The following is a 57,671-nucleotide window of genomic DNA, read 5'->3' as shown; positions in this document are numbered from 1 at the left end:
TTTTTACCTTCTTTATATGCATGGCTTAATATTTACGCAACATGGGACCCTTATGCCCATACTGACCAATTACCTGTGGCGATTGTCAATGAAGACGATGGTGCGATGGTACGTGACAAACACATTAATGTCGGTGAAGAACTGATAAAAACATTAGAAGATAATAAAGATATGGATTGGTCATTTACCACAAGTCAGGATGCGATGGATGGAGTAGAATATGGTGACTATTTTGCGGCGATTTTTATTCCGAAAGATTTCTCCAGAAAACTTGCGACGGTTACTTCGGGAGAGCCTGAAAAAGCGGAAATCCATTATTTCGTCAATGAAAAGCTGAATTCCATTGCACCTAAAATTACAGAAAAAGGCGCTTCTGTCATTGTCGACAAAGTAAGTCGACGTTTTATTTCTACCGTTAATGGTGTGGTACTCGATTTGTTTAATGAACTTGGAATAGAAATCGAGAAGGATTTACCTGACATCAAGAAATTCGAGCAATATATTTTCGACATTCAGAAGCAATTACCCACGATTCACAGGACGTTGGAAGGAATCGTGACGGATGCGAACTCTGCGAAGCACATCATCAATAAAGCGCAACAGCTACTGCCTGAAGCGAAACGAACTACGAATTCGGGACTAAAAACGATAAATGATACGATCGATCAGCTGACAACAGCACAGAATCGACTAGAAGCGGCTGCACCGCGTATCAAAGCGGATTTGGAGAAAATAGCTACTATTACGAATGAAACGAATGATTTCCTTAAACAAGTTCAGCAACTATCACCTGACTTCACTGAATGGAATCGTTCGAAACAAGCAGTTGACGACCGTGTAACGGACAGTATGAAAAAAATTGACGGAATTGAGCAAGACCTTCTGATTATAAAGAATGTAGCTGAACAATTAAACGGTGAACAAGCGAACGCAACAGATTCCACCCTGTCACAGCCAATAGATGCCGCAATACTAAAAGTCGACAATCTAAAAAATCTACTAAATGAAATTCAACAAAATGGACGTACGATGGACTCGCTTGTGCGAGGTGAAGAAGAGCGGCTGCGCAATAGTCTAAATGATTTGCAAAAGATTGCCGAGAGCACATCCATCCAAGCCAATTCATTCCTAAAAGAATATACCGACACGATAGAACCTTACATCCACAAAGAAATTGCCCAAGCATTGAAGATACTAACTAGTGCCAAAGCACTGCTGACAGAAGTACAGAACACTATTCCCGAAGTACAACAAACATTAATTAGTGCTGACAAACACTTGACGCAAGGCAAACAGCAAGTCGAGCACGCATTAAACCAATACCCATATGTCTACGAGAAAGTGAACCAGCTCGCAAATCGTATCAAGGATAATCAAGGCACGACAGATATTAATGAGATCATCGATTTACTGCAAAATGATCCGCAAGCGGAGCGCAGCTTCTTTGAGGAACCGATTGTACTGAATGAAACGAAGCTATTCCCGATCAAAAACTACGGTACCGGCATGACACCTTTTTATACGGTTCTTTCGATTTGGGTCGGTTGTTTATTGCTAATTTCCTTACTATCCACAGACATTAGACGGGAAGATACATTCACGGCGAGAGAAATATATGTAGGTCGGCTATTTACATTCGGATTAATCGGTTGCATACAGACGCTAATTGTGACGACTGGCAATGTCGTTCTGCTTGGCGTAACCGTCAAAGAGCCGATCGCATTTTTCTTATTTGGTTTATTAATCAGCGTAGTGTTCATGTCGATCATCTATACGCTCGTTTCAGTCTTTGGAGATGTCGGTAAAGCAATGGCTATCATCTTACTCGTTCTGCAGATTGCAGGTTCAGGCGGCACGTATCCGATTATGCTGCTACCATCATTTTTCCAGTGGATCAATCCTTACCTACCTTTCACGTACGCAATCGACTTAATGAGAGAGGCGGTTGGCGGAATCATCTGGGTCCGAGTTGTAAAGGATATGTTGTTTTTGGCAGTCGTTGGAATGGTCGTCATTAGTTTTGGTGTACTATTCAAAGAAAAAATGAATAAAGCAACCAATCATCTTTTGGCAAAATCACGTGAAACAGATCTATTTCATTAAACTTCTGCATATAATTCGTCTAGCTTCGTCTACAGAATGTAAAGTGTTTCATCTACCTGATATTGACGTCAATCATATTAAACATTATAACGCCGGTATATTCTGAATACTCTGGAGGTGAGGAAAATCAACATTACAAGACTAGGTCATGCGATGTACTTACTATCCAGCCAGACGAATAAGAACTATCTGATTGATCCTTTCTTTGATTTAAATCCTGGTTGCCCAAAAGAATTCAATACCAAAGAGTTTTTCCACACTATTGATGCGGTCTTCTTAACTCACGGACATTTTGATCATACAAGCGGACTTCAGAAAATGATGGATACAAATCCACAACTTCTAGTCATTGCCCCCTATGAACTAGCAATGATTCTTCTGCAAAAAGGATTTCAAAATATTTTCCCACTTAATTTAGGTGGTTCAATTCCATTAAAAGATGTGCATGTCACGGTGGGACCTGCAAAACATAGTTCTTCATTCGACGAAACCGAAGGCCCTCCTATTTACGCAGGTGAAGCCTCTGGTTATGTATTTGAGTTCACAAATGGACCTACACTGTATCATTCAGGCGACACCGCACTCAGCTATGATTTAAAACTGATCGATGAGCTATACAAGCCGAACGTCGCTATTCTTTCCTCCTCAGGTCAATTTACAATAGGACCAAGAGAAGCAGCCTATGCGATTCGTAATTTCTTAAAAGTGGATGTGGTCATCCCGAGTCATACCTTCCCTACAGCAGATACTACGACATCAAAAGAGACTTACGAACAATTACTACAAGCATTCCCCGTTGTCCAAAATATGGTGGATAGAGATCAAGAACTTAAAGAATTACTAAGAGATTATGACCGTACTGAAGTAGTCGTATTAGGTTATGGTGAAACATATAATTCTCAACTAAAATAACATGCAGCACAACAAAACCTCCCTACGCTAGTAAGGAGGTTTTACGTCGTTTTACTTGTATAAAATTAGGCATTTCAGTGCGTCTGTAGAATTCTTCGCAGATAAAAAGTATCTTGTTGAACATTTTGAATTTCGAAATAAAACGCTCCATTTTGATGCTCTGCGCTAAGCTTGGAACCTGTCAAATCTCCCACTTTTATCGCATTCTTACCGTCTATGTCCATGCGATAGAAATACTGTTTATAGGTACCGGTATTATCGACAAAATAGATATACTTCGTGCCAATGAATAATGCAGTCGAATCGACGTTAGAGACGCGTTTTATCCCGTTACCGCTATAATCCATTCGATATACATATCGGCCATCTGTAGCAGGGTTTTGATGGATCACAGAATAAATATAGCCGTCTCTAACAATAATCGAATCAATATTATGGATTTTACTTATGATGGGAACTACCTGTTGTGGACTGGATATTTTGAATCGCGCGAAGCTCATTGAATAGTCATACGGCTGCGGAACAGCAGGAATTAAATAGGCATAATATAACCAGCCATTATGAACGGTGAATTCTTGAATTGTACCTTCTGACGTATACAGATGCTTATGTCCTTGACCGTTTATATTGATTTCATAAACATTTCTACCGGTATGATAATAAATTCGATCTCCGTCAATCAAGAAATTACTGCTAGTCACTTGAGGGTACTCTCTGACGAGTGAGCCGTCAAAAGTGAATCGTTGTAGTTTATTTAGATCATCATTGAATAGGACCATCGTGTCTTTATATACTTGAATATTTGTATAGTGCCCTTGTTTGATCAATCGAAACTTTTTCATATCATTACTTACTTTATATATACCAAGCTCCAGTTCCTCTAGATGCCCTCTATTTACATAGTAATTGCTACCGTCTTTAGCAATAAAACTATTTACAAAATGATGAACTCCTTTCACATCATCTAACGCTCTTGCTTTTGAGACTAGTACATTGGGGAATAGCAGACCAATAAACAGGACAACGACTACAAACCGTATCCAATGTTTCATTTGAACATCCCTCCACTAGTTTTATATGTAGTATATCATTAACAGAATAATGAATCTATTTACAATGGATTCAGTAAAGATATTTTTATTCATAATCTTCTTCACGTGCATGAATGTTAGAGTATGTAAAGTTTCAAGATCTACTTTAAAAAGTTCAAGCTTTTCTCTTCCCCCACTTTTTCTGAAATTCCCTTTCAACTCAAAAAAGACGACAATCCATTCGCATTCGAATGAATCGTCGTCTTTTCGATTTTGAGAAATCAAAGCGTATAGTGACATTGATTTTTCACATGCTAATCTGGGTGATAGAACCGATTACTTCGTATAACCGTTCATTTGAGATTGAGCCTGACGCACTAATCGCTTTGTAATTTCTCCGCCGACGGATCCGTTGGCACGCGATGTGGAGTCTGGTCCAAGGTTTACACCGAATTCGTTTGCGATCTCTTCCTTCATCTGGTTGATCGCCTGTTGTACGCCTGGCACTAATAGTTGGTTTGAATTATTGTTGTTTGGCATGTTGTCCACCTCCTTCTGACAATAGAATGAGCAGATTTCAAAAAAACATACTGTAAATTTTTTAAAATGATGATTTTTTATTTCCTTCATATAATAGGCAATCGAACAAAAAAATAAACAACCTCTACCGTTCGAATTTGGCAGAGGTTGCAGACTTATGATGGTCTTTTTTCTTCGATTAGTGTTCCCTTGCACAATTGTTTACTGCGCTCTAACTCGTCGGTCATTTTCTTCTTCACGGCACTTGACCAGCCAAGTTGAACAGCTAGGAAATCAATGATGGGCTCTTGCCATTGATCGACCCAGTCGATATCAAAGAGCAATGCGCCTGTTCGTCTCCAGAAAAAATCTACAGGGGTACAAACGAATTCTTTTGAAATGGAATACCACGCTTGTGCGTAAATTTCAATCGGTAAATTGGCTCTCTGTGCATCAGCCTTTCCGTTTTGGATGACGCCGAATAACTCATCGATGTTCGATCCATAATGGGTGACGAGTGCATAAGCTGTTTGCTCGGATAATCCTAAGCCCATTCCTTCTTTAACCTTTCTCTGAACAAAGGCTTCAAACCCTTTGGAACCACCTACATGCCCACCTGAAATAGGTAGCTTTTTTGTACGGCAAGACGGAACTTTTTTGCCATATGAAGTCTTAAGATCTGCAGCGATACGATCGACAATCGTTTCCGCCATTTTGCGATACCCTGTCAACTTTCCGCCAGCAATCGTTACTAAACCGGAATCTGAGACCCAAATTTCATCTTTTCGGGATATCTCCGAAACGCTCTTTCCTTCTTCTTGTATAAGTGGTCTTAGACCTGCCCATCCCGATTCAATTTGTTCTTCGCTAATCTCCAGTTTTGGAAAAACAAAATGAATGGCGTTTAGCAAATAGTCTTTATCTGCCTGTGTAATCTGCGGCTCCGTCAAACTTCCTTGATAATCTGTATCGGTTGTTCCTATGTATGTTTTACCGTTGCGTGGAATCGCCAACACCATGCGCCCGTCCGGTGTGTCAAAATAAATCGTTTGTTCTAAAGGAAAGACCCGTTGATCAAAGACCAAATGAACGCCTTTAGTTAAATGAAGTTGTTTTTGATCAGGCTTTGCATCTTTGTGACGCACTTCATTCACCCATGGACCAGCTGCATTGATCACTTTTTTAGCGAAAATCATTCGGGATTTTCCTGTTAGCTGATCAACCGTTTCAACACCCGCCACTTTGCCGTCATGATAAACGAATTTCGTCACTTTTGTATAATTTAAAACCGATGCTCCGTACTGAACAGCTTCTTTTATCACTTCAATCGTTAAACGCGCATCGTCTGATCGATACTCAACGAATTTCCCTGCACCGAGGAGACCTGTTGGATTCAACTTGGGTTCATCACGAAGTGTCTGCTTTTTTGATAACATGCTTTTACGTTCTGATTTCTTTACTTTGGCTAATGAATCATAGACACGCAAACCAATTGAACTGCTGAATTTACCAAACGTCCCTCCTTTATAAATCGGCAACAACAACCATGTAGGAGTCGTCACATGGGGTCCGTTTTCATAAACTACTGCACGTTCTTGTCCAGTTTGTGAAACGATTTTGAACTCCAAGTTCTTTAAATACCGTAATCCCCCATGAATCATTTTCGTCGAACGACTAGATGTTCCTGCCGCAAAGTCCTGCATTTCCACCAACACGGTTTGTAATCCCCGGCTCGCTGCATCAAGCGCTATACCCGCTCCCGTCACGCCACCTCCTATTATGAGTACATCGAATTCTTCTGTTCGTATATTTTCCAATATATCCTCTCGTCGAAAGCGAGGCTGTCGTTTTGTCATATGTAAACTAGCTCCTATCTTCACATCTTCAATAGCATAATACTACAACTAATTCGAATACTTTTAAAGTTAATTGACAAACTATTTGATTCGTGTGATAATTTCTACATGTTTCATAGGATTTTATAGTCAAATAACACAACTAGAGAAATCGGCACACAGTCTAAATTTACCAAATAATGAGAGAGATATTTGTTTGTAACAGACCTGTCCGTTAAAGGATCGGTCTTTTTTTATATTACAGGAGGTCGTATGGATGGACGTTTTTGTCAAAGAACAGAAAAATACTACATATCGTTTCTTAGAAATCGAGGATATTAAACAGTATGTGAGAAATCTAGGTCTTTTTCCTGAACCTGGAGACATAAAAGTGATCGAAGTAAGTGATGGCAAGATCAATCACGTGTATAGACTACAAAATGACTATAGATCCATCATTTTTAAGCAAGCAGTTCCATACGCACGCGTGGTTGGCGAATCGATGCCTTTACCACTTGATCGTGTACGTATTGAAGCGGAAGTGATGAGGGTATACGAAGAAATCCTTCCGAAAAGTGTGCCTTCCGTCTTACATTTGGATGAAGTGATGGCGATCGTTGTGATGGAAGACATGCTTCCACTTGAAGTGGGGCGAACAGCATTAATCAATGGCAGTGAGTCCGCTCGCTTTGCGGCAGATATTGGGAAGATGACTGCTGAAGTGCTATTTAAAACATCAGATTTCTATATGCCCTCGCCCGCTAAAAAGGAGCTACAAGCACGATTAGCCAACCCTGGAATGCGAGAGTTGACGGAGCAATTGATGTTTGATTGGCCTTATAGTGACCACGAGACCAATGAGTGTGAGACTGGTATGCGCAATGAAGTGAAATTCCTCAGTCAGGATCAGCGCTTATTACTTGAAGTAGCTCAACTAAAACATAAGTTCATGACAAAAGCGGATGGTCTTATTCATGGTGATTTGCATAGCGGCGCAATTTTCACGGGAGATAACCGGACAGTGATTTTCGATACGGAGTTTGCACTTTTCGGTCCTTTTGGTTTTGATCTTGGACAATTCATCGCGAATCTATTTTTAAACGGGATAGCCTTCCCCAACTATAAAGAAAAGCGTTTTGAGCAAGCAAAAGAAACGTGGTATGCATTTGCCGAAACATTTTCTAACCTATGGCAGACCAGTACACATGAACGCTATACGAAAGTCGATGGATTTTACACGATTATTATGGATGAACTCTTTACTGATATGATCGGCTATGCAGGATGTGAACTAGTACGACGAGCGATCAGTATTGCGCAAATTCCAGACATGAATATAGAACAAGATGAAGACTTGCGCATGGCGGCTAGAAGAGAAGTCTTAGCACTAGGTAAATATATGATTATGGAACGTAAACATATTCATTCTCTAGAACAATTGAGTCATTGGTTTCAAGCAACTAGATAAATAGTAGAGGAGGCAGTTCATTGGGCGTTACAGCAACCTATTTATTCCCCACTCATCCGAATCAGGAAAAAATTGCAGAACAACATGCTCTTGGGTTAACGATTGGTTCATGGACCGATATCCCCCATATTGAGCAGCAGCAATTGAAACATCATAAAGGCGAATTGGTATCTGTTGTCAAAGGCGAGCAGAAAGACACCGTGACGATTTTTTATCCGTCTGCTAACTTTTCAGCGGACCTTCCGGCAATCTTTACTACGGTTTACGGAAAATTATCCTTTTTCGAAGGGTATGAACTGATTGATTTGCAGTTTGATAAATCATTACTCGCACAATTCCCTGGCCCACGCTTTGGTGTCAATGGTATTCGAGAAAAGCTCGGTGTCTACGATCGCCCGCTATTGAAAGCGATCTTCAAAGGAGTGATGGGACGGGATTTATCCTTTTTCTCCACTCAACTCCAAGAGTTATTAGCTGGTGGTATCGATTTGATCAAGGACGATGAAATTCTGTTCGAAAATGAATTAACTCCTTTTTATCAACGGATAACTACTGCTAAAGACATTCTTACGCATCATTACGAGAAAACAGGCGCACACGCTTTATATGCCGTCAATTTATCAGGGAGATCTCATGAATTGCATGAAAAAGCAGAACGCGCAACTGAACTAGGCGCAAGCGCTTTATTATTCAATGTACATGCCTATGGTTTAGATACGCTACAATCGCTACGGGAAAATGATAATATCGGATTACCGATCCTCGCCCACTCCGCATTATCCGGTGTGCTCGCAGGTCAAGAAGGCAGTGGATTTTCCTATCCTTTGCTTGTCGGAAAGTTGACCCGTCTCGTTGGCGGTGACCTCTCGCTCTTCCCGAGTCCATATGGCAATGTGGCGATTTCCCGCGAAGATGCACTGGGGATTAATGAGGAATTAATAAAAGATAATGGATTTGAGCGAACATTTGCAGTGCCTTCTGCTGGAATTCATCCAGGAATGGTCCCGCAGTTGCTTGAAGACTTCGGTGACAACTTGGTCATCAATGCAGGAGGCGGGATTTTCGGACATCCAGATGGTCCAACACCTGGTGCACAAGCTTTCCGCGCAGCAATCGATGCAAGTGTTCATCAAATTCCGTTACAAGAAGCTGCAAAAACATCCAGCCCTTTGCGGCTCGCATTGGATCAATGGGGCACGATTGACGTTAAGTAAAGTGGAGGGTGAACGATGAGTAACGTAGTAATTTTCTGTGATTTTGATGGGACGATTACGAAGAAAGATAATATTATGAGCATTATGAAAGAATTTGCAGTGCCTGGCTGGAAAGAGATAACCGATGATATATTACAACAAAATATCTCAATCCAAGATGGAGTCAGGCAACTGTTTTCGTTCATTCCGAGTTCGCTCCAACAAGATATCATCTCTTTCGTCTTGCGGGATGCGGAAATCCGAGAAGGTTTCAGCGAGTTTGTACAGTTTACGAGGGAACAGAACATTCCGCTCTATATTGTCAGTGGCGGAATCGATTTCTTCGTTCATCCTGTGCTCGAGCCTTTTGGACCTTTCGATCACATTTATTGTAATGAAGCGACATTTGACGAAGAACGAATTATGATTCATTATCCGCATGCTTGTGACGCGCATTGCACGAAGCAAGATTGTGGTTGCTGTAAACCGTCCATCATGCGCAAGCTATCAGATCAGCAACAGACACGCATTGTCATCGGTGATTCGGTAACAGACTTTGAAGCCGCAAAATCGGCTGATGTAGTCATTGCAAGGGACTTCCTAGCAGAAACTTGCGACAAACTGGACATTCCGTATTCGCGTTTTGAAGTATTTACCGACTGTATCGACATCGTGAAAGCACATGTATAATTTAAAATAGATAGGAGCGATTACTACTATGGCAACGATTACGATTCAAGGGTCGAACGAAGTGATTGAAGGACAACAAGATGTTGCCCAATTCCTCACCCAACAAGAAGTGATTTATGAACACTGGTCGATTGACCAATTACCTGCACATCTCCGGGAAAAGTTCAATCTGACGGATTCAGAAAAAGAAGAAATTCTTCACGCGTTCAAATCAAATATTGATGCAATTTCTGAACGACGTGGCTACAAAGCGGCAGATGTCATCTCGTTATCTAAAGACACACCGAATATCGAGGAAATGTTGAAGAATTTCGAACGGGAGCATCATCATACCGATGACGAAGTTCGTTTTATCGTCAGTGGACATGGTGTATTCGTTATTCAAGGAAAAGATCAGCGCTTTTTTGAAGTGCATCTAGATCCAGGTGATTTAATTTCTGTACCAGAAAACATTCGTCATTATTTCACATTGGCAGCGGATCGCCAAGTAGTGGCTCTTCGGATTTTCGTTACACCTGAGGGTTGGGTTGCGGTATATTGATTGTTGAATAAGCGTTCTAAAATGAAAGCACCTTCCTCCTATTACGAGGTTAAGGTGCTTTTCGTTGTAGTCAAATCTCTAGAACGATCGGTTCCGTCTGGCTTCCCTACTTAGCTAGTTTAGATATAGCGTAATGAACGTAAATATTCATCAGGCTAGGCGATTTTCAATAGCATTTTTCACCTATACTTCTCTACACAAAAGTTTTTATTTGATTCCTGCGTGTACTGCCTTCTTTAAGGGTATGTATTGAATAAGGATAAAATATTGAGTGAGGTGAGTTTAATTGGCAAATTACCATGATTCATTTAATAAATCCAAAGCGGAGTTGCGACCTGAACAATTAAAAAAGATAGTAGACTCCTCTACATTTCCATTTAATTCAACTGAACAAGTAGAAAAGCTCACAAATATCGTTGGACAACAACGTGCACGTTCCGTGATGAACTTTGGCCTACACGTAAATAAACCCGGATATAATCTATATGTCGCGGGAATAGAGGGAGTCGGGAAAACATCTTTTGTTAATACGGTCGTTCATAACTTTTCGGAGAAAGAAGCTACCCTATTTGACTGGTGTTATGTAAATAACTTTGAAGACGCGTATAAACCAAAAGTACTGAAACTGCCCGTGGGATTAGGTAAAAAACTTCAAAAGTCCATGGAAGACTTGTTGAAAGATTTACAAGTTGATATTCCCACAGCTTTTAACGAAGAAAAACGACTGAAGAACCGTTCATCAATCATTCGGAAATATAAAGATCAAGTTGAGCAAGTATATAAACGTACGAATGAAATAGCTGCTGAGAACGGATTTCTACTGAAACAGTCTGATTCCACGATCGCGACAATTCCCATGGGTGAAGACGGTAATCCTTTAAGCGAGGAAGCATATAAGGGATTAAATGAAGAACAACGAGCAACTATTGAAAGTAACTCTGTCAAGTTACAGGAAATTATATTGGAAGCGACAGAATCTATTCTCCGTTTTGAACAGGATTTGAAGAAATCATTGGCAGGCTTTGATCATCAAACAGCCATTACGACAATCGATTTTCATATGGATGAATTAAAAAAAATCTACAAAGACTGTCCTGAAGTGATGCATTATATAAAAGCGGTTCGAAAAGACCTCAAAAATAATTTTCATATATTTTTATCCACTCCTGCTAAAAAAGAAGACAAGCAACTAGATAATCTGTTCATTGACGAAAATCAAGCATTAAAAAAGTATACGATAAATGTACTCGTCGATCATAGTGAAACTACAGGCATGCCCGTTATTTCTGCAGATAACCCGACTTTTTATAACCTAATGGGCAAGGTGGAATATGAAAATCGAATGGGTGTCGCGAGCACGGATTTTACTAAAATAAAACCTGGCTATTTGCATAATGCAAACGGAGGGTATCTTCTGATCCAAGCGAAAGATATTTTTTCAAAAAGCCAAGCGTGGGAAGGTTTAAAAAGAGCATTATTAATTCATAAATTACAAATTGAGAATATAGGTGAACATGCCAGCGTCATTGCTACCGCTTCAGTAAATCCAGATCCGATTCAACTTGACGTAAAAGTGATTATTATTGGGAACATGGACATTTATCAAGCACTTTATCATCACGATGAAGATTTCCGTAAACTGTTTAAAATTCGCGTAGACTTTGACGTGGAAATGAAATACAACCAAGAGAATATTGCAGGGTTGGTTAGTTTCATTCATACACACGGCAAAAAATATGGACTTCGACATTTTGATTCTTCAGCTGTCGCAAAAATTATTGAATACAGTTCGCGTGTCGCTGGCGATCAACACAAATTATCCACTCGTTTTAATTTACAAGTAGAATTACTTTATGAAGCGGATGCATGGGCAGGCATCATGGGAGACGACTTGGTTACGGCCAAACATATCGAAAAAGCCATTCAGGAAAAGAGATATCGATCGAATTTATACGAAGAGAAAATTCAAGCGAGTATTGATGAAGGAAGTATACTGATTGATACGACGGGAGAGAAAATCGGACAAGTTAATGGCTTAGCCGTTTATGATTTAGGGCAATATCAGTTTGGCAAACCTTCACGCATTACGGCTACCACGTTTATGGGTAAAAAAGGTTTTGTCAATATTGAAAGAGAAAGCCAGATGAGCGGAAATACGCATAACAAAGGTGTGTATATTTTGGGAGGATATTTAGGGCAAAAGTTCGCCCAAAAGTATCCGTTAGTATTGACTGCGCATATCGCTTTTGAACAATCCTACGGTGGTGTGGATGGTGATAGCGCGTCCAGCACAGAGTTGTATGCCATTCTCTCAAGCCTGGCGGAAATTCCCATCCATCAAGGATTAGCTGTTACTGGCTCGGTCAATCAAAACGGCGAAATCCAGCCGATTGGCGGAGTAAATGAGAAAATTGAAGGCTTTTATAATGTATGCAAAAACAAAGGACTAACAGGCAAACAAGGCGTACTGATCCCCCATCAAAATGTGAAAAACTTGATGCTGAACGATGAAGTCATTGAATCCGTTCGTAATGGACAGTTCCATATTTATAAAGTACGAACGATTGAAGAAGGAATAGAAATTTTAACGGGTATACCTGCAGGACATCCGAATGAACAAGGAGATTACGATAAAGAAACCGTCTATGGAAAAGCAGCAACGAAATTACGAATGTTTATGGAATTTGCACGAGAACAAGAGAGATGAACAAGGATCTGCGTTTGAAATGCATGTCAGAAGTATACTTCACGTCGTTTCTAGCGCAGGCCCTTTCTTCAGCAGTACGTCAGTATATACATACTATTCAGTCAACCGTAATAAATCATTAAAATACACCTATGTATTTCCATTTAGCTTACATTCTCAAGTCATTTTTGTTACATTCTCTTCTACGGTGTCGTAGGGCTGTACAATGGAAATACGATAGTTTTCTGAAGGAGCCGAATTATGAATAAAAAACGTTTATCTTGGGTAGATGTCACCAAAGGTTTTTTGATGATTCTCGTCGTGATTGGACATTATCCTGGGCAGTTGGATTTCCCACTCGTTAAGTATATCTATTGGTTTCACATGCCAGCCTTCTTCCTTTTAAGCGGTTTGTTTTTTAAGCCTGTCATCGAAAAAGGCTTCATGAAACAATCGATTCAAAAACGATTTATGCAGTTGATTGTCCCCTATTTGTTTTTCCTAGTCAGTATTACACTAATTCGTTATGGGATAGAAATTGGCTCAGGGAATTTCGATTGGTCATGGTACGTCAATGATATATGGACCATTATTGTCGGTGGACGTTTTGTACGTGGTGCCTATGGTGTTTTCTGGTTTGTTACGACTCTATTCTTTACGTACTTGTTTTTCTTATGGATGACAAAATACTTTAGCCGTACGAAACAATTCATTATTTTAGCTGCTTTTTATAGTATCGCCCACCTGGAAAGCTTGTTCGCGATGCATGTCATTGGTGGTGCTCCATCTACTGCAGCGCAAACGATCCCTATGATCTGGAACATCGATGTCGCACTTATGGCCGTCGTCTATTTTTCACTCGGCTATTATTTGAAGGCTTTTTGGATGAACATTCCGAAAAAATGGTTAGGTACGGGGCTGCTCATTAGTCTTACCGCCATATCTCTAGACCACTATCACGTCATTGACTATCACTTGAGTATGAAATTTTTACGCTATGATCATTTCTTTTTAGACTTGATCATCCCGCTTTCTTTCACACTGGTGTTAGTCGGCGTGTTCCAACTCATAGTAGCCAAGTTATCGTTAAATTGGCTACAGAAAATCGAAAAGCATTCCTTAACGATCATGTATCTACACATCTTCACGGATATTTTGTTAAATGATTACTTTACGTATGGGATTGTTGGCTTCACGGCTTTCGGTTTGTTTATTCCGATCTTCGTTTCAATCATCATACAAAAATGTGTGCCCTATGGTAAGTTACTCCTTGGCGGGTTTTCACAGAAAAAGAACACGCAAATCGCTCAATAACAAAAATACCTGCGCACAAAACCAACATGAATTGTTTCCTATTCATGTTGGTTTTGTAGCGTAGGTGTTTTTTGAATCTTTAATCACTGTTTACGAAACTCCGATAGAACCTGAAAAATTTGATACCATAATAAAAAACCAAGAAACTTTTCGGAAAATGTCTTGGTTTTTTATTTACATCGCTATTAAGAAGGTGAGTGAACTGGCTCATAAAATACAGGAGGAACTGAGCCGAAGCATCTGCGGTGATACAGCATCGGTTCTTTCGTTGTGTCAGCCTGTAAATCCAATACTTCACCAATTAAAATGGTATGATCGCCCGCTTCAATAGTTTGGAATGTCTTACATTCAAATACTCCAAAAGCTCCTTCAATAATTGGTAGGCCATTTTCAGAAAGCTCCCACTGGCAATCAGCGAAACGGTCTTCCACTTTGCTTGCAAATGTCTTGCATAGCTCTTGTTGCTCGCCAGCCAATACGTGAACTGCAAATTTACCACCTTTTGTGAACGCTTCCAATGAAGATACTTTATGATCGATTGACCATAGCACCATGAGTGGATCTAATGAAACAGAAGCGAATGAGTTAACTGTTAACCCTACAGGCGTTCCATCTTCTTTTGTTGTAGTCAGGATGGTAACCCCCGTCGGATAATTCCCCATGATTTGCTTAAAAAGATCTTGTTTTTCAATATTCCCCATAATATATCTCTCCTTTTCCAATCTAAATTATTTATCAATTTTTCTTATGTTAAACGTGGTTTCTTACCTGTCAAAGATATGAGACTATAAAGCACTGCCGTAACAAGAATGGTTGGATACACAGCGCCTACTGAATTATTGAGAAATTCTGAGTTACTGACTACTAAGAAGAAAACTACACCGAAAGCCCAAACAGCCACGGCTTTTAGATTCACACCTTTGTAATACCAGTATTCTCCTCCTGTTTTCTCGAATTCCCTGACATCATATGAGCGCTTCCTCACAATGAAATAGTCAGCTACCAATATTCCAAGCAATGCACTTAAAACCATACCGATATATTCTAAGAAGCCCATAAATGTATCCAAGAAACTAGCTAGGAATAATGGTATCAGCATTAGAAAACCTGCTAAGATCGTTACCATCCAAATGGAGTGCAAAGGCTTGATCTTTTTCGTCACATTTGTGATGGAAATCCCTGCCGCCATCAAGTTTACAACATTGGTTGTCACACACGCTACTACGATGAGAATTAATGCAAATGATCCGAGACCTAGATTAGTTACAATAGAACTAGGGTCCGAATTTTCCGGATCATAAATTCCCGTGCTTAGCGCTGCGCCGATTGTGGCAATGATTCCGATAAACGCAAACCATAATAAGGAAAGATACGCGCCTACGAGCGGAGCGACAGTCGCTGTTTTTGCTGATCGTGTATATCTTGTAAATTCAGCAATTCCTAACACCCATGCTAAACTGAACGCAGCCATAATATCTACAGCCTTTCCAACTGGTATAACCGAATCTGCTGGCGCACTCCAATTCATGATGGCGGACAGTGGATGCGTTTTCAATACGACAACAGTAATCCAAATACCTAACACGAGAACCAATACCATACCGATTCTTTCAACAATTTTAATGGAATTTCTCCCTAGCGATACCGCCACAAAGTTCAATAAACTCATGAAAACGATACCTGCTATCATCGGTCCTACACTTCCCGGCTCACCGTACGCTGACCAACCAAATAAGTCTTTTAAAATAAAGCTCATGGAGATCACAGCGATAAATGTGTTAACTACTGCCCACCCTAGAAATACAATGGTGTTTAGTACCGTCGGGAGAAGACTTCCTTTCACACCGAAAGCGGGTCTGGTCAAAGCCATGGTAGAAGTCCCTACCTTAAAACCCATATATCCAACAAGTGCTAATATAAGATAGGCGATAGGGTTGGAAATCAATGTGACACCAATCGCCCCTGCAAACGCCATTCCAGCAACTGTTCCTCCTACATACCAAGAGGCATTATTGGAGTTGGCCCCAACCCAAATCGCCACCATGTCAAAAAAACCAATATTTCTTTGACTCATAGGGACTTCTTCAGTCGCGTAATGTTCTTCCGTAATAGCATCTAGTTGGTTGTTTTGCTGTGTTAGAGCGTCTGCCTCTAGCGTTACGCCTACCTCGGCCTTTACTGTGTCGATAGACTTCATAATCTTCCCCCTTTTTTAACGATTTACCTGAATGTTAAAAGTTCTACACTTCAGGCTGAGCTTAAACGGCTCTATGAAATTCGGGCACCATAACGTGAGGCATAAATTGTTCATACCGTACAGTTAGCTGATAACTTGTTATACACTTCTCTTAAATTGTCCGGGGTAAATTGTAATTCATCTGGCATATTAGATTCCCAAGCGTGATAAGGTTCCCCCAATAATTTATTGCAAAGTTGATCAGCATCAAAAATACTAATATCGTAAACCCAATTACCCATCATACAGACTGCTGCCATATGTGCTCCAACTGTTGTCGTACCGCAAATATCCTTCACTAGATTGACCTGATAATCACGATAGTAAGCATCCATTACAGTCGATAGGACACAGACATCTGTTAGAACTCCACCTACAATTAAGTTCTTTATATTTAAGCTTTTCAACATCAAGTCTAAACTGGATTCATGAAAACCACTGTATCGGTACTTATCCACGATGATATCGCCAGGTTGATTTTTTAACCCTTCGATGATATCAATCGAATCGGTATTCGTATTGTAGTAAAGCGGCTTCCCATTCTGATCAACAGGTTCTAAGTTTGCAAGTCCAATTCCATCGCCTCTATTGATATGGCGCGTATAAATGATGGGTATGTTTTTTTGCCTGCATACCTTGATTACATTGGCTGTTTTTTTAATAATTTCATCCATTCCTGCAACAGCGGACGTACCACCTTCATTTTGTAGGTCTATTAAGAGTAATGCCTGATTCTGACTATTCAATTAATTCACTCCTTTCGTTCATCATTTACCATGTACCATACAAGCGAATAGAAAAAATCTGACTTCTTTTATTTATAACGCAGAGCTAGCCCACTTTTACAATTCACTAAAAATGGGATTCCACTTTTTAAGTTCGAGTCGACGGACTTTTTCTTTTACATGGGGATCAGCCTCTGCCAATTGTTGAGCTTCTTCAAATGAGTCCGCTCTATAAATAATTAATCCCCCCGATTGATCGGCAAAAGGACCTCGGGCGAAGATTTTCCCCTGTTCATCGAGCCTATCCAAGTACTCGATATGTCGCGGTAGAACTTCTGCATTTTTTTCAGGCTGAATCATGTGTAAAAATGCCGTGTAGTAAGCCATAACCTTGCCTCCTAGTTACGATTCCAAACGACTAGTTTCATTTCTGTCATTTCCTCGATCGCATATTTCAATCCTTCTCTTCCATTTCCGCTTTCCTTAACGCCTCCATACGGCATGTTATCCACTCGGAAAGTTGGAATGTCGTTGATCATGACGCCTCCTACATACAATTCATCCGCTGCATATAGTGCCGTGTGGATGTCATTTGTAAAGATTCCTGCTTGAAGACCAAAACGCGAATCGTTCACTTGCTCGATCGCTTCCTCTACTGACTTCACTTGATCTATGACTAGGATGGGTGCGAATACTTCATTGCAGGAAACTTTCAGATGAGATCCAGCTTCCGTCAAAATAGTAGGATAAAGTATATTCCCTTGTACTTTTCCACCTGTAACTACGTTTGCCCCCTGGCTTTTGGCTTCGTCGATCCAACTCAATGTACGCTCTACGTCTTTTGAAGAAATCAATGCCGATACTTCCGTGTCTTCGCACAACGGATCACCCATTACGAGCTTTTCCGTTTCTTCTACGATTTTCGAAACGAATTCATCGTATAGCTCTTCGTGGATATAAACGCGTTGGAGTGAAATACAGACCTGCCCCTGGAAGGAGAATGCACCTGACACGCAGCGAGAAACGACTTGATCAAGATCCACGCCCTGGTCGATAATCACAGCTGCATTCGAACCTAGCTCAAGAGTTACCCTCTTTAATCCAGCTTTATTTTTGATTCCAATACCGACTGCTGGACTGCCTGTAAATGTAATCATTTTCACTCGATCATCCGTAACAATTTGATCGCCAATTTCTTGGCCATCGCCTGTGATAACGTTAAGCGCCCCTGCCGGTAATCCAGCTTCCATTAATAATTCCGCAATAAAATAAGAGGATAATGGCGTTTGTGCAGCTGGTTTTAACACAATCGTATTTCCGGTGGCAATTGCAGGACCGATTTTATGCGCTACTAAGTTCATCGGAAAATTGAAAGGGGTGATAGCGCCAATTACGCCAAGTGGTTCCCGTACAGTGTAGGCCAGACGATTCACTCCGCCCCGCGCCGCATCGAGCGGGAGAGTCTCTCCGTAAATGCGCTTGGCTTCTTCCGCTGCAAATTTATACGTCTCGATTGTACGAAGTACTTCACCTCTTGCTGTTGCAATGGGTTTTGCAGCTTCCATGGCAATGATTTCAGCTGCTTCTTCAGAACGCTCATGTAATAAGGAAACTAAATTTTCCAAAATCTCTGCTCGTTGATAAGCAGGCATTTTCGACATCACTCTACGCGTCTGTAGAGCGGTTTCGATTGCTTGATCTGTTTCATTTTTTGTGGCTTTAGCAATATGGGCAATCACTTCACCTGAATACGGGGAATGCAAATCCGTGTATTCTTTCGTTTCCACCCATTCACCATTAATTAGTAAGTGTTGCGTTTTTAAGCATGCAAGCGATTTATTCATCATCTAGTTTACCTGCTTTCTGCTAGTGGTGGCTATATTGGATTGATACTTCATGATTTGAATGATTTTGTGTTCTTCTTGTAAATATTCTTCGATTTTAAGGCTTAACCCGCCACTTCCGAATTTAACACGCTGCTCTTCGCCATTGCCAGTTCGCTTAATATATTCAAGAAAGACCAACACATTTTTACGTCTTTCCACTATATCTTCAAATCCTCGATCATAGAAAAACGTATCAATTGTGTTGTAGACACCTTTATTCACCCCAAATCGATCACTGCAGAGACGCACGAATGCTATATCCGTCAAATGAATCGCTGTTTCAACATGCATAATGGTTGCTCCTCTCTCTATATATTAGGCCCGCTTCGACTTATCGCATGATGAATGGATCGGGCATAGGCTCGCTGGATGTGTTGATCCAAACCGCTTTGCTTTGCGTATATTCATAAATCGCGTCGAAACCACTTTCTCTTCCGTGACCGCTTAGTCCGGAACCTCCGATTGGCATAAGTGGAGAAATACTTCTGTATGTATTCACCCATATGATACCAGCGTGAACGGCTTTTGCTACACGGTGGGCTCTTGCGACATCTCGAGTCCAAATTCCTGTGGCCAGGGCATATTCCGTATCATTGGCCAAAGCAATCGCTTCTTCCTCATCTTTAAATGGGATGATGCTCAACACGGGACCGAAAATCTCTTCTTGAACAATCCGGGCATTATGATCAGTCAGTTCTATAATTGTCGGTTCAAAATACCAACCTGTTTCCGTATTTTCTGGAGTCTTCCCACCGATGACAACCTTGCCGCCTTCCGCTTTACCAATACCCACATATTCCTTCACTCGTTCAAGTTGTGCCTCCGTAGCAAGCGGACCCATTTCAGTCTCGTCAAGGAGCGGATCTCCTATTTTAATTCGTTTGACGCGCTCCACCAGTTTGTCAAGCACTTGATCGTAAATGTCTACGTGGAGCAATGCGCGGGAACCTGCTACACAACTTTGACCGGATGCTCCGAAAATTCCAGCAATGATACCCATTGCAGCGCTTTCAGGATCGGCATCTTCAAATACGATGTTCGGCGATTTTCCACCAAGTTCAAGGGATACTTGCGCAAAGTTTTCTGCTGTATTCCTGACGACATGACGTGCTGATTCGCTGCCCCCTGTAAAGGCTACTCTTCTTACGAGCGGATGAGCTGTCAACGTATTGCCGACTGGCATTCCAAAACCGGTGACAACATTGACTACGCCTTTTGGAAATCCTGCTTCTTCCACATATTTCATCAACTCCAGAAGAGACGCGGATGTCATTTCAGACGGCTTGATAACAATGGTATTCCCTGCCACCAAAGCTGGAGCCAATTTGATCGTCGTTAAGTATAATGGTGAATTCCACGGTGTGATCGCGGCCACTACGCCTAAAGGCTCTCTCGTCGTGAAGGCAAATATATCCTTTTTGTCTATCGGCATGGTTTGGCCGTGGATCTTATCTGCCAACCCCGCATAGTAATAGAAAAACTCGGGTAAATAAGTGAGTTGTCCACGCATTTCCCGAAGTAACTTCCCATTATCCTTCGTTTCGAATTCTGCCAGTTCCTCAATATTTTGCGAAATCAACTCACCCAGTTTATGAACGAGTTTACCACGTTCTGTGTAGGTCATCTCAGCCCATTCTGAATGTTGAAAAGCTTCGTGTGCTGCTTGCACTGCCCGATTCACATCTTCTTCGGTGCCTTCCGCTACTTCACACCAAGCCTCACCCGTTGCGGGATTATAGCTAGGGAAATATTTACCACTTTCCGATTCGATCCACTCACCGTTGACATACATTTTATATCTTTTTAATGACATCTTGGCACACTCCTTTCATTCAATAGACATGCTCTTTGATAAATGAATGAATCGCCTGATTTACGATCTCCGGTTTTTCGACGGGTAACATATGTCTCGTATCCGGAACAATCAACAACTCAGAATTCAATAGTTTTTCATGTATTTGGCGCGACATTTTCGGTGTTGAACCCACATCATATTCGCCTGTAATGACGAGCGAGGGAACTGTAATATCCTTCAGCTGTTGCCAAACTTCTTCATCCGCCGTGGCAAATAACGTATAGGCCGCCATGTACCCGTCAGCATTATTTGTTTCGAGGCGGTGTCTCACTTCATTGATAATCTTTGGATTCTTTTCCTGAAAATCTTGATTGAACCAACGCTGAATTGCAGGCTCGATAGTAGTTTGTGGTCCTAATTCTTTCACTTTTTCAACTCTCGCAGCAATCGCTTTTCTCTGCTCGGGTGTTCTGTTGGCGACCGAATTCATAATGGTCAAGGTTCTAATTTTATCCGGAAACTTAGCGGCAAATGACTGCGCAACCATTGCTCCCATGGAGAAACCAACTAAATGTACGTTTGTCAGTTTTAACTCGTTCACAAGTGTGGCTAATTGCACGACAAACTGTGATAGTGAATAGGGACCGGGTGGATGCGAAGATCCCCCGTGTCCTAGCATGTCATATGTAATTACGCGATAATTAGCAGACAAACGATTCACTTGTTGTTGCCACATTGCATGATCCAGTCCGACACCGTGAATGAAAATTAGCGGTTCTCCCACTCCTGTTTCTTCATATAAAGTGGTTTCTTGATCATACGTAATGTTTGACATTAGGCAAGACCCATCTCAACCATATCTTGATGACGGTCACCTGTTCTTGGGAATGGACGGCCAGCTGTTGACACACTGATTGCAACTACGATTTCATTTGCACGCGGAGCATCTGGAATCATCGCTTCGAATGTCAAGAAATGAGAACGCTTGGAGTCTTCATTTTTGTGTACCATTGGAATCAGTACGGGAGTTCCTGCACCTCCGCGTTTGTTCGTAAATGGCAAGATACTTTTGCCTCCTACTGCATCGCGGAATTTATTACCGAATTTCAATGTATGGATGAATGCTGATGCATGTTCCATTTCACCGTCAACACCCACTACCGCAGCCTTACCGAATGCTTCCACATCGTCTGCGGAATCAATATGCTTAAATAATTCATCTACTAAAATTTCTCCAATTTCAGGAGCATACTCATTAATTTCCGGCATGAGATCTTCTACAAATCCTCTTTCAACCCATGGGTTTTTCATAACCAACATCGTGGTGATCATTTTGATCGGTGCATCTAATTGTTTGCCACCTTCCATGCGTGTTTCCTCTATTGCGGTATATACTTTGCGAACTTCTAACATATTAAACTACCTCCAATTTTGTTTTTGCGAATTTTGGCATAACTTCTTCCGTAAATAACTTCAAACTTTTCATCACTTTTTCATGTGGCAATGTGCTGTGATTTGTCCATAATAGCAAGTTTTGTAGATTCAGTTCTTCCTGGAGTTCCTGAATCTTTTCTGCAACATATTCTGGCGTTCCAACCAACATGTTTCTAGAAAACAGGAAATCAAAGTCCAGTTCTTGCCCTTCTTTCAGCTCTTCACCTGGATCAAGTAAATTACTGAGACCTCTCCAGTGACAGATCCAGCGGTACGTGTTCAGTACTGCCTCTTCAAAATCCGCGCGAGCTTCTTCCATCGTCTCCGCCACATAGACATCACGGACAAGTGCGATTCCTTCACCAAGTGGCACATCGATGCCTCTCGCTTCAGAAGCTTTCCCACGGTATAACTCGAACCGTTGCTTTAACTCTTTTACAGTTGGCATCCAGAAAATTCCGTTAATTCCCGTTTCAGCTGCAATTTCAATTGAACGAGGTGAATCAATTGTTTGCCAAATATTCGGCATACGGTTTTCATACGTATTCGGCATTAGCGATATTTTGCTTATTTCGCCTTTTTCCATATCCATGAATTCTGGAGTAGCTGGGCTCATGGGATGCTTCCACTTCAAGCCATCTGCAGGGAATTTAAAGAATTCACCTTTGTGAGAGAAGAAACGATTAGACCATGCTTTTTTCATAACTTCCAGTGTCTCTTCAAATAATGCTCGGTTTTGATCGTTATTTTTCGGATCTGCTAGAGGGTTTAAGTTAGCTGCTTCTCGACCGTACAAGCCACGAGCCAACCCTACTTCTACTCGACCTTTACTCAACTGATCAAGCATCGCAATATCTTCTGCTAAACGTAGTGGATGCCAGAATGTTGCAACGTTTGCGGCTTGGCCGATTCGAATGTTTTTTGTGCGAGCTGCAATATCTGCACCCATCATAAGCGGGTTAGAGATTAACTCATTTCCCTCATGGCCAAAATGGTGTTCCGTGTACCAAATAGAATCGTAACCGTTTTCATCACAATAAATCGCTTGCTCACGCGCTTCGTCCAATACTTTGTAATACTCATCGTGACGTCCTGGGCCTGATAGGTTTGCAAATATTCCAAATTTCATAATGTTTCTCCTCCTAGTTAATTGAGCTCGCACTCATTTTTTTGGCAATTCCCGTTTTCAATCCTTTAGCACTTGCTTCGACGTGACGTCTCATTGTGTTTTCAGCTTTTTCACGTCTTCCTGTCAAAATTGCATCTAATATACCTTGGTGTTCCTTCAGCGATTTTTTTAAACGTTCAGGATTATTGATACTTATTTGGACATAGCGTTGGTAGGGTATTTGATTCAGCATCAAGTTCAATAAATAGCTTAATTTAGAATTGTCCGCACCTGCCAATATCGCTGCATGGAACTGTTCATTTGCTTCCGCGTATAATTTTGTATCGTTATTCTGAGCGGCTACTTCCATTAATGCAACGGCTACTTCAAGTTGTTTGATCGCTACCGGGTTCTGAGTCTCTGCTAAGAGTCCCGCTGCAAAACCTTCTAACGCTTCTTTTACAGTGAAAAGCTCATCAAGTTCTTGTTCCGTTGGTTTTCTTACACAAGTACCTACACGTGGAATGATCTCCACAAGCCCTTCTCTTTCCAGTTGTTTCAGTGCTTCTCTTATAGGCGTTCTACTAACCTCGTAGTCTTGTGATAAAGCAGCCTCCGACAATTGTTTTCCCGGTTCATATTCCCCAGAAATGACTGCCTCCCGTATGGCATTCGTTACTTGTGCGGTAATACTGACAGTTTGTATTTTCTGTATTATCGTAATCACCTCTCTATGATTCATGTACGTTGGTAGGTCATTCTCATTTCAAAATATCAATCTACCATGTACCATACAAGCTATGAGATGAGTATATTATCTAATTATTCAAATGTCAACGAGTATTTGGATAATTTAATTTACTAATCTATTTTTCATTACATTTCTCTATCTGCCGCGACTTCTTTCACCGGGATCATATCTTGCTCCTCTTCGATAATTCCTTGTTCAATCGCAAGTTCTCTGGCTACTTTCGGTGCATACCACACGACAGGAAGTAAAAGAATGGATACTGGAACTGCTGCTATTACAACAAATGACTGCAATGCGCCAATTCCTCCACCACCGATTTTAATGAGAATCGTTGCAATAGTAGACATAATCACAGCCCAAAATACACGAACGACTTTTGGTGGATTCCCGTCTCCCGTCACGGCCATTGAGATGGAATAAGACATTGAATCTACGGTCGTCACTACGAATAACGTAGTTAAAATTAAGAAAACAGAAGGCATGATACTTCCTAACGGCATTTGTCCTGCGATTGCGATGATCGCGCTAGGCAATCCACCTTCCGTCAACGGTCCACTAACAGATCCTATATTTTTCAGCTCATAGAAAATGCCTGTTCCACCTAGAACCGTAAACCAAAAATTCGTAGTGATAGGTGCTATTACAGCAACCACAACAAATATCTCACGGATTTTTCTGCCGTTGGATATCCTCGCCACGAATAATGCTACCAGTGGGCCAAAACCTATAAACCAGCCAAAGAAAAAGAGTAACCAACCACCAAGCCATGCTTCATCACTGCGGAACGTACTAATATTTATAAATTCACTAATATACGTCCCGTAGGAGGACATAAATGAATTGATTATAAATAAACCAGGACCTAGCAATAACAAAAAGGCAGCAATCACTACGACCAAATTCACGTTCAACTTACTCAAAAATTGAATTCCTTTTTCGATACCTGTTAGCGTCGATACGAGCACCACACCAGTCAATAGTACAATAATGGAGAGTTGCGTTAAAAACGTATCCGGTATCCCGAAGATTGCACTGACGCCATAGCTGACTTGTAAACCAAGAAAACCAATCGGACCAATCGTCCCCGCGGCAGCGCCTATAATACAAAATACATCAGCAGCTGTTCCCCACTTGCTCGTTAACACTCTTTCCTTCAATATCGGATATAGAAGAGTTCTAGGTTTCAACGGCATGCCTTTATGTTTATGTGCGTAAATTAAAATAATCGCACTAATTGCGCCATATACGGACCATGCAGTAAAACCCCATGACATATAACTTTGAGCTAAGGCTGGACCTATCGCATCCTCCGTGCTAGCTGCAATCCCTTTATGCATTGGAGGCACGTCTAGAAAATAGTACATAGGCTCTGCTGCTGCCCAAAAGACTCCGCCGGCTCCAAGACCTGTCGTCAGGATCACGGCTACCCATTTGAAATACGTCATTTCAGGTTTCTTTGCATCACCAAGACGAACTTTTCCGTACTTTGATACTGCTAACACTGCCCCAACAACAAAGGTAGCCATCATAAGAAATTGCCAATACGCACCGAAGTAACGAATGGAAAGATCAAAACCTTTATTCACAAAGCTACTGACCGTGTCCACTTTAAAGAGTGAAAATAACACGAATACTACTAAAACGCCTCCGCTAAATAAGAAAACAGGCCAATCAACCTTTTCGCGAATAAATTTCCAATAACTTTTCGTCATAATCCTCCTCCTAGTTCACAATATTTCTACTAACACTTCGTCACTGAGTCACAACTAAACTTCCTTTCATTAAATTTTGGTAGCGCTTTCTTTATGGAAAATATGAATGTACTTCTTGTTGCATGTACCATACAAGTGCTTGTAATATAGATTATATTTTAAATTCGGAATTGTCAATATATATTTTCACACTTTTCAATTAGTATAAATCTTATTTTGTTCAACATAAAAATATAGATATTTATCTCATTTTTATTAGTTGTATGCGATAGTATCATCTATTTATTGTGAGGCTTTTAGCAGACGCTTCATTATCTGACGTATTATAGATACAAAAACAACGCGAATCCCCTAATGGTTCGCGTTGTTTCCCTCTCCGTTCCATATCTCTGAATTTTATGGAAACCTATTCACCATTCATGAAGTACCAGATCACGACAGCATTACACAACTTCGACATTGGTTGCAGATCGCTGCCCAAAAATCATTCTAGCAAGGTGTTTCATCATACTTTATTCATTTCACGTTAAACTCCGAAACTAATTTTTGTAGTTCTTCTGCTACGTGGGACAAAGAAAAGGCTGAAGAAGCGATCTCCTCCATAGAAGCAAGTTGTTCTTCACTAGACGCTGCCACGCTACGGGAATGGTGAGCAGAATCCCTAGCGATTTGACTCATATCTTTAACTGAAACCGTGACTATCTGGCTACTTGCTGACATTTGTTGTGTTGTGGTTGCTACTCCTTGAATTTGGTTGGCAACTTGGTTTAATGAATGGTAAATGGTTTGAAACTTTTGTTCCGTGTCATTGACAATCAGAATTCCACTATCTACTTCATCATTTACTCCATTCATACCTACGACAGAATTGTCTGTTTCGTTTTGGATTTCCGAAACTAAGTTAGTAATATGCTGTGCTGAATGAGTCGATTGGTCCGCAAGTATCCGTACTTCATTGGCGACAACGGCAAACCCTTTCCCATGGTCACCAGCCCTCGCCGCTTCAATCGCGGCGTTCAAAGCTAACAGGTTTGTCTGCTTAGCGATTTTCCCCATTACTTCCACGATCGATCCAATTTTCTCGGAGTGAACTTTTAATTTTTCAATCGATGAATTAGACTCCTTGACTGTCTTGCGAATCACATTCATTTGACCTATTAGGTGTTGCAATAAAGCATTCCCTTCCTCCGCCTCGATTGATGAGTTTTGTGCCGCTTCCGAAACATCCAAGCAATCGATCGCAATTCCTTGCAGTTCTACATCCATCCTAGTCATCATCTGTACAACTTCATCCGCACTTTCTGTCTGTTTTTCCGAGCCAAGGTCAACTTCCTGGATTGCGGTCACAATATGTTCAGTCGCTTCTGTATTTTGTTCTGTATTTGCCGTTAGTTGTTCCGCGGACGATGCTACTTCGTTCGATGTAACAGTAATTTGCGTAATCAACTGGCGGACATTATGAATCATTTGTTGAAAGTCTTGTACGAGGGCACCAATTTCATCCTTATTTCTTACCTTCAGCACATCCACCGCAAGATTTCCGTCCGCTACTTCTTTGGCTTGGCTTGCAAGTGCCATCAATGGATTGGAAATGCTTCGCGAGAAAAAATAAATAATGATTACGCCTAGAACTAGTGATAAGGTGAGTGTAATGGCAAGGGAGTGTAAAATTGCGTTTGCTCTTTTATTAAAATCCTGATAAAAACTATTTGTACTCAAAATCCATCCCCAAGTTGGCTCAAGCTCAGCGTAACTAACGTTTAGTGCCATGTGTCCGGGCTCGTCAGGAAGCTCCCACATCGTGTCCATATAAATTGATCCTTTGGCTTGCACATTGTTAATCATTTTTTGAAAGAAGTATTCCCCATTGTTGTCTTGATAGTCCCATGTGTTTGTTCCTTCCAAATACGGATCTGCCACTTGGTTCCCTTGTTCGTCAATAATATAAAAGTAGCCGTTTTCCCCCAAGTCTATATTTTTATTAATTGGACGCGTTCCGTCTGCTGACTTTTCTCCTAAAACAGATACTTTCACATATTCTTGCGCATCTTCAAGGCTAATATTTCCTTTTTGCACCTCTTGGTCTATCACTTTTATTACTTCTATTGTTTGCTTAACACTATTTTTCAACATCAATTTTCCCGATTCGTTTAGACTGTCTATAGACAATTGATAGCTGACGATACCAACAAGAAGTGCGGGTATACATAAAAACAGAAAAGAAATTAACATGATTTTTTTTCTTAAGTTCAAACGAAACATCTCTGTATCCCCCCATAAACCATATTTAAAATCCAAAAAAGAGCTGCTTGGCGATTAACTATCCATTGTTGCAACTCTTTTTCATTTAACCTTATTTAGCTGATTAAAGCTCCTATGTTTCCACGCAAAATCAATTACCTCCTCCTTACTTCGCACTAATTTCGTTACTAGTCCCATACCAGTCCAATGACGACAAGTACCTATGAATGTGTATTTTGTATTTCATCCTAGTCATCTCACTTTATATGAAAAAAACTACAATGAAGAACTTTAACAACATTTCTTCCACAATTGCCTTTCAATTTTCTTGCAAACAGATCTTTTGTTTCACTTGCATGTACCATACAAGAGCTTTTATTATACATTATATCCAACTTTCAGAATTGTCAATATACAATTTGAATAAAATACCAGGTTCCCGAACAAACCATAACTCATTCTCAATTGCTTCAGATTTGTGTGGAGACCTGGCACCCTTCAAACTAAGTATATCTACTGGTTTCACATGCCAGCCTTCTTCATTTTAAGCGGATTGTTTTTTAAGCCTGTAGTTGAAAAGAGCCTAATGAAACTCTCGATTCAAAAACAAATTATACAGTTAATCGTCCCTTATTTTTTTCACTAGTAAGTATTACACTGATTCGTTATGGGATAGAATTTGGTTCGGGGAATTTTGATTGGTCATGGTATGTACATGATATATGGATTATTATTGTTGGAGGACATTTTGTGCTTAGCGCCTATGGTGTTGTCTGGTTTGTGACTACTCTGTTCTATACATACCTGTTTTTCTTGTATTGCTGCAATATGTCCTGATTATACGTAAGTTCTTTCCGTCTGACGAAATAAAATGTATACGAATAATCGCATAGTGCGTGTATAAGCTTACTATATACCTCGCCTGTAGGGTTCTCCTTTATATCCCAGTACTCCATCTCCCCAGCTCTTTTCAAATCGTTTTTTCCATACGCTCATTATCTTAATAAAATGTTAATGTTTAGAAGTATGCTAAAAGCAGCCACAAAGAAAAGTAATATCGCCAGTCTCTTCCTTTTTTCTTTCAATTGATTTATTCCTATGAGTAAAAGCATGACTCCCAAAAGAATCTGCATATAAGGCAACGTGATATTTTCACCGGTTAGTAAACTATAACTAGAAACGACAGCTACTATGATTCCCACTATAGCAATGAATATATTCATTATGTTCAAAGATCTCCCTTCTTTAAAATTTATTACTCTTGACTGTCATTTGGTCCATTCTCTAAGTTGTTCGGACTTTTTCTATCCCTTTCTTCAACATGGAAAAATACCGAAATGATAGATATTCTTATCTTCATTAGTAAATTCAATCTTTCTATTTTACATGAACAGATCAGAATATATTCTCAATAATAATCTACCCTATAAATCAATCTAAAAAACACCCGTATAAGAATATTCATGAATGTCTACGCAAACATGTCTTATTCTCACACAGGTACGCAGTATACATTACTTTATAAAGCTACTTCTTTCAGTGCTTGTAAATGTTCGGTATCGAAGTAATAGAATTCATTGCAGAAATGACAATTCGCTTCGGCGTGTCCATCGGTTTCAATCATGTCTTGAATCTCTTCGCTTCCTAAGCTGATAATTGCATTAGTGATCCGATCCACAGAGCATTGACACTGAAATCGAACGGGCATACTTTCTAATACTGTAACATTTTCCGATCCCAAAACGTGCGCAAGTAGTTGTTCGGGTGTACTTCTTTCTGAGATCATGGACGACAGCGGTGCAATTACTTTCATTCGGTCTTTAATGATATTCAATACTTCTTCATCCGCGCCCGGCATGAGTTGAATAATAAAACCACCCGCGGCTTTTACAGTAGAATCAGAATTTACTAACACGTCTACTCCGACTGCAGATGCTGTTTGTTCCGATTTAGAAAGATACGATGTATAGTCTTCTCCAATTTCTCCGGAAATGAGAGGGATTTGTCCGACGAAAGGATGCATCAGCCCGACATCTTTTGAGACAGTTAATAAGCCATTCATTCCGACTGCTTTTCCTACCTCGTTTATTTCCATTTCCGTTTGAGGATTCGAGACATATCCACGAACCTCACCTTTCGCGTTGGAATCCACCATAATGGTACCGAGTGGTCCGCCACCATTGATTTTAACCGATACTTTTTCCTCGCCTTTTAACATAGCGCCAAGAATTACACCGGCTGTCATTGAACGTCCGAGGGCGTCTGTAGCTGTTGGCTTAGCTGCATGCCGTCGCTGTGCTTCCGCTACTGTTGCAGTTGAATTCACGGCATAGGCACGTATTTGATTTTGATAAGCCACTGCTTTCACTAAATAATCATTCATTCTATACACCCTTTCTATAACCTTTAACGTTTAGTTGAGCTTTGTTTCTCTTAGATTTTCGGGTGTTACACCACTTCCAAGCGGAACGACGATTTGTCACCGAATTTTATGCACGCTGCGGTTTAACTTGCGATACCGTTAATCCATCACCAACCGGCAATAATACTGACATCAAACGAGGATGCCGTGCTGTATATTCATTGAATTCCCGCATACTTTCTGTATATTGTTTCTCTGGTATGGACGAGTCTGCTACTGAACCGCCTGCCAACACGTTATCAGCTACGATCAACGCATTCGGCTCAGCTAACTCTAAACAGCTGTCTAAATAGTTTCGGTAATTCTCTTTATCCGCATCAATGAAAAAGAAATCAAATGTTTTTCCTTTTGCTTTCAATGCTTCCAAGCTATCTAAAGCAGGTCCGGTTTTATACGTCACTTGGTCACCAAAGCCCGCCTTCGTTAAATTAGCATTTGCTAACTTTGCGAATGATTCCTCTAATTCGAGTGAAGTCAAATGCCCTTCCTTGCTAAATCCTCTCGCCAGACATATACCGCTATATCCGCCAAGCGCACCAATTTCAAGAACATTTTTTGCGCCAGTCAATGAAACGAGCATCGTCAAAGCCTTGCCCGACGCAGGAGAAACTGAGATCGAACGCATACCATTTTCTTGGATTGAGCATAGGACATCCTCAAGAACTTGATCAGTTGATACAAAAGTTTGGTCTATATATTGGTTAATCATTTTCATTAAATAACTCCTCCTCTGTATAGTAAGTGGAATGCAACATTATTCATTTAACACACTTTCCGCAAGTACTTTGGATTTATCACCGTAAACTTTTGTAATATGTACATCTCCCCATGCACAAAGCGCGCTTAAAATAGCTTCTAAACTTTGGCCATATTCACTTAATTCATATTCAACTTTAGGCGGCACTTGATTGTAGACCATTCTATTTATCACTCCGTCCGCTTCTAATTCACGTAATTGTTGAGTTAACATCTTTTGCGTAATGTTTGGCATTAATCTTTTTAATTCACTTGTACGCTTTCTACCATGAGTCAAATGACATAGTATGACACACTTCCACTTACCACCTATTACTTCCAATGTTGCTTCCACACTAATATTATATTTCTTGCTCATTTCATTCGCCTCCGCTTTGGATAGGTACTAAAAGGTGCCTACATTACTTTAAAGTGCGTACTTCTCTTTTAGTTTTCTATACTTCATACTAACATTTGCAGGTGGATTTCACTACATCAACGATTTTGATGCCATAAAATTTGCATGCGATGTATTACGAGGAGGGACGTAAGAAAATGTCAATAGATAAAAAACGCAGTACATTTGCATTGCTTGCATTAGCTATCAGTGCATTTGCGATAGGTACTACCGAATTTGTGAGTGTCGGACTATTACCACTCATTGCTCAAGATTTAGATATTTCAGTTTCACTGGCCGGATTGACTATTTCCTTATATGCTATAGGGGTGATGATCGGTGCTCCAATTCTTACCAGTCTAACGTCTAGATTACCTCGTAAGACCGTTTTAATCTGGATCATGGTCATATTTATCATCGGCAACAGTATAGCTGTAGTTGCAACGAGTCTAAGCGTATTACTGTTTGCACGCATTATTTCCGCCTTTTCACATGGCGTGTTCATGTCGATCGGTGCAACAATCGCCGCAGATTTAGTGCCAGAAAATCGTAGAGCAAGTGCTATTTCCATCATGTTTACCGGATTAACAGTTGCGACGATAACCGGAGTTCCTTTTGGCACATTCATCGGTCAACATATGGGATGGCGTTCTGCTTTTGTCTTAATTGTGATTATAGGTGTAATTGGGCTTGTTTCGAACAGTCTCCTAATTCCTTTAAACTTACGACAGAGCGCACCGACTACATTGAGTGATCAAACGAGACTTTTGACAAATGGCCGTTTACTACTAGTATTTACTATTACAGCACTCGGTTATGGCGGAACATTTGTTGTGTTCACCTATTTGTCTCCTTTACTGCAGGAAGTGACAGGATTTAAGCAAAGTACAGTTGTCATGATCTTGCTCGTCTATGGAATCGCCATCGCAATAGGAAACATGTTGGGTGGAAAACTGGCCAATAAAAATCCCATTCATGCGTTATTTTATATGTTTATCGCACAAGCCGTTATCTTATTCCTATTGACATTCACTGCACCGTTTAAAGTGGCTGGATTAATCACCATTATATTGATGGGTATATTTGCTTTTATGAATGTTCCAGGACTACAAGTATATGTCGTAATCTTAGCGGAACGATTCATTCCACGTGCGATCGACGTAGCCTCTGCGATAAATATTGCCGCTTTTAATGCTGGAATCGCCATTGGTTCGTACCTTGGTGGGATGGTGACGGATTCGATCGGTATTATTCATACACCATGGATTGGGGCAAGCATGGTAATGTTTGCAGCGATCTTAACAGGCATTGCTCGTTTACTGGAACGTAAAGACCATGTAACCATACAAGCACTGAAGGAGGTGATGTGACGAGTAGACTGCACGTTTAGTAATGACTATGGATGGAGGAAGAAATCATATGAAAAATTTGCAATCAACAACTACACTATCTAACGGGGTTGAAATGCCTTGGCTTGGTCTCGGAGTATTTAAAGTAAAAGAAGGTTCAGAGCTCGTAAACGTTGTAAAAACTGCAATTGAGCACGGTTACCGCAGTATCGATACAGCAGCGATTTACGACAACGAGAGTAGCGTAGGTAAAGGTATACAAGCAGCACAAGTGGATCGGAAAGAATTATTTGTCACATCGAAAGTATGGAATAGCGACCTTGGTTATGAAAAAACACTTGCCGCTTTTGACGAGAGTATAACGAAACTTGGTCTAGATTACTTGGATCTATACCTCATTCACTGGCCTGTAGAAGGAAAATTTATAGAGGCATGGCGCGCATTGGAAACCTTGTACGAAGAAGGAAAAGCTAGAGCGATCGGCGTAAGTAATTTTCAGCCGCACCATTTAGAAGAATTAATGAAACATGCAAAAATCAAGCCGATGGTAAATCAAGTCGAATACCATCCCCGTTTAACACAAAAAGAAGTACAAGCATTCTGCCAAAAGCATGATATCCAAATCGAAGCATGGTCACCTCTCATGCAAGGTGAGTTACTGGCCAATGAAGAATTACAAGAAATTGCGGATCACTACAAGAAAACCGTAGCGCAAGTAATTTTGCGTTGGGATTTGCAAAATGGTGTAGTGACCATACCCAAATCAACGAAAGCCCACCGCATCGCTGAAAATGCGGATGTATTCGACTTCGAACTCACTTCAGAAGATATGGAACGAATCGATAAGTTAAATCAAGACGATCGAATCGGACCCGATCCTGACAACTTCGACTTCTCATAATCAAACAAAAATAAAGCCTGTCCAACCAAACTCTGGTTCGGACAGGCTTTTCAAATTTTTTAAGCTATAGAGAATAGCATGCACACCAATTTAAATCCATTTCTGCAGAAAAACGACGAAATCTCCTTATTCCCTCATTCGATTCCCTAATACGGAGTCAAATAGTTGTCTCGCATATGAATGAGCAAAGTGGAATACTCCATCTGTTTTCACACTTTCATCCACCACTCGTCCATCCTTCATTACATATATTCGATCACATGCATACATGACCGCTTGCAGATCATGCGCAATGAATAAAATCGACATACCCATTTCCCGATTCTGTTCTAGAAGCAAATCAATGATTTCCCTTTGAATTAATCGATCCAAATTGGATATGATTTCATCACAAATGAGCAAATCGGGTTTAACTAAAAGCGAGCGAAGCAAGTTGACACGTTGCCGTTCCCCGCCACTCAATTCTGAAGGGTACTTATGTAAATGCGCTTCCGATAATTTTACTCTTCCAAGCATTTGCCGAATATGTGCATCACGATCGCCTTTCATCGCGCGAAGAGGCTCGAGCAATATTTTACGCACTGTCCAGGAAGGATTTAGCGCGGCAGATGCATTTTGAAAAATTAATTGGGTCGCTTGATAAAAGGATTTTCGGCTTTTTTGTGTGACTGGTTTACCGTTGAATGTAATGAGACCACTGTCCGCTGATTCCAGTTGCATTACGACACGTGCGAGTGTACTTTTTCCACAACCACTCTCGCCTACTAAACCTACAACTTCTCCTTCATGTACAGTCAAATCTATGCCATTCAACGCTATTTTCGTCTGGTTTCCGTTGTTGTAACGTTTTGAAACATTTGATACAGCTAACATTTGCCACCCACTCCTAAAATCTACTCTCTAACAATCGCTTCGTATAGGCATGTTGGGGGTGCGAGAAAATCGTTTCCACTTTTCCCGTCTCCACAATGCGTCCTTGCTGCATAACGATCATTTCATGAGCGGCTTCAGCGACGATATCCAGGTCATGGGTAATAAGAAAAATCGTCGTCCCCTTTTCTTCATTCAAACGTATTAGCAATTGGATGAATTCTTTTTGAAGCACCATATCGAGTGCGGATGTAGGCTCGTCTGCAATGAGTAAAGCAGGTTCCACGTAAAATGCGCATGCAATCATACACCTTTGCAACATCCCGCCTGATAATTGAAAAGGATATTGCTCGACCACTTCCCAACCTAGTCCCAACTTGTCTAAAATCACATGCATTTTTTCATTGAATACCTGTAATGAATCTCCTACTCGTTCCCCTGAAAATGCATAGAGTTGACGCCCCATTTTCACCGACGGATTAAAACTGTTTGAGGCGTCTTGGAATATTGTGAAAATATCCTGCTTCCTCACGTTTTCCATCTCCTGATCAGACGCATCCAATACGTTTCGATCTTCGTACATGATAGATCCGCTAACTTTCGCGTCGTCTGGCAACATGCCAAGTAAGGCGGACACCGTCAGGCTCTTTCCACTGCCACTTTCTCCAATCAGCGACGTGATGTTTCCACGCGGTATCGTGAAATCCATATGATGTGTAATGTGCTTACCTTGTATATGAATAGATAGGTCTCGTACTTCAATCATTGACCCGCCTCCGCTCCGGATTTTTCCATGCCTCTCCGATAAAGTTAATGGCGAGGATCGTCAAGAAAATCATAATACCTGGAAATAATCCAATCCACCAAGCACCAATTAAAATATCGTTTTGCGCGTAGTATAACATATTCCCCCAAGAAGGAATCGCTGGAGGTATACCAATGCCGAGAAAACTAAGTGACACTTCCATAAAAATCGCGGCAGCAAAATTAAATAGCGTCACGACAAAAATAGCAGGTATGCTGTTGCGTAGCAAATGACTCCATAATATATTCCAAACAGGCGTCCCCAACATGTTGGCCATTTTAACAAACTCTTCTTCTTTTAAACGAATGAATTCTGAACGCACAATCCTTGCGGTCACAAGCCATCCCGTCAATCCAATGAGCAGTGCCATGCTCCACATGCCGCCTTGAATGATTACTTGAAAAACCAAAATAATAATCAGTGCGGGAATGGTAATCAGTGCTTCCAATAATCGCATCATGACGGTATCGATTACACCGCCGAAATATCCACTAATCCCACCATACACAACTCCAATGAATAGCGACAAAATAACCGAACCACTTGCTACAACGAGTGTCACTTTTCCACCTTCCAGTAAACGCGAAAAAACGTCTCGGCCTAAATGGTCCGTTCCTAACCAATGATCACTACTCGGGGCACTATATATTTCATCCATGTTCATGTCATTCGGACTGTAAGGGGCGAGTATAGTTGAAAACACTGTCAACAATACAATCAATCCAAGAAGGCTATACCAAAACAAAAGTGCTTTCCGTAACTTCATTTACCGGATGCCTCCTTTACGTAGCTTCGGATCGATAGCATACATAATGAGATCGACAATAAATAGCGTAATGACGACCAGGACACCCGTCACCATAATGCTGCCCATTAGTAAAGGGAAATCCTTTGTTACGACTGCCTTTACTGTCAATTGCCCAATTCCAGACCACGCAAACAATGATTCCACAATAATAGAACCGCCAAAGAACGACGGAATAGTCATAGCGATGTAATTCAAGTACGGAATAGAGGCGTTACGCACGATTCCGTTTCGAATGGATCTCTCCAACACACCATTTGCCCGTGCCACCTTCACATAGTACTGGCCATTTTCTCTCTTAATACTTTCCTGTAGAAAACGTGCATAAATCCCTACATGCGTTACAATCATCACACTGGCGGGCATGATGAGATGACGGATTTTATCTACCATGCCGCCATTACCACCTACATCGCCCGAACCAGAAGAAGGAAGAATCCCTAGACTCACAGCAAAGACATAGATGAACAAAATACCTAGCCAAAAGGGAGGTATGGAAGACGTCGCGATACTAATAGTGGAAAGTCCTCTATCCCATATAGAATTTGCTCTCATACCGGCTACTGTACCGAGCCAAAGTGAACCTATAACAATACAAAACATCGTCACGCTAAATAAAAGTACCGTATTCGGTAGTCGTTCCATGATGATTTCAAAAACAGGTCTGCCTTCTTTATAAGAAATCCCTAAATTCCCTTTAACGGTTTCTCCTAGCCACGCAACATATTGCTCTGCAACAGGACGGTCTAATGCATACGCACGGGTAATGCGTTCTATTTCGGCTGCAGTTAACGTCTGCGCATTTCCTCCATAGAAAGCTATTGCAGGATCTCCAGGTGCTACTTGCATAATGAAAAAAGAGAGGAAGCTAACGATGAAGAGGACTATGAGCCCCATCACCATTCGCTTCCCAATCCATTTACCGATCATTCCACTTCCACTCCTCAACGTTCCAGAGGAAACCAGATCCATGATGACCTAGCGTTCGTTCTTTCACACCGCTCACATTTTTATTAATACCATACACCGCATTCACGTAGGCAATAAAGTCAAATGCCGGATCCTTCGCAAGTTCTTCTTGGAACTGCATATAAATTGCTCTACGTTCTTCCGGATCCGTCGTGGTGCGCCCTTTTGCAAGGAGTTCATCCACTTTTTCATTCGAATAACTACCATAATTGTAACCGGAGCTATTGATACTCGATTCATTCGTATGGAACAATATGTGCGTATGATGATCCGCGTCATAGGGACTGCCCCAACCAACCATGAACGCATCTGCGTCTTCGATCGTAATCGCACTCCAGTCGAGTGCAGCTACTTTTACATCCGCTCCAATGTCTTTAAAGCCTTCTGCAACGTAATTCGCCATATTGACACGAACGGTATCACTTGCAGGGGCAGTGATCGTAAATGCCAATTTTTCTCCATCTTTCGTACGGATACCATCCTCATTTTCTTTCCAACCCGCTTCATCTAATAGCGCATTCGCTTTCTCCACGTCATAGGTGTACTTTTCAATTTGAATGTTATTGAATTCATGGTTTTGCAACGGTGAATAGGCTACAGTGCCATGTCCTTTTAAAATCCCGTTTACTATTTGCTCTCGGTCGGTGGCATAACTAAATGCACGACGGACATGGACATCTTTCCAAAGATCCAAATTCATATTGAATAAAATACCGCGGTAATCCGCCGATTCTATATCGTAAATCGCTACATTCTCTTCTCTTTCCAAGTTTTCAACTTGTACAGGATCCAACAGTGCAACATCTACCTCGCCCGATTTTAACTGAAGGGCCCGAACATTACTATCAGGAATAAATTTAAAAATCACTTGTTCAATCGAAGGTTTCGTTCCAAAAAAGTCGCTGTACGCCTGTAATGTCAACGAATTGCCGCGATCCCAATTATCAAACATATACGGCCCAACACCAATCGGATGGCTGTTAAAGTCAGCCGTTCTCATATCGATTCCTTCAAAAGCATGTTTCGGAAGAATCGGTACGGTTAACTTGTCTAATAACGGTGTAAATGGCTGTTTTAATGTAACTTCTACGGTATAATCATCCAGCGTTTTGATAGATTCCACTTTTTCAAAATCAGACTTCAAAAATGAAGCGTTTTGATCATCCATAATACTTTCTATCGTGAACACGACATCTTCTGCCGTGAGTTCTTTCCCGTCATGGAATGTAATACCTTTTTTTAACATAAATGTATACGTAAGTTGATCTTCTGATACATCGAACGAGTCCGCGATATCCGTAACTACTTTATTAGTTTCATCAAATCGCATGACTCCACGAAACAACAATGCATCTAGGTTCGTTTCTTCGAGAATCGGGTTTAGCCCTTCGAACTCCTCTTCGGAAGCATAAATGAGTCGATTTTCTTTAGGTGGAGTCGATTTCTCCACATTCTCTTTTTTATTACAACCTGCCACCATCACTACGAGTACCATAAATAGTACAAGCATTTTCTTATTCATTGTAATCATACATATCTCCTTTTTAAGTCAATAAATTTACCATATTTCATAATTATTTCATGTTTGTATACATTTGTCCCGTCTAACGATTACTATTTTTCATTATAGAGCGTTATAAATCCGGTAAAACTTTCATAGCCCCCAAAATCAACCAAGTGCTCAGTGCAAACGGCATCGTCAATGCAGGAAGTCCAAACGGTAATAACCAAATGCTGACACTTGCCATTAAGGGAACTGTCATACATCCCGCCACCACCCCTGTAATAGGTCCATAGCGATTCTCCTTCCTGTTGTGCTGCCCATTTCCCTGCTAGCCCAAATTACCGCAATGAATAATAAAAGACCAGGTATAGCTTCAGTGACAAAAAAGATTTGACCGATTCCATTGAACGTTGCTCGAAGTAGATTGATTTTGCCTTCTATATGCAATTCCCAATTAGCCAAACTTTGCGGAGACAATGAATCACTTAACTTGATACTATCGAGTTTATAGGATGAAAGCAGTACAAACCAAGCGAATAGAATAAATGGTAATGTTAAGATGGGAAAGTCGAAGTTGCCCAGGAAATACATAAGCGTCGCGGTGATTACCGCAGTGATCGCGGCTCCAACCAACGCCACAAACCAGGCGGTAGGTCCTGTCAAAAATGTTTGTAGCACTAATCCGGAAAGCACAGAATTATAGCTCATCAAACCTTTACTGAAGATATACATATATTGAAGCCCTTTCCTCTCCACATCTACTCAACGCCGAATATTAGCTACCCTTTTAAATGGCAGATGAAAAGTATACTGATACAAACTTATCTGACTGTTAACATTTCCACAAAAATCATACCATTATACTACTAGTTAGACGGTATCAGGAGTAGTTCTACTTCCACCTTTACTCTCATTAGCTTATAGTTGATTAATAGATGATTTTTTCTCAGTCATCTCTTATATTACTAATACATAAACGGAAAGGAATTACTACATGATTACACAATTTTTCTCCTACTACAAGCCACATCGGCGCTTGTTCTTGATCGATTTTTTCAGTGCGATTTTTGTAGCACTGCTTGAACTGGCTTTCCCTCTCGCTGTTCAGTGGTTTATCGACGCACTACTGCCATCAGGAGATTGGAACCGAATTATCACAGTTAGCTTTTTACTATTGCTCGTCTATTTGGTGAGTACGTTACTTCATTATATTGTTAGCTATTTAGGGCATAAGCTTGGGATTAATATTGAAACCGATATGCGCCGTGAATTGTTCGAACATGTGCAGAAACAATCTTTCCGATTTTTTGACAATACCAAAACAGGCCACATTATGACGCGCATTACGACTGATTTATTTGATATCGGTGAACTGGCTCACCATGGACCAGAAGATGCTTTCATCGCGGTCATGACGATTCTAGGCGCATTCGGAATTATGTATACGATCAACCCTGAGCTCGCTTTGATCGCCATCGTGATGGTTCCGCTCCTCGCAGTAGTTGTCTCTTACTCTAACAAGAAGATGAATGCGGCTTGGCATAAAATGTATCAAAATATCGCGGATGTCAATGGACGGGTTGAGGATTCTGTGTCTGGCTCACGCGTAGTGAAGTCATTTACGAATGAAGACTTTGAATTACGTCGTTTCCAGCAAGACAATGATCAGTTCCGCTTGGCTAAACTTAAAGCGTATAAAGTCATGGCTTGGGCTACGTCTTCGATGTATATGCTCACTCGCCTCGTCACACTCGTTATTTTGATTGTCGGTGCTTGGTTCACAGTGAATGATAAATTATCGTACGGTGAACTCGTCAGCTTTATTTTATTCAGCAATATTTTGATTAAACCTATTGATAAAATTAGTGCCTTGCTCGAGCTATATCCAAAAGGGATGGCAGGTTTTAGTCGTTTCCGTGCATTAATTAACCAAGATCCGGAAATTAAAGATAGAAAAAACGCGCTAGTCGTTGATCAGTTACATGGAGATATTACACTTCGTGATGTGACATTTGGCTACGACGTGGAGCGACCTGTGTTACGCAATATCGACTTAACGATTCACGCTGGACAAACCGTTGCGTTCGTCGGCCCTTCGGGTGCTGGGAAGACGACTATTTGTTCACTCATTCCTCGTTTTTACGAAGTCAATGAAGGTTCCATTTCAATAGATGGAATAGATATTCGGGACATGACGCAGAAATCATTACGTAGTCAAATTGGGATCGTCCAACAAGATGTCTTCTTATTTACAGGAACGATTCGAGATAATATCGCGTACGGTAAATTAGATGCAACAGACGAAGAAGTATTTAAAGCTGCAGAAAAAGCCCATCTAACCGACTTAATCGATAGTATGCCGAATGGCTATGACACGCAAATTGGTGAACGCGGATTAAAACTCTCAGGTGGACAAAAGCAGCGCCTCGCAATCGCTCGAATGTTCTTGAAAAATCCACCGATTCTTATTCTTGATGAAGCAACTTCCGCACTGGATACAGAAACGGAACGTATCATTCAACAATCACTTGAAGAACTAGCCGTTAATCGCACCACACTAATCATCGCGCATCGCCTCACAACGATTCGCAATGCTGATCAAATCATCGTGATGACAGAAGATGGTATCGAAGAGCAAGGAACGTATGAAAATCTATTACGTCAAAACGGTACATTTGCTCAATTACATGATGCTAACCAAATCTAAATACACAAAAAACCCCTGTGCCGAAATGTTTGCGGCACAGGGGGTTTGAATAGGAAGTTCGAGATAAAACACTTTCGAAATCACTCCAAACGCATAGTCGTGATGCACGTGTTATCCCCATCGAATGTAGTGATTTCAGATACGGTTTTTTTCGTATCCTGTTTGATCGTGACAGTGAATGTGTCATTACGCGGAAGCCATAGGTCAATAAATCCATTGGCTTCAGTTTTCTTAACTTCATCGAGAATCACATGACCTTCAGAATCTTCTATATGTACATCGAAATCTTCCTCGACGAGTTCACCTTGACAACCTGTTAGACTATGAATATCACAAGGATGTGTAGTGTTTACAAAAGGAGCGATCGATACAAAAAATTCGTCTTCTGGAAGATCGTATGTTGTAACGTTTTATCATCATCCGTGACAATCAGTTCAGACGATGTAATAGAAGCGGACGCAGCTACAGCATTTCTAACTGTGTAGTCGTTCACTAATTCTTTAATGTCTACTGATTCTTGTGGTGCTTGTCCTTCGTTATTGGCATTTTCCTTACTGCAGCCGACTAATAAGGCAGTAATCAGCAGCAACATAGCCATCATTTTACTTTTCATCGTATCACGAACTATTCCTTTTATTTTTGTGTCTGTTTAGAAGAACACATGTATTGAATGTTTTACCTTTTATGTAAAGTGTACAGTAAACTCACGAAATGACAATGAAAAGAGCTGCGCTAGGCAACTCTATCATTTGATAATTATTGTTCTGATAGTTCGTTTTCCACAACTCATTTGTGATTCAATATTCCCCATGGATTTATACCTTCTAGTACCATGTATAGCGCTAACTCTTTCATCCTCTTTTCGTCAAATTGCCACGGAGCAGGGATAGCGTAATCTCAAATAACATCATCTGTATAAACAGATCCATTAACATCAACGAAGGACTTTAATTCAACTTTCATTGCTTTAGAGCCGATTCAACACGTTCAATTTCCTTTCCTAACTTAATTCCCTGACCCCAAGTATTGTATGTCCTCTGCCCCTGCCAGTACCATTTAAAACGCCTCCTATAGATTCCAATACTTCTACTACCAATGACCTTCACGTCACTGTTTTCAATGGATAAGAATATGCCTTTGATATCGGTTAACGCTTCAAGCGCTTCAACTTCTCCATTACCATTTAACAGATAAGCATCGCAAAATTTAAAGACATGAAACCTCCTTCCTCTCTCTTCATCCAAATGGCAGGTGAACGACTTGTTAGTACCCCCTTTTCTCCATTAGAAACCAGACGCTCTAATTATTTACCAACCATTTGAACCACTCCTTTTCCTATTATTTTTAAAACAGAAAAAGCCGATTGCATCCCGAAGGATTCAATCGACCTTAAATATATATCCTCTCATTTAAGCGAAAATATCCTTAATGCAACTCAATCTGTTTGCCAGTAACTCATTAATATTCATATTTAAAGAAGTTCCTGCCCCTCCTTGAATCGCATCAACTAAGCCTTGGTCTGTTAACATCTCTGGTTTCATTTTTTTAGTGGCTTTAATACTCGCATAAGCAATCTTTTTAATCTAATAAACTAATTTCAGCATTTGCTTTCGTGGCTATTTTTTTCAAAGTTGCTAATGGATAAATTAATTGGGGATGTGACTTTTTCCCGGTAATTGTAAAGTTCTCCATAGCACGCGCTGTTAGTATACGGTAATATACATTCTAGGGAATGTTTTTTAGTGTACCGTACTCTTCTCGACAATAATTTTTTATCTCCATTGCTCTTCATGTAAATTATAAACGTTTATATGTCAGTGACATATGAACCGCATCATGTACTGCCATGCTTTGTAAAGATAGGTAGAGTTCCGATCCTTGGAAGTAGCTTGAAAATCGATACAACTTGTCGGTCCAACTCAACCGGCTCTTGTCGTTGCGTGGTTTTCGTCAGCAAATACAGTTTGTACTTCGTGTAGGCTATCCTCATACTAATTTGAATAGAGTATTAACAGTATAAAAATGAACTGTACATTGATGAGACGAGTTTAGTTGGAACAGTTGTGCAATTAAATTTTAAACCAATTACCGTTAACACCCTGGTCAAGTAGAATTTGTTCTTGGGATTAGTGACGATTGTTATGTACGAATTCAAGATATAGTCCATGAAACTCGAAAGAGAATGGAAATAATTTTAAGTGTTGATATGTTACAAATAAACCAAAATACCCTGAACAGAAAAAATATTGCGAAGAACTACTATGTCACAGAAGAAGATGATATGAATAACTTAATCGAAAATGTTTATATTGTTTTATATGCTAATACCTGTGGTACCTACCATAATAACTGCAACTTTATATTTTAAATCAAAATACGTTATCCATCTACCTTTTGAATATAATTACTAAAAATAGACATAGTGATTCTACCAAGAACCACTATGTCCACATGTTAAGGAATACGCGAAACTCATATAAAACTATATTACTTTTATTTAATAATTTCTTCTCGTTCTTTAGCTCTAGACTTTCTAAGCTCTTCTAACTCACTTCCAATAGGATAGGTGGGTAAATTAGGCTTTATTGCACCTAGCATTACTAACATAAGAGCCTCATCCTCCCCATCGTTTCTAATGCCCCTATATATACCAGGAGGACTACTAATACAATCCCGAGCATTTAATTTAATTTCATGTACTTCACCTTCACTATCTTCTTGAATTAATGCAGTGACATTACCCTTTAAGACAAAGAATACTTCTTCTACATCATCATGTAAATGTAATGGACCAATGCAACCAGCGGGTAATACCATTGTACTGAGAGTGAAATTTTCTCCAGTAATAATATTGGAATCATTGTTTGCTGTTGCACCACGACCTATATACCTCATTTGTGCTCTCCTGTATTTCGGGTTAATCTCCTCTTGAAATTTTAATACATTCCAATCCAAAGTCCTGTCTTCCAATTTAGCTACATACTTTTTTTTGAATTCTTCAATTGAAAACTTTTCATCCGCCATAGTTGAAACCTCCTCCAACTTAGTTTCACCTACAAAACTAAGTTTTGTTTTATAACTAAATATTAACATTGTTTTATTCTTTGTCAATAATTAATTCAGATTAGTCTAATTATAGTAAATTGTGTAAGTAGAAATTATATATAGAAATTAGAGTTACTACACAGATCAGACTTAATAGTGTCCTCAATACATAAAGATGTTTAAATTCTTAGCAAAACCATTTATTAATTAAATTTTACTATTTCCAGAAGGTTCACATTAGGGAAAAGCACACCATACAAACATCGTCTTCAATCTATAATTAGGGTTTCCCGTGAAGTTTCAAAAAATTAGTTTTACTATGAATTAAAATCTTGTAAATAAATCACCACTCTTAAGAATGGTGATTTATTGTAATTTTGTAAGTTAAGGAAGTATATTATTTCTATAAGAATAGTTGTAGCGATTAATATTTTCGCATACTACCATTACCTACTTAGTTTGACCGCCAAATTCAAAACCACTTCATTAAAGCCAAATCAGAAGACTAAATAATAGCCAAGAAATGATCAAATCACCTGCATTTCTGATTGATTTTGAATCTTTTTCTTAGCCTCCTGAACTTCTTTGTTTTCTGTTTTAAGCGTAAACAAGTAAGCGATGAACCCCAAAGCGGTGATAGCAATCAACATAATGAGCGACGGACCAAAGTCTCCTCCATTATTATCACGCATCCACCCCATCACATAACTGGAAAACCCACCGAATATGTTCGTGAAACCCATGAGCCCCGCTGCACGACCAGCAGTTTCTGGCGTTGAAAATTGTACGATAAATAAGTTACTTAAATGAAAGATTCCTCCCAATGTTCCCATTGCAAGTCCTAATGCCAAAGCGGATATGATGGCGACCGAGACTTGTGTGGAAACCGTCAACAAGATTGCACAGGAAGCAAACAAGATCGTTGCTATTAAACTAGGGCGCTTCGTTTTATCTGCTAAATAACCACAGATCAGAACGAAGCCAAGTGCAAACAACCAAGATAAGGATGTGATCCCAGTCATAGCATCTACATCAAAATTCCTGGCTTGCATCAAGTACGTTGGCAGCCAAATACTAATGCCGAAAAATAAGAAAGAAGTGATCACCATACCGAACCAAACAATCCAGTAACGGGAATCTTGAACGTAACTTTTCTTCTTTTCTTCAGTAACCGGAGTATCATCTTGTCTTATGTACGACAATTCTTCTTTGCTGACGCCCGGATGGCTTTCCGGTTCATTTCTAGTTAAGAAAATCAACATCGGCAATACAAGAAGTAAATTCAACCCAGCCAATATAAAGAACGTCGCATGCCAACTGAGCGTGGCAATGATCAATGAAATGAAAATTGCACCGATGGCAGGCCCTGCATAGTTACCCGAAATCCAAGAAGACTGCGCGCGGCCCAATTCGTTTTTGTTGAACCAAGTAGCGATGAATTTCCCACAGACCGGGATCATCATCCCTTCCCCGATTCCTAAGAGTATCCGTGTCACCATGAACATTTCATAATTGGTGGCAAGTCCGCCTAGCAGCATCGTCACTGTCCAAATCGAAACTCCAATGATTGCTGTTTTGCGGGCTCCGAACTTATCAATGAAGAATCCCCAGAAAAAGTTGGAGATTGCATACGCTATCATGAAGATAAAGGTTAAGAAGCCAATCTTCGCATTCGCGTTAGCTCCTGTCATTCCAAGATCACTTAGAAACTGTGGATCAGTCTGGACAATGGAAATTCCTAACTTGTCAATTTGTCCGAAAAACCATAGAAAGAAAATAGGTGTCGCAATATAAAACCAACGTTTATTATTTTTAATCTTCATTTTGGTTCCTCCCATACTATCTTATTAAGAAATTTCACAATTGGAGACCCTAAACTTGTATACGGTTCACTTTATTGAATTTAATTTTAGTTAATTATCTAAAATACCTACTTCTTACCAATAAACATATCGATTTCTTACATATAGTAGTAAGCGATCTAACCCATATCCAAAAAATGAGATGAAAATTACAACGGCCAACACTTTGCTTAGGGATAAGGTGGCCAATAAATAAACGAGAAAATAACCAATTCCATTATTTGAACTGATCATTCCTGTCAGTACAGCAATAACCACCCCTATTGGTAGCGCAATTCGGAAACCTGTGAAAATTGATGGCGTCGTTCCTGATAAAAAGACTTTCCCAAACAACTTACGGTCATTTGCCCCCATATTCTTTCCAGGCCAGATATACAAATGATTCACACTTTTAGCGCCGTAGTATGTACTCACTACTATGGGGAAAATGCACTCGAGAAAAATGGTGAATATTTTGGAACCTGAACCTAAACCGAACAGGAGTACAAATTTTTGGTATAGGGCCACCCTCGGAATAGGATAACCAACTGTAAAGATCAGTTGCATCAGGTCGGCGCTAAATCCGACGCCACCTTAATCAACCATAAGTTTTCCTCTGTTGCATAAACAACCCCCAGTTTAATTTCAACAGATCCATCCCCATTCTCCCTTACAGTCGAAACATTTCCGCTCTGCACTTCAGGGGAGCCACATGCCACCAAGAGTCCAACCATCAATAGAAAGAAAACCCCTGCAATCATTCTCATCCCTCCAAATTTCTTTTGTATTTCTTCCAAATAACTCCGCCCTTTGTAACCGTTTTCATTAAACCTGAATGAATTTTGACAAAACAGGGCTTTGCTTAGTTGTTTTACATGCGAAACACATTTTCCTTATTTCCATAAACAAATTTTACACTTTTCCGAATTTAATGTCAACAGGAGAATATTAAATAATAATATAGCTTTCTAATGATACTCTATGTGAAGAATCGTCTATTAGCAGACCAGTTTATGTAGTCATTTAAATTGTATGAGTTAGGATAATCCCTCATAAGAAAAAGACGGCATTTCGTTTGTTCCAGACCGAAATTTCGCCCTTTTTAAAATTGAGTCCACATGGACGTATGATGGCTCTAAGACTATCTGACTTTAAATTTAATGAGCTTTACGTTCAAGAAATTTAATCATCACTTTAAACTCTTCTTTGATATCCAAATAGGCATATCAGCTATGCCCATTCCAATACTCTCCTTGTTGAATAACGTCATAGCCCTTTTCTTGACAATCAGATAACCTTTCCTGCAGATTGTCCAATTCCAAAGAAATATGGTGGACCCCTTCTCCGTGTTTCTCCAGATGATCCTTCCAAACATTTGGACTTTCTCCTGGTTGGATGAGCTCTACTTCAATCGTAGGCGTTTTAAAAGCAGTGAATACCACATCCGCTTCTGTCGCTTCTCCTTTATACGTTACTTGGGTCAAAGCCCGAGCCCAAAACTTGATTTTTGGGGGAATATCCAAATTCAGCAATTCCCCGAAGCTAGCAGCAGACACACCACTATCTTCCACCACAAATGCAATTTGCGTGAAAGTCCGTGCGCAAACAATGGCTCAGCAATAAGCTCCCCGACTTTTTTAAGCTGAGGTGTATCTCTTTCAAGAAGTTCAAATACGGTTTTCAGCGAAGCTTCTGTACCTAAATAGGCATAGCTCCCCCTGTTCACAGAAGTGAATTCACCTGATTGCAGCAATGGATAACCTCTTTTTCCAGAGGTTCGAGACAAAGAGCGATTTTGTCAACAACAAAGGCAAGGTGATGGATTCCTTCTCCACTTTCATACAATTAATCTCTCATCGTACTTGGCTCATCATTTACTTCCATCAATTCAAACTGGACCGACGGTGTATCGATGAGAACAAGTTTGCTCTGCGTATCTGATGGTTTTCCTTTATAAAACACTTGCGACCGATCATGAGCTCCCGTCAAAAACCAATCAGGTTGTGAGATGCCAAGAAGCTTACTAAACGAGGAGATCGCTTGGTCTATATCGTTTACAACGAAAGCAATTTGTTCTATCGAGTTGGTTCCGAGCATCCCTTTAATCAAAATTTAAACCTACTTATAAAACAGCTTACTGGTGAGTACTGCTTTTTGGGCTAACCTAAATTTTTGAGACAATATAAAACACCTTCGAAGTGGTACACTTGAAAAAAGTACTTACAATGGAGGTGTTTTTGCTTGGGCAAAAACGTATATTCAAGTGAAGTCAAATGGGCAGTTGTCAAAGATAAATTAAGTGGTGAATTAATTACCAAGGAAATTATGGAGATGTATGGAGTCAAGAATAAATCCCAGATTGAAACCTGGATGAGAAGGTATCGTGCAAACGAAATCTATCGTTTTGATTCACCGATAGGTAAACAGTATACCTTTGGTCATGGACCAGAACTTTCGAGTTAAGCAGACAAGCTAGAACAACAGTTGTCCCATTTGAAAATGGAGAATGAGATTCTAAAAAAGTACATGGAGATCGAAAGGAGATCGAGAAAGAAATAGTTCTTTTGATTGTAGAAAACCTAAAAAAGAAGTATACGATTACAGCTATTTTATCCGGATTAGGAGTACCACGGGCTAACTATTATAGGTGGCGTCTAGAAGTAGCCAGTAAGTCACTTTCAGTGGAAGAGGAAGCCATTATGGAATTTTGTAAACACACGAAGTATCGAAATGGACAGAGAAAAATCAAAGCCCTTCTAAAGCAGGAATACAATATAGAATTGAATCGCAGTACTGTTCAACGCCTTATGCAAAAGCATAATTTACAGTGTCGTATCAAGCCTAAACGAAACTAGAAATCTCAAGGGGAAAGTATCATAATTGCCCCCGATCTCCTTAAATGTAATTTCATAGCTAGTGAACCTAACCAGAAATGGGTAACTGATATCACATATATCCAGTATGGTAGTACAACAAAATATCTTTCAACCATTATAGATTTATACAACAACGAAATTATGGCTTACAAATTATACGACCATCAACAGATACCACTCGTAATTGACACGTTACAGGAGGCATAGGCTGCTCGAAACTATCCCGAAGGAGTGATTGTACATTCGGATCAAGGAAGTGTGTACACGTCATACGCATACCAGGCTTGTATCAAGAGTAACGACCTAATCAGCAGCATGTCACGTCGGGGGAACTGTTGGGACAATGCGGTGATTGAATCATTTCATTCAAGTCTAAAGTCTGAGGAATTTCAATACGTTAAATTTAACTCACTACAAAATCAAGATGTAGTTGTACGATTAATCGCCTACTTGAATTATTTTAATAAAGAACGTATCCAAGAAAAATTAGGCTACCTGACACCGGTAAAGTATGGTGTCGTAGCAGCCTAATTAAGGTGTTTTATAGATGTCTCAAATCGCTATGTCAGTCTATTTAGCTTCTTTTCTATGACCGGTGCTTTATCGCGATCCTCAAAATGGGTGGTGTCAATCGACACGGTATCATCCCGGATAAATACTTCCGAGATGGTAGCCTTAATCTCTTCAAATTTGCAGAAGACTCCCATCTCCCTAGGAGACGAGTGTTTACGGATTTGTTTTCCTGTTCAGCAAATGTTACAAATTTTGCAGGTGTGATTGATTAAACGCCTAAGTACTTTTGTAACACTTCTTTATTTTGCAATAAGGCGTCTGGCGCTCCTTCCCACACTATAATTCCTTTATTCATAACAAGAACACGATCCGCAACATCACAAGCCAGTTTTAAGTTTTGTTCAACTACTAAAATAGACAGTCCTGTTTTTTTTAAATCATTAATAATATCGGTAATTTGATCGATAATAACTGGTGCCAGTCCTTCAGATGGTTCGTCCATCAGAACAAATACCGGATTCGTCACTAATGCACGCCCGATTGCTAACATTTGCTGTTGTCCACCAGATAATTCATTTCCCATATTTTGTTCATACTTTTTTAATACCGGAAATAATTCGTATACTTCATCAATCGTCCAATATTTGAGACCTTCTTTTTTATGTTTTGACGGACGACTAGGCATTATTAAATTTTCCTTTATTGTTAAAGATTGAAAAACCCGTTTCCCTTGTGGAACAAGTGCAAGATGTTCCTTTGAAATATGATGGGGTGAAAGCTTGCTAATTTCCTTTCCATTAAAATGGACATTCCCCTTCTTAGCAGGGGTTAGCCCAGCTATCGTATGAATAGTCGTTGTTTTCCCTGCACCGTTTCTTCCTAGCAAGGCAACACACTCACCCTCTTGAACATAAAGTTCAACACCTTGTAAAATGTGGCTATGCCCGTAAAACGTATGGATATCTTTCAGACTAAGCATGAGTACGAGCACCTCCCCCAAAATAAATCTCCTGAATCATTTTATCGCCACGAATCTCTTCTGGTTTACCGGACATGATCGTTTCGCCATGATGGAGCACTGTAATCTTATTAGCAGTACTAAAGACTACGTCCATATCATGTTCAATCATTATGATCGATACGGACCGCGGAATCTTTTTAATTAATTCGATTGTCGATGCTGTTTCCGATGGAGACATTCCCGAAGTGGGCTCATCTAGCAGAAGTATTTTTGGGTTAGAACAAAGCGATAAAATAATTTCCAACACACGCTGTTCCCCGTAGGATAACTCGTTCACTTTCTTATCTGTCCGATCTGCCATTCCCCATTCTTTTAAAAATGCATCAGTTTCTTCCAACACATCCTCATACAACATTAAAGGTTTAAACGCTTTCATCGAATATTTCTTTGTTGACAATAGAGCCAAATACACGTTATTTGTGACAGTTAGGTTAACAAAAAGGTTGTTTTTCTGAAAAGTCCTTCCGATTCCAAGGTCTACCCGTTTATATGAAGGCATCATATGAATAGCTCGGTCTTCTAGTATGACTTCTCCAGTGTCCAACGGAATTGTTCCATAAATACAATTGACGAACGTCGTTTTTCCCGCTCCATTCGGACCAATAATTACATGTCTATCACCAGCCGATAATTCTAGGGATGCGCCACGTAACACATGGTTTGCTTTAAATGATTTATTCAGTGCCTTTATTTTTAGCAAGCTCATTTAATGACACTCCCTTCGATTTGGCTACATTTAATTTGTAAGATGATACTTTTCCAATTAAAAGTTGAATGAGATGTAAGGCTCCCCCACGATTAAAAAGAACCAATGCAATGAAAATCAATCCCATTATCAGCGACCAGCGATCTGTCATTGTACTGACATAGTTCTGAAGAAAAATATAAATACCCGCCCCTAAAACCGGGCCAAATAAAGTACCCATTCCTCCGATATAAACCATAATTATAACCGTTGCAGCCATGTGAACTCCGAATAAATCTGGACTGGCAAATTGCGTTTTAAAAGCATACAAGCCACCGGCCAATCCAGCAAAGCCGCCTGCAACAATATAGGCAATCACTTTATAGTTACGGACGTTATACCCTAGTGCTATCATCCTGTTCTCATTTTCCATGACGCCTTGTAATCCTGTTCCTAATGGAGAATTTACGAATAGACGTAACAAAAGATAAGAAAGTATAAAGAATCCACCAATTAAATAGAACAAACTGAGTGGTGAAGTTAACTCTACAAACCCAAGATTTGGCTTAATTGAAGTTCCTAAGCCATCCGCACCGCCCCAATAGCCAGATTGGCTGAAAATCAAGTAAAGCATTTGGGTAAACGCAAAAGTTAACATTAAGAAAAATATTCCTTTACTTCGAATTGCAATCAAGCCAGTCACAAAAGCGAAGGCACATGCAATTAGTATAGCGACAAGCAATAGAACATAAATACTTGAAACCATCTGACTCAATACGACCACAGTATAAGCTCCAAGACCAAAAAATGCGCTATGGCCAAGTGAGTGTAATCCCCCAAAGCCCATAATAAGACCAAGACTCATTGCAAAGATCCCCATAATTAGTACCTCTGTTATCATGTACACCAGGAATGGTGACATCAGGAATGGCAGGACAAAGACTGCTGCAACTAACAAGAAGATAGTTAATATTGTACTTTTCATGCCTCCACCTCTCCAAATAGTCCGGATGGTTTTATGACCAACACAATGACCATAATTCCGAAAATAATGAGCATTGAAACGCTAGGAATATAAATTTTTCCGAAAGCATCTATAATGCCAATTAAAACCGCGCCGATGAAAGCTCCTTTCCAACTTCCAAGACCACCGATTAAGACAATAATAAGGGCATTGATCAGAATTTCAAATTCCATCAATGGATACATACCTAAAATTGGGCCTCCAAGCACACCACCAAGCGCTGCGAGTCCTGCTCCGAAAATAAATACAGCTGAAAAAATGACTTTGATATTAAATCCTAGCGCCCCGACCATCTCCATGTCATCTACTCCTGCACGCACTATCATGCCAACATGTGTCTTATTCTCAAAGAACCATAAGAGAGCTGCAAAAAAAACTCCCATCAAAATGACAAATAATCTATATGCCGGAAATTGACTTTCACCTACTTGTATCGTCGCACTCAATAAATCAGGTACAGGTATAGATAAGAAGTTTCCTCCCCAAATCCAGAGCGTTATATCACCGATTACAAAGATGAGTCCAACTGTTAGTAAAATTTGTGCAGTCTCATTTCCGTGTATTCGGGAAATTAATAAACGTTCAATAATTAGTCCAAGAACCATAACAATTACCGTTGCTAATATTAATGCCAACCAGAAATTGAACCCATTATGAACAAATGCATAGGCTATGTAAGAGCCTAATAAGTAAAACGAACCGTGAGCCAAATTGATTACTCTCATCAATCCAAATACAATGGATAACCCACTTGCCATCAAGAATAATAACATTCCATATGTCAAACCTGACAAAGTGTTAATGATAAAGAAGTCCATTCCTTCCCCCCCATTCGACTTTAAAATCGAACTAGCCGAGCATCGATATTCTTCAGTCGTATTCATCCGTTAATACTCTTTGTAATTGGTAGCCTCTTTTGGCATTTGTATTTTTTCATATGTTTTTATTAGTTCAAATGAGATGGTATCATTTTCTTTCTTGCCTTCAATGACATACATGTTTTGTATCGGATTGTTCGTAAAAGGATCAATTTCAATCGGGCCTCGTGGACTGTCAATTGAAATCCCTTCTTCTAGGACTTTTACAATTTGATCAACTTCCACACTACCCGCCTTTTTGATTGCTTCTACAATCAATTGTGCCGAATCATAGCCATTCACCGCGTAATTATCCGGTTCTTTTCCATACTTTTCTCTAAACTTTTCAACGAATTCATTGTTCACTGCATTATCCAATTCAGGGAAATAGTTTGTAATCATTTGGCCACCCACTACAGCATCTGCTACAGCCTTAATTGTAGATGGTGCATTCAACATAGCTGAACCTTCTATGAGCTGGTACTTATCTCTCAAACCAAAGTCATTGTATTGCTGGACGAACCTTGGTCCATCAGCCCCCGGAATAAACATAAAAACCGAATCGGGTTTTATTTCATTGATTTGCGTCAAATAAGAAGAAAAATCACTTGTCCCAACTGGCGCCCAAATTATTTTCTCTATATTGCCTCCATGTTCTTCAAAGTTCGCGATGAAATCCGTCGCAATTTCGTGCCCCGCTACATAATCCGATGAAACAACGACTGTTGATTTACCGACTTCTTCAGCGGCAAATTTCCCCGCAGTGGAAGCATATTGCCAAGCTGAAAAACTTGTTCTCCATACGTAGTCACTTCTGTTGTCCCATGACAATGTATTGCCAGTACCAACTACATTAATCATTGGAACACTCTTTTCTGCATCTACTTTATCCCTTAACGCTGCCGCAATACTTCCGATTGTTCCACCGCCGATAATATCCACATTCTGCTTTAATGTTAACTGCTCGTACTTCCTCAAAGCTGCTTGGGGATCTCCTGCGTCATCCTCAAAGATCAGCTGGACTTTTTTTCCGTCAATTACCTCATTTTCTTCAAAATAAAGTTCAATGCCATCCTTAATGCCTTCACCCATGAACGCGAAGTTCCCAGTTAATGAGAGTATAAAGCCTAATTTCACCTCGTCACTATCTGACCCTTTTTCAGCTCCTTCTGTACTTCCTCCATTACACGCAACTAAAAAAATACTAATTAAAGAAACAATTCCAAACAAGAATATGTTTTTCTTATTCATCTGCTAAAGTCCCCCTTTTGTGGAAATCAATCACTCTACATTCATCGTTAGATCTTCTCGTTTCTTATATTCTTAAACTAACGTATTGAAATAACTAGAAACTCACACTTTATTCTTAATTTGTTTTTTTATGTCAGAGAAAAACTTAGCTGCCATATATTTAGCAATTCCACTGAGAACACGGCTTCCTACACCGGCAATTAAACCGCCTACTTCCGCATCACATTGCCATTTTAAAACGACGCCACTGGGAGATAAATCTTCAATTTTACAATCCATTTTAGCTTTCACATGACCTGGTCCACCGCTTCCTTCGGCTTCTAAAGTATAATGAACGGGTTCTTGCACGTTGTTGATGACGATATGTCCTATATATTTTCCTTTAACAGCTGCCACACCAAGATTCATGACCACTTCATAATCATCATCGCCTAGCAAATTCAATTCCTCACAACCAGGGATAACATTTTTCAAAATTTCGGGATCATGAAGTATCTCCCATAATTCCTGTTTTGACAAATCAAATTTTGCTTCTCCTGCTATTTGCATTTGTAATCTCCTCCTAATTTTCTATAACCTTTGCTTTGTAGTCAGAACGTTTGCGTATGGTTTGAAATCGCTTTCATTCCAAACAACTGAATGATGAATATAAAATGCGAATCAACCTTACGTTGTTTTATATACAAAACATTTTTTCTTTAATCTATAAATAGATATTACACTTTTCTGAATATATTGTCAACATGAAAATTTTCAACTTTCCTTTGAATCAACTATTTTCCGCTAGCCTATCGGTACTAAAATCCTAGGGACTTGTAGAAACGGAATGATATGCGTTATTGGATTGGTGTTTACGTCAAAAAGAGACGACTTACGTTCAAGTTCCTCTGAACTGTCGTCTCTTTAAAAACTGGTCGAATCATTCCCACTGTCATACCATTCACTATCCAGATGATTGAGTAAGCGCAAATAGTCGGAAGGTGTGTCTACATCGGGAATTGCTTCCCTATTCATTTCAGCATAATATACCGATTGTCTGAACTGTGCGATGACCGATTTTCCTCCTTCATCCCCGCTGATCCTAAATAAATAAGGAAACATCTCCTTTTGGAACAAAACTGGATGCCCTTTACACTCTTGATAGGTTGCTTGGACAATCGGATAATTTGGATGGCATAGGTGAGCTTTGATAATTGTATTGATTTCCTTAGTGGACATGAGTGGTTGGTCGCTTAATAGAAAGACGACCGACTTCGCTTCATCACGCACTGCCTGTAATCCTGCCTTGATGGAAGATGACATCCCTTCATTTACACAATCATTGAGAATCACTTTACTAACCCCTTCTACGTCCGCTTCCGCAGCCAAGTTCTCAATAAGTGGATTCACTACGACAATTAAACCATCTATCTGTGACTTCAGTGCTTGACCAATTATCCGTCTTACCAACGATTCTCCTTGATAAGGGAGCAGCATTTTTGGTTTCCCCATTCTTGAAGAGAATCCGGCTGCTAAGATGATAGCCCATACGCCATTGTTCACCATTAGATTAGAAGCTCCTTCTTTTCACACGAAATGAACTTCCCTTCAAGTGTCGTCAGCTTGTTTCCAGATCCTCCCCGATAAACAGCAATTAATTCGGAAATAATGCTAAGGGCAATCTCTTCGGGGGTTTCCGCCCCAATATCCAATCCAATCGGACTGTGAATTTTATAACTGTTCGAATGACTTGCCAAATATAAACCTTTCGCCAACTCATCTGTCCTTCTTCTTGGTCCTAAAAGCCCGATATATGCCGCCTCGGAATTTACGACATCTTTTAAAACGATTTGATCTTGTAAAAAGTGATGCGACATAATGACGACATATGTGTTGCCATCCAGCTCAAAGTTAGGAGTGCTCCCAGGTGGATAACGAACTACAGTATCCGCTTCAGGGAAATTTCCGCTGTTTGCAAAAGCCGGTCGATGATCCAACACTATCACATTCCATTTCATCTTTTTCGCCAATTGCACTAAGGGAACAGCATCTGGTCCTCCTCCGAATATCGCAAGAGTAGGTGCAGGATAGATAACATCATAAAATAATTGGAAAGTTCCTTTGCCAGCAATATGGATGACTGAAGCAGCTGAGGAACCTTTGTTCTCTAAGTAGTCATGAATTATTTCTTTGAATGGAACGGAATCAAAATCCAATGTATCCGGATCTATCAACCATTTTCTACCGACATAACTATTATCCTCTGCGTCCGTAACCGTAATGCCGTGCAATATTTTAGACTTCCCTCTTTCAAACCATTTCTGAATCCGTTCCGCTTGCACTACATCCTTTTCAGGTCTATATGGTTCAAGAAACACATCCATTTTCCCGTTGCATCCTACCCCAAGACCCCAGATTAAATCTCCTTCGTCTTGAAAATCATAATGAACAATTTTCGGTTTTCCCTTGTCTATTACTTCATTGGCGATCATTTGCAAATCACCTTCTACACAACCTCCACTTACAATTCCAGTCAACTTTCCATCTGCCGCAATGAAGCATTTGGCGCCCGTTTTTTGATAAGTGGATCCTTCGGTAGAAATGATTGTGCCAAGCACACCATCTAACCCCAACTTTTTACAGCGCATTATTTCCTCATAAATTTTTCCCATCCCATTCACCTCAGAAACTCGTATTTAAAAACTCTCTGCCTACACCATACATTTTCACACTCTCTCCGCTTCCTTAATCAATTCCCGGAGGTACCCCGGACTGACTGGGACTTTGGTGATTTCAATAGAAAGCGGTGTCAGCGCATCGACTACTGCATTTGCAATAGCGGCAGGCGGAGAAATGGCGCCACCTTCTCCAACGCCTTTAATACCCATCGGATTTCTTGTTGATGGGTATTCTTGGTGCACCATCTTTACTGTCG

58 protein-coding genes and 1 pseudogene (2 of these 59 cut by a window edge) are annotated in these 57,671 nt (G+C 40.1%); 15 read left to right on the top strand and 44 right to left on the bottom strand.

All coding sequences use genetic code 11. The features are described 5' to 3' along the window. Together CSV63_RS09710 and CSV63_RS09705 are read left to right on the top strand one after the other, a co-directional pair. Positions 1 to 2,103, top strand: partial view of a YhgE/Pip domain-containing protein gene (locus tag CSV63_RS09710; protein ID WP_099695635.1) — the 3' portion only. Its footprint begins 87 nt before the window's first position; the window shows 2,103 of its 2,190 coding nt (coding positions 88-2,190); its start codon lies beyond the left edge, outside the window; its stop codon occupies positions 2,101 to 2,103. Between the two features lie 117 nt (positions 2,104 to 2,220). After that, the gene (locus tag CSV63_RS09705; protein WP_143565395.1) at positions 2,221 to 3,015 is read left to right on the top strand and encodes a metal-dependent hydrolase; all 795 of its coding nucleotides are present in this window, start codon (positions 2,221 to 2,223) and stop codon (positions 3,013 to 3,015) included. 74 nt (positions 3,016 to 3,089) lie between these two features. On the opposite strand, the gene CSV63_RS09700 is transcribed toward CSV63_RS09705, so the two are convergent. The 3 genes from CSV63_RS09700 to CSV63_RS09685 form a co-directional block, all read right to left on the bottom strand. After that, positions 3,090 to 4,067 carry a DUF5050 domain-containing protein gene (locus tag CSV63_RS09700; RefSeq protein ID WP_099695633.1) on the bottom strand — a complete coding sequence of 326 codons (978 nt, stop codon included), beginning with the start codon at positions 4,065 to 4,067 and terminating at the stop codon, positions 3,090 to 3,092. A gap of 315 nt (positions 4,068 to 4,382) precedes the next feature. Continuing rightward, the gene (locus CSV63_RS09690) at positions 4,383 to 4,586 is read right to left on the bottom strand and encodes an alpha/beta-type small acid-soluble spore protein (RefSeq protein ID WP_099695631.1); all 204 of its coding nucleotides are present in this window, start codon (positions 4,584 to 4,586) and stop codon (positions 4,383 to 4,385) included. 155 nt (positions 4,587 to 4,741) lie between these two features. Next, positions 4,742 to 6,421, bottom strand: coding sequence for a glycerol-3-phosphate dehydrogenase/oxidase (locus tag CSV63_RS09685; RefSeq protein ID WP_099695630.1), 1,680 nt, complete (start codon positions 6,419 to 6,421; stop codon positions 4,742 to 4,744). Positions 6,422 to 6,677: 256 nt separating this feature from the next. Here CSV63_RS09685 and mtnK point away from each other — a divergent pair, with 256 nt between their 5' ends. The 6 genes from mtnK to CSV63_RS09655 all read left to right on the top strand — a co-directional run bounded on the left by mtnK (position 6,678) and on the right by CSV63_RS09655 (position 14,292). After that, positions 6,678 to 7,868, top strand: a complete 1,191-nt coding sequence (gene mtnK / locus CSV63_RS09680) for an S-methyl-5-thioribose kinase (RefSeq protein ID WP_099695629.1) — start codon at positions 6,678 to 6,680, stop codon at positions 7,866 to 7,868. Positions 7,869 to 7,888: 20 nt separating this feature from the next. Then, positions 7,889 to 9,082: a 2,3-diketo-5-methylthiopentyl-1-phosphate enolase gene (locus tag CSV63_RS09675; protein WP_099695628.1), complete on the top strand. Its 1,194-nt coding sequence runs from the start codon at positions 7,889 to 7,891 to the stop codon at positions 9,080 to 9,082. 15 nt (positions 9,083 to 9,097) lie between these two features. Next, on the top strand, positions 9,098 to 9,751 hold the full coding sequence (locus tag CSV63_RS09670; protein ID WP_099695627.1) for a 2-hydroxy-3-keto-5-methylthiopentenyl-1-phosphate phosphatase: 654 nt from the start codon (positions 9,098 to 9,100) through the stop codon (positions 9,749 to 9,751). Between the two features lie 28 nt (positions 9,752 to 9,779). Continuing rightward, positions 9,780 to 10,292, top strand: a complete 513-nt coding sequence (locus CSV63_RS09665; protein WP_099695626.1) for a 1,2-dihydroxy-3-keto-5-methylthiopentene dioxygenase — start codon at positions 9,780 to 9,782, stop codon at positions 10,290 to 10,292. A gap of 286 nt (positions 10,293 to 10,578) precedes the next feature. Then, positions 10,579 to 12,999, top strand: a complete 2,421-nt coding sequence (locus CSV63_RS09660) for a Lon protease family protein (protein WP_099695625.1) — start codon at positions 10,579 to 10,581, stop codon at positions 12,997 to 12,999. A 240-nt stretch (positions 13,000 to 13,239) separates the two neighbouring features. Beyond that, the gene (locus tag CSV63_RS09655; RefSeq protein ID WP_099695624.1) at positions 13,240 to 14,292 is read left to right on the top strand and encodes an acyltransferase family protein; all 1,053 of its coding nucleotides are present in this window, start codon (positions 13,240 to 13,242) and stop codon (positions 14,290 to 14,292) included. Positions 14,293 to 14,477: 185 nt separating this feature from the next. Here the strand turns inward: CSV63_RS09655 and CSV63_RS09650 are convergent, their stop codons facing one another. From CSV63_RS09650 to CSV63_RS09565, 17 genes are all read right to left on the bottom strand, one after another. Beyond that, on the bottom strand, positions 14,478 to 14,993 hold the full coding sequence (locus CSV63_RS09650; RefSeq protein ID WP_199203639.1) for a flavin reductase family protein: 516 nt from the start codon (positions 14,991 to 14,993) through the stop codon (positions 14,478 to 14,480). A gap of 44 nt (positions 14,994 to 15,037) precedes the next feature. Then, positions 15,038 to 16,489 carry a cytosine permease gene (locus tag CSV63_RS09645; RefSeq protein WP_099695623.1) on the bottom strand — a complete coding sequence of 484 codons (1,452 nt, stop codon included), beginning with the start codon at positions 16,487 to 16,489 and terminating at the stop codon, positions 15,038 to 15,040. Positions 16,490 to 16,599: 110 nt separating this feature from the next. Continuing rightward, positions 16,600 to 17,274: a cysteine hydrolase family protein gene (locus CSV63_RS09640; RefSeq protein WP_099695622.1), complete on the bottom strand. Its 675-nt coding sequence runs from the start codon at positions 17,272 to 17,274 to the stop codon at positions 16,600 to 16,602. Positions 17,275 to 17,370: 96 nt separating this feature from the next. After that, positions 17,371 to 17,640, bottom strand: a complete 270-nt coding sequence (locus tag CSV63_RS09635; RefSeq protein WP_099636326.1) for a YciI family protein — start codon at positions 17,638 to 17,640, stop codon at positions 17,371 to 17,373. Positions 17,641 to 17,651: 11 nt separating this feature from the next. After that, entirely contained in the window at positions 17,652 to 19,100 is a 1,449-nt protein-coding gene (locus CSV63_RS09630) for an aldehyde dehydrogenase family protein (RefSeq protein ID WP_099636327.1), read from the bottom strand. Then, positions 19,101 to 19,430, bottom strand: coding sequence for a hypothetical protein (locus CSV63_RS09625; RefSeq protein ID WP_199171289.1), 330 nt, complete (start codon positions 19,428 to 19,430; stop codon positions 19,101 to 19,103). Positions 19,431 to 19,470: 40 nt separating this feature from the next. Next, a complete protein-coding gene (locus CSV63_RS09620) occupies positions 19,471 to 20,952 on the bottom strand; it encodes an aldehyde dehydrogenase (RefSeq protein ID WP_099695621.1) in 1,482 nt (493 codons plus the stop codon). A gap of 19 nt (positions 20,953 to 20,971) precedes the next feature. Beyond that, complete coding sequence (locus CSV63_RS09615; protein WP_099695620.1) at positions 20,972 to 21,769, bottom strand: alpha/beta fold hydrolase; 798 nt, start codon at positions 21,767 to 21,769, stop codon at positions 20,972 to 20,974. Beyond that, complete coding sequence (locus CSV63_RS09610; RefSeq protein ID WP_099629955.1) at positions 21,769 to 22,347, bottom strand: amino acid synthesis family protein; 579 nt, start codon at positions 22,345 to 22,347, stop codon at positions 21,769 to 21,771. Before CSV63_RS09610 ends, CSV63_RS09615 begins: the two co-directional genes overlap by 1 nt. Before the next feature lies 1 nt (position 22,348). Continuing rightward, positions 22,349 to 23,497 (bottom strand): LLM class flavin-dependent oxidoreductase, encoded by a 1,149-nt coding sequence (locus CSV63_RS09605; RefSeq protein WP_099695619.1) that lies wholly within the window; start codon positions 23,495 to 23,497, stop codon positions 22,349 to 22,351. Between the two features lie 13 nt (positions 23,498 to 23,510). After that, on the bottom strand, positions 23,511 to 24,203 hold the full coding sequence (locus tag CSV63_RS09600; protein ID WP_099675325.1) for a GntR family transcriptional regulator: 693 nt from the start codon (positions 24,201 to 24,203) through the stop codon (positions 23,511 to 23,513). A 149-nt stretch (positions 24,204 to 24,352) separates the two neighbouring features. Then, positions 24,353 to 25,939: a BCCT family transporter gene (locus tag CSV63_RS09595; RefSeq protein ID WP_099695618.1), complete on the bottom strand. Its 1,587-nt coding sequence runs from the start codon at positions 25,937 to 25,939 to the stop codon at positions 24,353 to 24,355. 516 nt (positions 25,940 to 26,455) lie between these two features. Further along, a complete protein-coding gene (locus tag CSV63_RS09590; protein ID WP_099695617.1) occupies positions 26,456 to 28,201 on the bottom strand; it encodes a methyl-accepting chemotaxis protein in 1,746 nt (581 codons plus the stop codon). 974 nt (positions 28,202 to 29,175) lie between these two features. Beyond that, positions 29,176 to 29,313, bottom strand: a complete 138-nt coding sequence (locus CSV63_RS17030; protein WP_369823835.1) for a DUF3953 domain-containing protein — start codon at positions 29,311 to 29,313, stop codon at positions 29,176 to 29,178. Positions 29,314 to 29,699: 386 nt separating this feature from the next. Next, a complete protein-coding gene (gene hslO / locus CSV63_RS09575) occupies positions 29,700 to 30,563 on the bottom strand; it encodes an Hsp33 family molecular chaperone HslO (protein ID WP_099695615.1) in 864 nt (287 codons plus the stop codon). Positions 30,564 to 30,669: 106 nt separating this feature from the next. Then, complete coding sequence (locus CSV63_RS09570; protein WP_099695614.1) at positions 30,670 to 31,317, bottom strand: O-methyltransferase; 648 nt, start codon at positions 31,315 to 31,317, stop codon at positions 30,670 to 30,672. Between the two features lie 39 nt (positions 31,318 to 31,356). After that, entirely contained in the window at positions 31,357 to 31,716 is a 360-nt protein-coding gene (locus tag CSV63_RS09565; protein ID WP_099695613.1) for a winged helix-turn-helix transcriptional regulator, read from the bottom strand. A 176-nt stretch (positions 31,717 to 31,892) separates the two neighbouring features. Between CSV63_RS09565 and CSV63_RS09560 the strand changes: the two genes are divergently transcribed. Together CSV63_RS09560 and CSV63_RS09555 are read left to right on the top strand one after the other, a co-directional pair. Further along, positions 31,893 to 33,104: an MFS transporter gene (locus CSV63_RS09560; RefSeq protein ID WP_099695612.1), complete on the top strand. Its 1,212-nt coding sequence runs from the start codon at positions 31,893 to 31,895 to the stop codon at positions 33,102 to 33,104. A gap of 49 nt (positions 33,105 to 33,153) precedes the next feature. Continuing rightward, positions 33,154 to 33,984: an aldo/keto reductase gene (locus CSV63_RS09555; protein WP_099695699.1), complete on the top strand. Its 831-nt coding sequence runs from the start codon at positions 33,154 to 33,156 to the stop codon at positions 33,982 to 33,984. A 126-nt stretch (positions 33,985 to 34,110) separates the two neighbouring features. On the opposite strand, the gene CSV63_RS09550 is transcribed toward CSV63_RS09555, so the two are convergent. The 7 genes from CSV63_RS09550 to CSV63_RS09525 all read right to left on the bottom strand — a co-directional run bounded on the left by CSV63_RS09550 (position 34,111) and on the right by CSV63_RS09525 (position 39,669). Further along, positions 34,111 to 34,857 (bottom strand): ABC transporter ATP-binding protein, encoded by a 747-nt coding sequence (locus CSV63_RS09550; RefSeq protein ID WP_099695611.1) that lies wholly within the window; start codon positions 34,855 to 34,857, stop codon positions 34,111 to 34,113. A 13-nt stretch (positions 34,858 to 34,870) separates the two neighbouring features. Next, a complete protein-coding gene (locus tag CSV63_RS09545) occupies positions 34,871 to 35,620 on the bottom strand; it encodes an ATP-binding cassette domain-containing protein (protein WP_099695610.1) in 750 nt (249 codons plus the stop codon). Further along, a complete protein-coding gene (locus CSV63_RS09540; protein ID WP_099695609.1) occupies positions 35,613 to 36,425 on the bottom strand; it encodes an ABC transporter permease in 813 nt (270 codons plus the stop codon). The genes CSV63_RS09545 and CSV63_RS09540 overlap by 8 nt, the downstream gene beginning before the upstream one ends. After that, entirely contained in the window at positions 36,426 to 37,394 is a 969-nt protein-coding gene (locus tag CSV63_RS09535; RefSeq protein ID WP_099695608.1) for an ABC transporter permease, read from the bottom strand. Continuing rightward, positions 37,384 to 38,964 (bottom strand): ABC transporter substrate-binding protein, encoded by a 1,581-nt coding sequence (locus tag CSV63_RS09530; protein ID WP_233192027.1) that lies wholly within the window; start codon positions 38,962 to 38,964, stop codon positions 37,384 to 37,386. Before CSV63_RS09530 ends, CSV63_RS09535 begins: the two co-directional genes overlap by 11 nt. A 103-nt stretch (positions 38,965 to 39,067) precedes the next feature. Beyond that, positions 39,068 to 39,196, bottom strand: a complete 129-nt coding sequence (locus CSV63_RS16355; protein ID WP_143565393.1) for an urea transporter — start codon at positions 39,194 to 39,196, stop codon at positions 39,068 to 39,070. Further along, positions 39,193 to 39,669, bottom strand: coding sequence for an urea transporter (locus CSV63_RS09525; RefSeq protein ID WP_099636343.1), 477 nt, complete (start codon positions 39,667 to 39,669; stop codon positions 39,193 to 39,195). The genes CSV63_RS16355 and CSV63_RS09525 overlap by 4 nt, the downstream gene beginning before the upstream one ends. Positions 39,670 to 39,931: 262 nt before the next feature. Between CSV63_RS09525 and CSV63_RS09520 the strand changes: the two genes are divergently transcribed. Then, the gene (locus CSV63_RS09520; protein ID WP_099636344.1) at positions 39,932 to 41,644 is read left to right on the top strand and encodes an ABC transporter ATP-binding protein; all 1,713 of its coding nucleotides are present in this window, start codon (positions 39,932 to 39,934) and stop codon (positions 41,642 to 41,644) included. Positions 41,645 to 41,724: 80 nt separating this feature from the next. On the opposite strand, the pseudogene CSV63_RS09515 reads toward CSV63_RS09520, so the two are convergent. From CSV63_RS09515 to CSV63_RS09480, 8 genes and pseudogenes are all read right to left on the bottom strand, one after another. Further along, positions 41,725 to 42,257, bottom strand: a pseudogene (locus CSV63_RS09515) (CueP family metal-binding protein). A gap of 1,880 nt (positions 42,258 to 44,137) precedes the next feature. Beyond that, positions 44,138 to 44,668, bottom strand: coding sequence for a cupin domain-containing protein (locus CSV63_RS09505; RefSeq protein ID WP_099636346.1), 531 nt, complete (start codon positions 44,666 to 44,668; stop codon positions 44,138 to 44,140). Between the two features lie 548 nt (positions 44,669 to 45,216). Next, entirely contained in the window at positions 45,217 to 46,512 is a 1,296-nt protein-coding gene (locus CSV63_RS09500) for an MFS transporter (RefSeq protein WP_099695607.1), read from the bottom strand. Positions 46,513 to 46,626: 114 nt separating this feature from the next. Continuing rightward, the gene (locus CSV63_RS17025; protein ID WP_099636348.1) at positions 46,627 to 47,097 is read right to left on the bottom strand and encodes an ABC transporter permease; all 471 of its coding nucleotides are present in this window, start codon (positions 47,095 to 47,097) and stop codon (positions 46,627 to 46,629) included. Then, positions 47,097 to 47,327: a hypothetical protein gene (locus CSV63_RS09490; RefSeq protein WP_143565323.1), complete on the bottom strand. Its 231-nt coding sequence runs from the start codon at positions 47,325 to 47,327 to the stop codon at positions 47,097 to 47,099. Before CSV63_RS09490 ends, CSV63_RS17025 begins: the two co-directional genes overlap by 1 nt. A gap of 429 nt (positions 47,328 to 47,756) precedes the next feature. Then, positions 47,757 to 48,086, bottom strand: coding sequence for a VOC family protein (locus CSV63_RS09485; protein WP_158233943.1), 330 nt, complete (start codon positions 48,084 to 48,086; stop codon positions 47,757 to 47,759). Continuing rightward, positions 48,056 to 48,283, bottom strand: a complete 228-nt coding sequence (locus tag CSV63_RS16350) for a hypothetical protein (protein ID WP_143565392.1) — start codon at positions 48,281 to 48,283, stop codon at positions 48,056 to 48,058. Before CSV63_RS16350 ends, CSV63_RS09485 begins: the two co-directional genes overlap by 31 nt. A gap of 92 nt (positions 48,284 to 48,375) precedes the next feature. Further along, complete coding sequence (locus CSV63_RS09480; RefSeq protein WP_099695605.1) at positions 48,376 to 48,639, bottom strand: VOC family protein; 264 nt, start codon at positions 48,637 to 48,639, stop codon at positions 48,376 to 48,378. A gap of 132 nt (positions 48,640 to 48,771) precedes the next feature. On the opposite strand from CSV63_RS09480, the gene CSV63_RS09475 reads away from it, so the two are divergent. The 4 genes from CSV63_RS09475 (at position 48,772) to CSV63_RS17010 (ending at position 49,937) form a co-directional block, all read left to right on the top strand. Further along, on the top strand, positions 48,772 to 48,993 hold the full coding sequence (locus CSV63_RS09475; RefSeq protein WP_099636353.1) for a helix-turn-helix domain-containing protein: 222 nt from the start codon (positions 48,772 to 48,774) through the stop codon (positions 48,991 to 48,993). A gap of 236 nt (positions 48,994 to 49,229) precedes the next feature. After that, a complete protein-coding gene (locus CSV63_RS17020; RefSeq protein ID WP_143565324.1) occupies positions 49,230 to 49,385 on the top strand; it encodes an IS3 family transposase in 156 nt (51 codons plus the stop codon). A gap of 18 nt (positions 49,386 to 49,403) precedes the next feature. Continuing rightward, positions 49,404 to 49,613, top strand: a complete 210-nt coding sequence (locus CSV63_RS17015; RefSeq protein WP_099636402.1) for a DDE-type integrase/transposase/recombinase — start codon at positions 49,404 to 49,406, stop codon at positions 49,611 to 49,613. 108 nt (positions 49,614 to 49,721) lie between these two features. Further along, positions 49,722 to 49,937, top strand: coding sequence for an integrase core domain-containing protein (locus CSV63_RS17010; protein WP_369823594.1), 216 nt, complete (start codon positions 49,722 to 49,724; stop codon positions 49,935 to 49,937). Positions 49,938 to 50,187: 250 nt separating this feature from the next. Here CSV63_RS17010 and CSV63_RS09455 read toward each other — a convergent pair whose 3' ends face one another. The 9 genes from CSV63_RS09455 to CSV63_RS09415 all read right to left on the bottom strand — a co-directional run. Then, complete coding sequence (locus CSV63_RS09455; RefSeq protein ID WP_099636356.1) at positions 50,188 to 50,898, bottom strand: ABC transporter ATP-binding protein; 711 nt, start codon at positions 50,896 to 50,898, stop codon at positions 50,188 to 50,190. Next, the gene (locus tag CSV63_RS09450) at positions 50,891 to 51,646 is read right to left on the bottom strand and encodes an ABC transporter ATP-binding protein (RefSeq protein WP_099636357.1); all 756 of its coding nucleotides are present in this window, start codon (positions 51,644 to 51,646) and stop codon (positions 50,891 to 50,893) included. The genes CSV63_RS09455 and CSV63_RS09450 overlap by 8 nt, the downstream gene beginning before the upstream one ends. Further along, the gene (locus tag CSV63_RS09445) at positions 51,615 to 52,610 is read right to left on the bottom strand and encodes a branched-chain amino acid ABC transporter permease (protein ID WP_099636358.1); all 996 of its coding nucleotides are present in this window, start codon (positions 52,608 to 52,610) and stop codon (positions 51,615 to 51,617) included. Before CSV63_RS09445 ends, CSV63_RS09450 begins: the two co-directional genes overlap by 32 nt. Continuing rightward, positions 52,607 to 53,533: a branched-chain amino acid ABC transporter permease gene (locus tag CSV63_RS09440; RefSeq protein WP_369823827.1), complete on the bottom strand. Its 927-nt coding sequence runs from the start codon at positions 53,531 to 53,533 to the stop codon at positions 52,607 to 52,609. The genes CSV63_RS09445 and CSV63_RS09440 overlap by 4 nt, the downstream gene beginning before the upstream one ends. A 3-nt stretch (positions 53,534 to 53,536) precedes the next feature. Further along, on the bottom strand, positions 53,537 to 54,757 hold the full coding sequence (locus tag CSV63_RS09435) for an ABC transporter substrate-binding protein (RefSeq protein WP_099636360.1): 1,221 nt from the start codon (positions 54,755 to 54,757) through the stop codon (positions 53,537 to 53,539). Between the two features lie 102 nt (positions 54,758 to 54,859). Next, entirely contained in the window at positions 54,860 to 55,306 is a 447-nt protein-coding gene (locus CSV63_RS09430; RefSeq protein WP_099636361.1) for an SRPBCC family protein, read from the bottom strand. A gap of 354 nt (positions 55,307 to 55,660) precedes the next feature. After that, positions 55,661 to 56,302: a nucleotidyltransferase family protein gene (locus CSV63_RS09425; protein ID WP_099636362.1), complete on the bottom strand. Its 642-nt coding sequence runs from the start codon at positions 56,300 to 56,302 to the stop codon at positions 55,661 to 55,663. Beyond that, positions 56,302 to 57,408, bottom strand: a complete 1,107-nt coding sequence (locus CSV63_RS09420; RefSeq protein ID WP_099636363.1) for an XdhC family protein — start codon at positions 57,406 to 57,408, stop codon at positions 56,302 to 56,304. Before CSV63_RS09420 ends, CSV63_RS09425 begins: the two co-directional genes overlap by 1 nt. 54 nt (positions 57,409 to 57,462) lie before the next feature. Beyond that, a protein-coding gene (locus CSV63_RS09415) for a xanthine dehydrogenase family protein molybdopterin-binding subunit (RefSeq protein WP_158233160.1) crosses the window boundary here: on the bottom strand, positions 57,463 to 57,671 show its end. It continues 2,149 nt past the right edge of the window; 209 of the gene's 2,358 nt are visible here — the last part of the coding sequence; its start codon lies beyond the right edge, outside the window; its stop codon occupies positions 57,463 to 57,465.

It is taken from the genome of Sporosarcina sp. P34, assembly GCF_002743375.1.
Lineage (GTDB): Bacteria > Bacillota > Bacilli > Bacillales_A > Planococcaceae > Sporosarcina.
Note: the sequence above shows the minus strand (reverse complement) of the source record. Positions and strands in the feature narration are given on the sequence as shown.

Excerpts from the sequence above, each read along its gene's own strand:
- CSV63_RS09700 (WP_099695633.1), bottom strand. The coding sequence starts at position 4,067 with ATGAAACATTGGATACGGTTTGTAGTCGTTGTCCTGTTTATTGGTCTG.
- CSV63_RS09690 (WP_099695631.1), bottom strand. The coding sequence starts at position 4,586 with ATGCCAAACAACAATAATTCAAACCAACTATTAGTGCCAGGCGTACAA.
- CSV63_RS09685 (WP_099695630.1), bottom strand. The coding sequence starts at position 6,421 with ATGACAAAACGACAGCCTCGCTTTCGACGAGAGGATATATTGGAAAAT.
- mtnK (WP_099695629.1), top strand. The coding sequence starts at position 6,678 with ATGGACGTTTTTGTCAAAGAACAGAAAAATACTACATATCGTTTCTTA.
- CSV63_RS09670 (WP_099695627.1), top strand. The coding sequence starts at position 9,098 with ATGAGTAACGTAGTAATTTTCTGTGATTTTGATGGGACGATTACGAAG.
- CSV63_RS09665 (WP_099695626.1), top strand. The coding sequence starts at position 9,780 with ATGGCAACGATTACGATTCAAGGGTCGAACGAAGTGATTGAAGGACAA.
- CSV63_RS09655 (WP_099695624.1), top strand. The coding sequence starts at position 13,240 with ATGAATAAAAAACGTTTATCTTGGGTAGATGTCACCAAAGGTTTTTTG.
- CSV63_RS09650 (WP_199203639.1), bottom strand. The coding sequence starts at position 14,993 with ATGGGGAATATTGAAAAACAAGATCTTTTTAAGCAAATCATGGGGAAT.
- CSV63_RS09645 (WP_099695623.1), bottom strand. The coding sequence starts at position 16,489 with ATGAAGTCTATCGACACAGTAAAGGCCGAGGTAGGCGTAACGCTAGAG.
- CSV63_RS09635 (WP_099636326.1), bottom strand. The coding sequence starts at position 17,640 with ATGGCTTACTACACGGCATTTTTACACATGATTCAGCCTGAAAAAAAT.
- CSV63_RS09630 (WP_099636327.1), bottom strand. The coding sequence starts at position 19,100 with ATGATGAATAAATCGCTTGCATGCTTAAAAACGCAACACTTACTAATT.
- CSV63_RS09625 (WP_199171289.1), bottom strand. The coding sequence starts at position 19,430 with ATGCATGTTGAAACAGCGATTCATTTGACGGATATAGCATTCGTGCGT.
- CSV63_RS09620 (WP_099695621.1), bottom strand. The coding sequence starts at position 20,952 with ATGTCATTAAAAAGATATAAAATGTATGTCAACGGTGAGTGGATCGAA.
- CSV63_RS09615 (WP_099695620.1), bottom strand. The coding sequence starts at position 21,769 with ATGTCAAACATTACGTATGATCAAGAAACCACTTTATATGAAGAAACA.
- CSV63_RS09610 (WP_099629955.1), bottom strand. The coding sequence starts at position 22,347 with ATGTTAGAAGTTCGCAAAGTATATACCGCAATAGAGGAAACACGCATG.
- CSV63_RS09605 (WP_099695619.1), bottom strand. The coding sequence starts at position 23,497 with ATGAAATTTGGAATATTTGCAAACCTATCAGGCCCAGGACGTCACGAT.
- CSV63_RS09595 (WP_099695618.1), bottom strand. The coding sequence starts at position 25,939 with ATGACGAAAAGTTATTGGAAATTTATTCGCGAAAAGGTTGATTGGCCT.
- CSV63_RS09590 (WP_099695617.1), bottom strand. The coding sequence starts at position 28,201 with ATGTTTCGTTTGAACTTAAGAAAAAAAATCATGTTAATTTCTTTTCTG.
- CSV63_RS17030 (WP_369823835.1), bottom strand. The coding sequence starts at position 29,313 with ATGCAGATTCTTTTGGGAGTCATGCTTTTACTCATAGGAATAAATCAA.
- hslO (WP_099695615.1), bottom strand. The coding sequence starts at position 30,563 with ATGAATGATTATTTAGTGAAAGCAGTGGCTTATCAAAATCAAATACGT.
- CSV63_RS09570 (WP_099695614.1), bottom strand. The coding sequence starts at position 31,317 with ATGAAAATGATTAACCAATATATAGACCAAACTTTTGTATCAACTGAT.
- CSV63_RS09565 (WP_099695613.1), bottom strand. The coding sequence starts at position 31,716 with ATGAGCAAGAAATATAATATTAGTGTGGAAGCAACATTGGAAGTAATA.
- CSV63_RS09560 (WP_099695612.1), top strand. The coding sequence starts at position 31,893 with ATGTCAATAGATAAAAAACGCAGTACATTTGCATTGCTTGCATTAGCT.
- CSV63_RS09555 (WP_099695699.1), top strand. The coding sequence starts at position 33,154 with ATGAAAAATTTGCAATCAACAACTACACTATCTAACGGGGTTGAAATG.
- CSV63_RS09550 (WP_099695611.1), bottom strand. The coding sequence starts at position 34,857 with ATGTTAGCTGTATCAAATGTTTCAAAACGTTACAACAACGGAAACCAG.
- CSV63_RS09545 (WP_099695610.1), bottom strand. The coding sequence starts at position 35,620 with ATGATTGAAGTACGAGACCTATCTATTCATATACAAGGTAAGCACATT.
- CSV63_RS09540 (WP_099695609.1), bottom strand. The coding sequence starts at position 36,425 with ATGAAGTTACGGAAAGCACTTTTGTTTTGGTATAGCCTTCTTGGATTG.
- CSV63_RS09535 (WP_099695608.1), bottom strand. The coding sequence starts at position 37,394 with ATGATCGGTAAATGGATTGGGAAGCGAATGGTGATGGGGCTCATAGTC.
- CSV63_RS09530 (WP_233192027.1), bottom strand. The coding sequence starts at position 38,964 with ATGATTACAATGAATAAGAAAATGCTTGTACTATTTATGGTACTCGTA.
- CSV63_RS16355 (WP_143565393.1), bottom strand. The coding sequence starts at position 39,196 with ATGACAGTTCCCTTAATGGCAAGTGTCAGCATTTGGTTATTACCGTTT.
- CSV63_RS09525 (WP_099636343.1), bottom strand. The coding sequence starts at position 39,669 with ATGTATATCTTCAGTAAAGGTTTGATGAGCTATAATTCTGTGCTTTCC.
- CSV63_RS09520 (WP_099636344.1), top strand. The coding sequence starts at position 39,932 with ATGATTACACAATTTTTCTCCTACTACAAGCCACATCGGCGCTTGTTC.
- CSV63_RS09505 (WP_099636346.1), bottom strand. The coding sequence starts at position 44,668 with ATGGCGGATGAAAAGTTTTCAATTGAAGAATTCAAAAAAAAGTATGTA.
- CSV63_RS09500 (WP_099695607.1), bottom strand. The coding sequence starts at position 46,512 with ATGAAGATTAAAAATAATAAACGTTGGTTTTATATTGCGACACCTATT.
- CSV63_RS17025 (WP_099636348.1), bottom strand. The coding sequence starts at position 47,097 with ATGCAACTGATCTTTACAGTTGGTTATCCTATTCCGAGGGTGGCCCTA.
- CSV63_RS17020 (WP_143565324.1), top strand. The coding sequence starts at position 49,230 with ATGGAATTTTGTAAACACACGAAGTATCGAAATGGACAGAGAAAAATC.
- CSV63_RS17010 (WP_369823594.1), top strand. The coding sequence starts at position 49,722 with ATGTCACGTCGGGGGAACTGTTGGGACAATGCGGTGATTGAATCATTT.
- CSV63_RS09455 (WP_099636356.1), bottom strand. The coding sequence starts at position 50,898 with ATGCTTAGTCTGAAAGATATCCATACGTTTTACGGGCATAGCCACATT.
- CSV63_RS09450 (WP_099636357.1), bottom strand. The coding sequence starts at position 51,646 with ATGAGCTTGCTAAAAATAAAGGCACTGAATAAATCATTTAAAGCAAAC.
- CSV63_RS09445 (WP_099636358.1), bottom strand. The coding sequence starts at position 52,610 with ATGAAAAGTACAATATTAACTATCTTCTTGTTAGTTGCAGCAGTCTTT.
- CSV63_RS09440 (WP_369823827.1), bottom strand. The coding sequence starts at position 53,533 with ATGAATACGACTGAAGAATATCGATGCTCGGCTAGTTCGATTTTAAAG.
- CSV63_RS09435 (WP_099636360.1), bottom strand. The coding sequence starts at position 54,757 with ATGAATAAGAAAAACATATTCTTGTTTGGAATTGTTTCTTTAATTAGT.
- CSV63_RS09430 (WP_099636361.1), bottom strand. The coding sequence starts at position 55,306 with ATGCAAATAGCAGGAGAAGCAAAATTTGATTTGTCAAAACAGGAATTA.
- CSV63_RS09425 (WP_099636362.1), bottom strand. The coding sequence starts at position 56,302 with ATGGTGAACAATGGCGTATGGGCTATCATCTTAGCAGCCGGATTCTCT.
- CSV63_RS09420 (WP_099636363.1), bottom strand. The coding sequence starts at position 57,408 with ATGGGAAAAATTTATGAGGAAATAATGCGCTGTAAAAAGTTGGGGTTA.